The organism is Devosia sp. GW821-FHT12F11, from assembly GCF_058806655.1.
The window spans coordinates 56,722-108,451 of the sequence record NZ_JBXAPX010000004.1 but is presented as its reverse complement, the minus strand read 5'-3'; the positions used below and the strand labels follow the sequence as shown (position 1 = coordinate 108,451).

Here is a 51,730-nt window from a genome sequence, read left to right as displayed (position 1 = left end):
TCGTCGAACAACTCGCCGAACTTCAGCTGCTGCCACAGCCACTGGGCGCGCATGTGTTCCTGGTTGGTGGCGACAAACAGCGGTGTACCTTTGGCCTTCAGTTGCGCCACGACATCGAGCAGCGGCTGGTTGACGTGGCTGTCATGGCTCAGCCAGTAGCCGGCAAACGCCATGCTGGGGCCGCGATAGCCGAGGCGGGGCAGGGTACGATCCAGCGCCTCGAGCAGCGACATCTGCCCGACGATGACCTTCTTGACGAAGATGTCGTAGATGAACTCGGTCTTGAAGCGCTCCGGATCGACACCGAGGTCGGCAAGCAGGTTCTCATCCCAGCGGATCTGCTTTTCGGGACGAGCATGATAGCCGTGCACAAGCACGCCATCGACGTCGAACAGGACGGTGCGTTCCGTCATATCAGGGACCCGGCCGGCGGTTGACGGGCTGTTTCAGGTGATGTCGCAGCCCCTGACCGGCCAGCGGCTCGTCGGCAAAGCGGGCGATGATGTGCAAATGGGCATGATCCACCGTCTGGCCACCCACTCGACCGACGTTCCAGCCCAGCGTGTAACCGTCTGGCATATGGGCATCGAGATGGGTCTTGGCTTGAGCAAGCAGAGCGAATGTGTCGCTCCACTCCGCTTCCGTCAGTTCAAACGGCGTCGTCACATGACGATGCGGGATGATCATGCCGCCACGCTGCAGGACAGGATCCGCGCTCGTCAGAAAATAGCAGGTGCCATTGCCGAACAGGGGCTCGTCATCGAGCAAGCCGTTGTCGAGGCAGAATCGGCAGTCGGGTTCGACGTCGGACGCCATCGCATGTCCCAATGGCTGAACCAGCGTCAATCTGGCGCCTTGGTCTGCAACGCCAGCGAATGCAGCACCGTCCCCATGTCTTCGCCGAACGCGGCGTTGACCATCTGGTGCTGCTGAACGCGGGTCTTGCCGCGGAAGGCTTCGGAGGTGACGGTCGCGGCGTAGTGATCGCCGTCGCCGGCGAGGTCGCGAATCTCGACGATGGCGTCCGGAAGGGCCTTGAGGATGCGGCGTTCGATTTCGTTAGCGGCCATGCCCATGACATGTCTCCCGGTAGTTGAGCCCACCTGAGATATGGCATGCGGCAGAGGGGCGTTCAACGAGACGGGCGCCGGTTTCCCGGCGCCCGTTTGGTTTTCTGAGATCGTTCCGGTCAGGCCGCCTGGCGCTTGGGCAGCTTCCAGTTGGGGCGCACCCAGTGGCAGGTGTAACCGTTGGGGATGCGCTGCAGATAGTCCTGATGCTCGGGCTCGGCCTCCCAGAACGGGCCGACCGGCTGCAGCTCGGTTACGACCTTGCCAGGCCAGAGGCCCGAGGCGTCGACATCCTTGATGGTGTCCTCGGCCACCGCCTTCTGTTCGGCGTTCTCATAGAAGATCGCAGAACGATAGGCGCGACCGACATCGTTGCCCTGCCGGTTCCTGGTCGAGGGATCGTGGATCTGGAAGAAGAACTCCAGGATGTCGCGGTAGCTGATGCGGCTGGGATCGAAGATGATCTCGACCGCCTCGGCATGGTCACCGTGGCTGCGATAAGTTGCGTTGGCGAAGCCGTCATCGCCCGAGTAGCCGACACGGGTGGAGATAATCCCGTCCTTGTGACGCAGCAGCTCCTGCGCGCCCCAGAAACACCCGCCAGCCAGAACCGCCCGCTCAGTGGTCGTCATGATGGTCTCCATTATTTGGGATGCGCTCTATATACGCACCAGCGAGGCGGAATGTTACACCCGGTCACGAATTTGGCATTGGGCAGCCAGGAACTCGATGTCATCCCCGCGAAAGCGGGGACCTCCGTTTGCGATGCGGCCAAGAAAACGGAGGTTCCCGCTTTAGCGGGAATGACCCGGTGGGCGCGGTACCCGTGAGCCGTCAGACTTCGCTGATCTCGCCCGCCATGAACTCCGGGAACCAGCCTTCATGCGCCGCCTTGAGGTCGGCGATCGAGACCGGGCGGGCTTCGCCGAGGGTCAGCGAAGTGCCGCCGGTATTGCCGATCCAGGGGGCGAAGACGCCGGCATAGGGGTAGACCTCGGCGTAGAACTTATCGAGGTTGGCCCGGCTCATGGTGACGAGGTAGCGACCCTGGTCCTCGCCGAAGAACAGCGGCAGCGGGTCGCCGCCGTCGAGCTGGTTCACGGTGGCGCCGATGCCCGAGGCCATCGCCATCTCGGCGAGGCCGACCGCGAGGCCGCCATCGGAGAGATCGTGCACCGATGTCGCGATGCCGTCGCGGATCAGGATGCGGACGAGGTCGCCGACCCTCTTCTCGTGTTCCAGGTCTACCGGCGGGGGCGTGCCGTCCTTGCGGTTGAACAGCTCACGCAGGTAGATCGACTGACCCAGATGCGTACCCCACCAATCCGGGGCGCCGAACAACAGGATCGCTTCGCCCTCGGCGACAAACGCGGCGCGAGCCATCTTCGACCAGTCGGGGATCAGGCCGACGCCGCCAATGGTCGGGGTCGGCAGGATGCCGCGGCCGTTGGTCTCGTTGTAGAGCGACACGTTGCCAGAGACGATCGGGAAGCCGAGTGCACGGCAGGCATCGCCGATGCCCTTCACCGCATGGACCAGCTGGCCCATGATCTCCGGGCGTTCGGGGTTGCCGAAGTTGAGGTTGTCGGTGGCCGCCAGCGGCTCGGCACCGGTAGCCGTCAGGTTACGCCAGCACTCGGCGACGGCCTGCTTGCCGCCCTCGTAGGCGTCGGCTTCGCAGTAGCGCGGCGTGACGTCGGAGGTGAAAGCGAGCGCCTTGGTGGGGTGGCCGTCGACGCGGATGACGCCGGCATCGCCGCCGGGGCGCTGCAGCGAGTTGCCCTGGATCAGCGTGTCGTATTGCTCATAGACCCAGCGGCGCGAGGAGAGGGCGGGCGAACCGAGCAGCTTCAGCAGCGCATCGGCGATATCCATCTGCGGGATGTCGTCGGCCGCCAGCGGCTTGGGCGGTACCGGAGCGACCCACGGACGGTCGTATTCCGGCGCTTCGTCGCCCAGCTCCTTGATCGGCAGGTTGGCGACCTCTTCGCCCTTCCACATGACGCGGAAGCGCAGGTCATCCGTGGTGTGGCCGACGGTGGCGAAATCGAGCTCCCACTTTTCGAACACGGCGCGGGCCTCGGCCTCCTTCTCGGGATGCAGCACCATGAGCATGCGCTCCTGGCTTTCCGACAACATCATCTCGTAGGGCGTCATGGCGTCTTCGCGCACGGGCACCATATCGAGATTGAGCTCGACGCCGAGGTCGCCCTTGGCGCCCATTTCGACGGCCGAGCAGGTGAGGCCGGCAGCGCCCATGTCCTGGATGGCGATCACCGCGCCGGTGGCCATCAGTTCGAGGCAGGCCTCGAGCAGGCGTTTTTCAGTGAAGGGGTCGCCGACCTGTACGGTCGGGCGCTTCTCTTCGATGTCGTCGCCGAACTCGGCTGAGGCCATGGTGGCGCCGCCGACGCCATCGCGGCCGGTCTTGGCGCCCAGATAGACGACGGGCAGGCCGACGCCTTCGGCCTTGGAGTAGAAGATCTTGTCGGTGTCGGCGAGGCCGGCGGCGAAGGCATTGACCAGGATATTGCCGTTGTAGCGCTCGTCGAACTCGACCTCGCCGCCCACGGTGGGAACGCCGAAGGAGTTGCCGTAGCCGCCGACGCCGGCGACGACGCCGGAGACCAGGTGCTTGGTCTTTTCGTGCCTGGGATCACCGAAGCGCAGCGCGTTCATCGCCGCGACGGGGCGTGCGCCCATGGTGAAGACGTCGCGCAGGATGCCGCCCACGCCGGTCGCCGCGCCCTGGTAGGGCTCGATGTAGCTGGGGTGGTTGTGCGATTCCATCTTGAAGACGATCGCCTGGCCATCGCCGATATCGACGACACCGGCATTCTCGCCCGGGCCCTGGATGACGCGCTCACCCGTAGTGGGGAGGGTGCGCAGCCACTTCTTAGAGCTCTTGTACGAGCAGTGTTCGTTCCACATCGCCGAGAAGATGCCGAGCTCGGTATAGGTCGGCGCGCGGCCGATCAGCTGCAGGATCTTCTGGTACTCGTCGAGCTTAAGTCCATGGTCGGCAACAAGCTCTGGCGTGATGGTGATGTGGTTGTTGAAGGTCATCCGATTCCGGCCCTGATCCGCTGGGGTTCGCTATAGCGGATACGACTCGCGGGGGACACAGGAAATGCCTCAGATTTCCCCGCCGACCAGCATGGCGAGGCTGGAATTGTAGTATTGCGGATCGCCGGTCACTTCGTCGCCCAGCCAGTCGGGCAGGTCCAGCTTGCCAGTCGGGGATTCGAGCTCGACTTCGGCGATCAACAGGCCGGCGTGCCGGCCCTGGAACTCGTCGACCACCCAGTCGCCGCCGGGCAGGTCAAGGCTATGACGCAGCTTTTCGATCTGTGCACCGCGGATGTAGCCCAGCATCTGCCGGGCGTCGGCGATCGGCACCTCGTACTCGAACTCGGCGCGGGCGAGGGCCGAGCCGCCGCTCTTGATGGTGATGTAGCCAATGCGGTCATCGACGGTGCGGACACGCACGGTGACGCCGCTGCCGGCCGTGAGATAGCCCTGGCGCAGCAACCGGGTGGAGGTCACGATGTCGCGCCAGCCATCAGCGGCGATGAGGTATTTCCGCTCGATCTCGATGCCCATTACTCAGCGGCCTCGCGTGCCATCGAGCCCTCGAGATATGCCGAGAAGCGCGCCTTCAGCGCTTTCGGCGTCTCGGCGAAGACCTGCAGGCCGAGCGCCGCGATCTTCGCCTCGTACTCCTGCTGACGGCGGGCTGCTGCCTCACGCGCAAACCCGACGTCGATCTCTACGCCGAGTGTGTCCGGGGCAGTGGCCAGCAACTCATCGAGCATGGCGAGATCGTGGTGCAGGCCGAGGAGCTCAGCCAGCTCGCCCGCGCTCTTGTGGGCCGATGGCAGCACATCCTCGGCGCAGTACTCGAGCAGGCCCAACTGATTCCAATGGTACTTGGCGTATTTGCGCCACTCGTGGAACGCCTCGTCGGTGCGGTGCTTTTCGGCCAGCCGCTTGGTCCAGCGTCCTCGCTGGTAGGTCTGCTTCAGTCCCTTTGCCAGCGTGTCGATGTCGATCCGTCCGACATGCCAGTCGGCGCTCCGCGCCTCGAGCGCCCGCATCTGTTCGGCAAAGCGGGTGAGACCTTCGACCTCGACATCTGCCCCACCACCCAGCTCCAGATCGATGGGCCGGCCCGCCCATTGCATCAGCCCGACCAGCGTGCCGCGCGCCACCCGCATGTCGCGCGCCTGCGCCAGCCCGCGCGCCGCGTCGCGGACGAAGGCGTTCTCGCTGTCGTATGCCGCGAAGTCGGGCCGCACCAACCGGAACAGGGCGCGCAACTTCTTGCAGCGGCGCCGGGCCTCATGCACGCGCCGTTCCGGCGACTCGGTGTTGTTCTCGGCGCCGGCAATGGCTTTGCCGATCTGCTCGAGCGCTATCCGGAGGAAGCCGTCACCGATGGTGACATCACCCCGCGACCAGTGAAAACTCATAGGTACTCCGCCCTGTCATCGGAGAGCTTAGGGCCGGGCAGGTGTCACAAACAAGGGCGTCAGGCGCTTGCCGGCTGCCGGCGGCCGAGCCTGCGATCGATGGTAACGGTCAGGGCGTAGATCGCGATGAATCCGACCAGCATGCCCAGGCAACCAATGGCGACCTGGCCGTAGCCAAGCTTGTCCACGTTGAGGATGGGGTAGGGGTACTCGTGCACCAGCGCGCCGCGGATCATCACCACGATCAGGTAGAGGAGGGGATAGAGCAGCATTTTCGGCACGTCGGCGAAACGCAGGGTGCCGTGGTTCGGCGTCAACAGCCACCACAGCACGAACAGCCATGGCGCCAGGTAGTGCATGTAGATGTTGAGGAGATTGTCGATGCCGGTGAACGCCTCCAGGCCCGACAGAAAGAAGATGTAGTAGACCGACACCATGACGATCGAACCGACGGTCAGCCCGCGAGCGAAGGGACGATTCCACCAGCCGAGCCAGGCCCAGCCGGTCAGCGCCGCGACGTAGCAGAGCGCCATCATCAGGTTGGTGAGCACGGTGAAGAAGGTGAAGAGGAAGGCCAGTGCCCCAACCAGGCTGTCGCCATTTTCGAGCCGGCTGGTCAGTGTCAGCCAGGTTCGCGCCAGCAGGGTAATCGGGCCGGCAATCGCACCGAACCACAGCAATACCGTTCGCAACGTCATGCCGGCTTCCTCTTGCGCGCCAGGAGGCGATCGCCCCAGACAATGATCACGGAAAAGATGCTGACGGCAACCAGCAGCACGGCGACGCCGATCGCCACTCCGCCATAGCCGAACTTGCCGGCATCGAGGATGTCATAGGGGTATTCGTGAACGATGGCGCCACGCAGCAGCACCCACGCCACGTAGCCGATGCCGGGAAGCAGCATCAGGCCGATATGCTGGAAGCGCAGCACGCCATGCGGCGCGAACAGGGCCCACCAGACGAGATAGAGGATAGGGGCGACGTAGTGGAGCAGCCAGGTGGCGATGCCGAGCGCCCCTTCGAGCGTGAGGGTGGGGGCCAGCATGAAGTGGTAGTAGAGCATCACCAGCGTGATGAAGGCGGCCGCGGACGCCATGATCAACGGTCGGCGGAACCAGCCGAGCCAGCCCCAGCCCGAGAGCACCGAGGCATAGGTCAGCAGCAGCCACAGGTTGGTCAGGTGGGTGAAGTAGGTCCAGAAGTAGATGAAGGCGTCGGGGAACGACCGCGCCACTGCATTGGTGGCCGATACGGTCATCACTGATGGAAAGATGGCCGACCAGTCGAGCGCGAGACCAGTCGCGCCGACGAGGATCGCCACCCAGGCGAGCAATATCCGCAATTTGGCAATCTCAGCACAGTTGCAATATTGCCGAGACTAGAGCGCGTCGCCGCGCTCCGCCACCGCTAGTTGGGATCAGGCCGCGTCCAGCAACGCCGCGAAAAGCTGCCGCCCGTCGGTGCCGCCATGCGCGTTCTCGATCAGGTTCTCGGGGTGCGGCATCAGGCCGAGGACGTTCTTCTTGTCGTTGAAGACGCCGGCGATGTCGTTGATCGAGCCATTCGGGTTGCTGCCCTCGGCATAGCGGAACGCCACCTGGCCGTTGCCTTCGACGGCCGCGAGCGTCTGGGCGTCGGCAAAGTAGTTGCCGTCGTGGTGGGCGACCGGGCAGCGGATCACCTGGCCCTGCGCGTAGCCGCTGGTGAAGGCGGTGGAGGCGTTCTCGACCGAGAGCTTCACCTCGCGGCAGACGAACTTCAGCGAGGCGTTGCGCATCAGCACGCCGGGGACGAGACCCGCCTCGCTGAGAATCTGGAAGCCGTTGCAGACGCCCATCACCTTGACGCCATGCGCCGCCCGCTCGCGGATGGTGTCCATGGCCGGGGAGCGCGCCGCAATGGCGCCGACGCGCAGGTAGTCCCCATAGGAGAAGCCACCCGGGATGACGATCAGGTCGACCTTGGGGATCTCGGCGTCCTTGTGCCAGACGATCGCCGGCGCCTCGCCACCGATCTTGGTGAGGGCCGCGATCATGTCGCGATCACGGTTGAGACCGGGGAACACGACGACAGCGGCTTTCATCGGCAGCGGCTCCAGATGCGGGATGCCGATCCTTTGGTCAGGTCTTGGTGGCAAAAGCAAGGGCGGAACCGCAATTGGCACAGTCTGTGCCCCTGGTCATCCCCCGCGAAAGCGGGGATCTCCGTTTGCGATCGAGCCGCGGGCATGAAGAACAGAGGTTTCCGCCTTCGCGGGAATGACGCAGTGCGTAACCCGCTACTCGGCCGGCTGCACCGCGGTCGGCTTGACATAACTGCGGCTGCCGGGCGTGCCGGGGATGTGGGCCCAGGCCGGGCGCTCGAACAAGAACCGGCCCCAGCCGGTCTTCTCGATCAGCCAGTAGAGCACCAGCGGCGACAGCAGCGCGATGGTCATGACGATGACGCTGACGGTGCTGACATCAGTGATCAGACCGGTCTTCAGCAACAGCGTGCGGCTCGCGGCCATCGGGATCGAGAAGCTGAGATAGACGACGATGGAGTGCTCGCCGAGCCAGCGCAGCCACCCCATCCATGGCAGCCTGATCAGGAGCGCGGCGGTGAGGCAGATGGCGAGCGAGCCGATGAAGCCGAGCGCCAGGTGCAGCACGGGCAGGGCGGCATAGCCCATGGTAATGCCGCGCGGATGCAGTTCGGAGCCGCCGGCGAAGACCAGGTAGCCCTCGATGATGGCGTAGGCGACCAGCGCCAGCGTCGCGAGGAGCGCGTTGCCCTGCGCCGAAGCGACGATCCGGAACACCACGGGCGCGAAGGCATAGCCGGCGTAGAAGTAGACGAAGTAGGCAGCGAAGTGGTCGACGAGAGCGATGCCTGTCTGCACCGGGAATATCTGCAGTGCGGCCGCTGCAGCGAGCGCCAGCCAATGCGGCACCTTGAAGGTGAAGAGCAGCTTCGTCGCCAGCGAATAGATCGCCAGCATGTAGATGAACCACAAGACGCCATAGGGCTCGACGATGGCCCAGAGGATCTGGCTGCCGACCGAGACGAAGTCGCCGGTGCCGAGACCGACCTTGAAGACGATCTGTAGTACGGCCCAGAGCGCGTAGAAATAGAGGTAGTGGACGACGCGGCGGTCCGCATAGGCGGACCAGGGGCGCGCGATCACCTGGCCGAGGAACAGCCCGGAGATCAGGAAGAACTCCGGCATGCGGAACGGGGTGGCCCAGCCGATGATGTAATGCAGGACGCCGGTGCCGCCCAGGTCTTCGCCGACGCCGTAAGCCGAGTGCATCATCACCACGAGGATGATGGAGAGGCCCTTGGCGGCATCTACCCAATCGAGACGGTTGGCTGCAGTCGGCATTTCTTCAGGGCTCCCGGGGCGCGTCCCGCGCGTTGTAACGCCTGGGACCGCACCTGGGACGAAATGCCTGCACTTAGGCTTAAGCCAAGTGCTTAATAACTAAAGATTTATCGAGCTAGGGGGGCGACGCGCCGCCGCGTCGAACCGCCGCCGATCAGAACGGCAGCGACAGGTGGGTGGCGAGCAGGACGCCGATGGTCATGAAGAACAGGGCGGAGAACGAGAAGGTCTTGATCATTTTCGATATCGGTCGGCAGCGCAACGCTGCGCTTGGGTGGGGCGGTATTAGGTCGGTTCGCGGGACCGGAATAGTCACGGCCCGTGCATGGCTCCAATGCGCCGCTATGGCTGAATGGAGTCTGAACCAGCACGGTTAATTGGAAGGTGTGATGCGACCCTGCGCCAATTCGATGAGCGCGCGGCGGCGGAAAAGTGGCGATGGCCGCGCTGTGGCATCCGCGTCACGCGACCAAAGTCCAAGCCGGGGTATTAAGGTCGACAGAAGGGATGGGTCCCATTCCGCCCACCGGTTGTCATCCCTGCGGACCCAGGGACCCAACTCGCCGCTGGCGCGTGCTGTGCCATGGGGCCCTGCTTTCGCAGGATGACATCGAGTGCGGAGGCTGAGCTAGGCGTCACCGCCAACGCCCCGCCGGTGCAAGGTGGACAGTGACCCGCAGCGCTAAGGCCGATGCCTCAGACGGGAACCGACGCGTAGGCGGCAAAAAGCAGGCCGAGCGCGAGGAAGAAGGCAATCGACAGGGAGAATGTCTTGAGCATCGGGGCGGTCTTTTACTGGTACAGGGCTCAGGGTTACGCGAGCGGCCCGTACCATAAGCGGTGAATCTTAAGGTGTGATTTCTATCGTGTAGTTTTCGATGACGGTGTTCGCCAGGAGCTTCTCGCACATCGCCCGGACATTAGCCTCGGCCTGTGACAAATCGGATTCACCCAGTTCGACGTCGAACACTTTTCCTTGCCGGACGGCACCGACACCGGAAAAGCCGAGGCTCTTCAGCGAACCCTGGATGGCCTGCCCCTGCGGGTCGAGGACGCCGGATTTGAGCGTGACGGTAACGCGGGCTTTCATCGAAAATTCCCGAAAGAGGCGAGGCTCACGGCCTCGTCATGTAGGTGGTCGCGCACTCAGGAAAAGCGTCACCGCTCTTGCCGAGCGCGCACCGGGGTCATTGCACGAGTCGTGGGCCGGTGGTCAACGCGTTGTCGGTTTCCACAAGAATCCCGAGGCGCTGGGCCACTTCGCGGTAGGCATCGACCAGCCCGCCGAGGTTCTCGCGGAAGCGATCCTTGTCGAGCTTGTTGCGGGTCTTGATGTCCCACAGGCGGCAGTTATCCGGGCTGATCTCGTCGGCCAGCACGACACGCATCAGGTCGCCGTCATAGAGCCGGCCGCACTCGATCTTGAAATCGACGAGCTGGATGCCGACGCCCATGAACAGGCCGGTGAGGAAGTCGTTGACGCGGATGGCCAGCGCCATGATGTCGTCGAGTTCCTGCGGCGTCGCCCAGCCGAAGGCGGTGATGTGCTCTTCCGACACCATCGGGTCGCCGAGCGCGTCGTCCTTGTAGCAGAACTCGATGATCGAGCGCGGCAACTGGGTGCCCGGCTCTAGCCCGAGGCGCTTCACCAGCGAACCGGCGGCGACGTTGCGCACGATGATCTCGAGCGGAATGATCTCCACTTCCTTGATCAGCTGCTCGCGCATGTTGAGCCGGCGGATGAAGTGGGTCGGAATACCCAGGCCGTTGAGCTTGGTAAAGATGTACTCGGAGATCCGATTGTTCAGGACACCCTTGCCGTCGATGATCTCGTGGCGCGCACCGTTGCCGGCCGTAGCGTCGTCCTTGAAGTACTGGATCAGCGTCCCGGGCTCCGGGCCCTCGTAGAGCGTCTTGGCCTTGCCGTCATAGATCTTGCGGCGACGGTTCATATGAGCCCTGCCTCTCGGACAATGTGGGGAATTGCGGCGTTCATGCGCCAGAATGGCAGCCCAATGCAAGCTCTTTCACCGCCGACGGCGCGGCACGGCGCGTCGCGCCGATCTCGCCAAATCGGCCGATGCCGGCGGCTGGTGCGCATCCAAAGGCGCCCTCGATCGTTGATCGAATTGACCAAATGCCGCGACCGGCACCCGTTGATTTGGCTGGCGGTCCAGCTTATGTGCAAACCCATCGAGGGCGCCCGACTGCCGGGCAGATTTGCGGAGAGCGTAGATGTCGGGATTCAACGATCGCGAAAAGGGTCAGGAAGCGAAATTTGCTCACGACTCGGAGCTGCGCTTCAAGGCCGAGGCGCGTCGCAACAAGCTGCTCGGGTTGTGGGCTGCCGAGCACATGGGCCTGAGCGAAGAGCACGCCAAGCAGTACGCCGCCGAAGTTGTCGCTTCCGACTTCGAGGAAGCCGGCGACGAGGATGTGTTCCGCAAGATCTCGGGCGACCTGAAGGCCAAGGGCGCTTCGGTGTCCGACGACATGATTCGCCAGAAGATGGCCGAGCTCGTCGTCGTGGCGCGCGACCAGGTGCTCAACGAGGGTTGATACCCTCGCGGTAAGCCACCCGAAACCATCGTCCGGATTTGCCTTGCGCCCTTTGGGCGCGAGGCGTTTCGTCTTGGACCTTCTGAGGGAGGGTTCGAGATGGAAGGCACACTGCTCATGGGCCGGCGCCCCGCCATGGCGCTGATCGCCGGCGTGATGCTGGCCTCCGTCGCCGGCGTTGCACTGGCCGATGGCACAACGATCACCGGTACCGTGGTCTATCGCGAGCGCATGCTGTTGCCCGAGGGCGCAGTGGCGACTGTGCGGCTGGAGGATGTGTCACTTGCCGATGCACCGGCGAGAGTGATCGCCGAGACGAGCGTTGCGGCGAGTACCAGTCCAACCGCCTTCAGCATCGACTACGACCCTTCGCAGCTCGAGACCGGCCACACCTATGCCTGGCGCGCCAGCATCACCGCGGGCGACGAGTTGATGTTCACCACCACCGAGCGCCACACCTTTGATCCTGAGGCCGCGGGCGTCGAGCTGCTGGTGCAGCGCGTCGCCGGCAGCGAAGCTGCGACGCTGCCATTGGCAGGCGCGTGGCTGGCCGAGGACATCGCCGGCGGCGGGGTGATCGACAACCTGCAGACAACGCTGGAGATTGCCGCGGACGGCAAGGTCTCCGGCAATGGCGGCTGCAACCGCTTCAGCGGCAGCGCCAGCATCGACGGCGACAAGATCAGCTTCGGTGACCTGGCCTCGACCATGATGGCCTGCACCGAAGCTGCGATGGACCAGGAGATGAAGTTCCACGCGGCGCTCGCCGCCGCCCGCACGTTCCGGCTCGACGCCGAGCAGCGGAAGCTGTTTCTCAGCGATGCGGCGGGGAAGGTCGTGGCGCAGTTCTCGTCGATGTAACTCAGATCCGCTGCATCAGGCGGGTGAACATCAAGAGGCCCTCGGGCCAGGGACCATGGCCGGAGGCGAGGTTGATGTGGCCGGCTTCGCCGGCAAAGTGCAGCTCGGAACCCCAGGCGGTGGCCATATCGGCGGCACGGTTGGGGGAGACGTAGCTGTCGTTGGTCGAGACCACCAGCAGCGAGGGGAAGGGCAGCGGGTCGGTCGGCACGTTGTCGAAGCTGCGGCCTTCGCGGGGGAAGCCGGGGCCTTCGTGATCGGGCGGCGAGACGAGGAAGGCGCCCTTCACCTTGCCCACGGGTAAGCGCGGCGCCGCATGCACCAGCGCCGAGACCGCCAGCGAGTGGGCAATCAGCACCACGGGGCGCTCGGCGGCTTCCACGGCTTCGACGATCGCCGCGGTCCAATCGCGCAGATCCGGGTCATCCCATTCGTCCTGTTCGACGATGCGCCCGGTGGAGAAACGATCGGCCCAGCGGCGCTGCCAGTGGCCGGCGCCGGAATTGCCGAGCCCGGGCAGGATCAGGATGTCTGCGTCCGCAATTCTCATACGCCGCGCTTTCGGTTCATGAAGTAGGCGTGGCCATAGGGATGGAGATCCACCGACGGCCCGTGCTTGTCGTAAAAGCCGACCGCGCCGGGAACAGAGAGCAGCCCCATGCCGACGCCATCGCCGAGATGTTCGCGGCAGGCTTCGAGCAGGCCCTTGCCGATGCCGCGGCCCTGGAAATCGTCATGTACAGCGAGATCGCCGCAATAGGCGACCCAGGCGAAATCGGTGAGGCAACGAGCAAGGCCGACGCAGCGGCCATCGAGACGGGCGCTGACGATCAGGTCGGCGCCCTCGATCATCGCCGCGATACGGTCCCGATCGTTGATCGGGCGAGTCGGCCCGAGCGCGCTGTGGCCGACCACGTCGATATAGTCCTCGACGGGCAGGGCGGCTTCGCGCGCGTAGACGACGGCCATCAGACCTCCGGTCCGAAGACGCGCTCGAACAACGCGTCGACATGCTTCAGATGATAGAAATCGTCGAACATGGCGTCGATCTCCGAGGCGCTCAGCTTGGCCGAGACTTCGGGATCGGACTTCAGCAGTTGCGCGAACAGCCCGGCGCGGTCGCCGCGGGCCTGCCACACCTGCATGGCGTTGCGCTGCACTGCCGCATAGGAATCCTCGCGGCTGAGCCCGGCCTGGGTCAGCGCCAGCAGGACGCGCTGCGAATTGTGCAGCCCGCCGAGCAGGTCGAGATTGCGCTTCATGTTCTCGGGATAGACCAAGAGGTTGTCGATCAGCCCGACGAGGCGGTTGAGCGCGAAATCCAGCGTCACGGTGGCATCGGGGCCGATCATCCGCTCGACCGAGGAGTGCGAGATATCACGCTCGTGCCACAGCGCCACGTTCTCCAGCGCCGGGGTGACCATGCCGCGAACGAGGCGGGCGAGGCCGGTGAGGTTTTCGCTCAGCACCGGGTTGCGCTTGTGCGGCATGGCCGACGAGCCCTTCTGGCCGGGGGAGAAGAATTCCTCGGCCTCCAGCACCTCGGTACGCTGCAGGTGACGGATCTCGGTGGCGATGCGCTCGATCGACGAGGCGATGACGCCGAGGGTGGCAAAGAACATGGCGTGCCGATCCCTGGGGATCACCTGGGTGGAGATCGGCTCGGGCTTCAGCCCAAGTTTGTCGGCCACATAGGCTTCAACCTGCGGGTCGATATTGGCAAAGGTGCCGATGGCGCCGGAGATGGCGGCCGTGGCGATCTCCGCGCGCGCCGCGACAAGCCGGGCGCGGTTGCGGGCGAACTCGGCATAGGCTTCGGCCAGCTTGGTGCCGAAGGTGGTCGGCTCGGCATGGATGCCGTGGCTGCGGCCGATGGTGATCGAGTATTTGTGCTCCTTGGCGCGACGCTTGATCGCCGCCAGCAGCCGATCGATATCGCCGAGCAGGATGTCCGAGGCGCGGGCCAGCTGCACGGCGAGGCAGGTGTCGAGCACGTCGGACGAGGTCATGCCCTGGTGCAGGAAGCGGGCCTCGGGGCCGACGATTTCCGACACGTGGGTGAGGAACGCGATGACGTCGTGCTTGGTGGTGCGCTCGATCTCATCGATGCGCTCGACATCGAAAGTGGCGTTGCCGCCCTTGGCCCAGATGGTTTCGGCCGCTTCTTTCGGCACGACACCGAGCTCGGCCAGCTTCGTGGTCGCGTGCGCCTCGATCTCGAACCAGATCTTGAAGCGGGTCTCGGGCGACCAGATGGCGACCATTTCGGGGCGGGAATAGCGCGGAATCATTGGCTTATGGCTCTTTGTTCGCGTAACCGATGCGTTACGCGGTGACGGCGGTAGCGGCGTTGCGGATGGCCGCGATGCGGCCGGCATAGGTCTTGGGGTCGTTGCCGGCAAATACCGAGGTGCCGGCGACATAGAGGTCGGCGCCGGCATCGGCGAGTGCCTTGGCGTTATGCTCGGTTACGCCGCCATCGACCTCAAGGTCGATCGGGCGATTGCCGATCAGCGCCCGCACCTGCCGAATCTTGTTCAGGCTCTCGGGGATGAACTGCTGCCCGCCGAAGCCGGGGTTGACGCTCATTACCAGCACCAGGTCGACGTCGCCGATGACGTGCTCGATGGCGGAAACCGGGGTCGCCGGATTGATGGCGACGCCGGCGCGCTTGCCTTCGGCGCGGATCGCCTGCAGCGAGCGGTGCAGATGCGGGCCGGCCTCGGCATGCACGGTGATCGAGTCGGCGCCGGCCTTGGCGAAGGCGCTGAGATACGGGTCGGCCGGCGCAATCATCAGGTGGACGTCGATGATCCTTTTGGTGATCGGGCGGATGGCCGAGACGATCAGCGGGCCGATGGTGATGTTGGGGACGAAGTGACCGTCCATCACGTCGACATGAATGTAGTCGGCGCCGCCTGCATCGATGGCGCGAATCTCGTCGCCGAGCCGGGTGAAATCGGCGGACAGGATGGAAGGCGCGATGCGGATGGGGCGGGACATGGGGCCTCGTCGGGGCAAAAGCCGGTTGCTCAGGTGGCTGATACCCCGCCCCAACCGCGATGTCATCCCTGCGAAAGCAGGGACCCATTTATCCGTCGGCACAACTGGCGAGTTGGGTCCCTGCTTTCGCAGGGATGACATCGAGTCCTAGGATGCTCGGTGGTTCGATCCAATTACGGAACAGCTGTTGCCGGATCGCCATCCAGCGCGGCGGCCAGCTTGGGCGGCAGCAGGTCGAGCAGGTAGCCGAGCGACAATGGCGTCTGCCAGCTCATGGCGGCGCTGGCGAGGCCGTTGCCGTCGTCGAGCCAGATCGAGCGGCCCTCGGTGGCGAGCTTCAGCCCCTGGTAGAGGCTCATGGCCTCGACCTTGTTCTCGATTTCGGCATTATCGGCCGGCCAGATCGCCACATCCATGTCGAGCAACTCGATGAATTCGGGGCTGACGGTGATGCGGTTGTCGGGCTGGGCCAGCTTGTCGAGTTCTGTCGGGAAGCTCAGGCCGAGGTCGATCAGGAACTTGCTGGCGAGGTCGTTGCTGCTCCAGGCATCGAAGCTGCCGTCTTCTCTGAGGTAGAGGTTGGTGCCGGTCTTGCCGGCCAGTTGGGGGTACTTGCGGCGCACTGCCTCGAAACGGTCGGCGAACGACTTGATGATGGCTTCTGACCTGGTGGTGGTGCCCGAGGTCGCCTGGTCGATGATGGTGAGTTCCGCCTGCCACGGGGCGCCCCAATGCTGGTAGCCGGCGGGCGTCACCACCACCGGCGCGATCTTCGACAGGTTCCGGTACATCGCCTCGTCCATGGTGACGTAGATGGCGATGATCAGGTCGGGGCGCTGCGCGGCGACCCATTCGAGGTTGATGCCGTCGGCGGTCATCACCTCGGGGGTGGCGTTCACAGCTTCACGGGCTGCCTCGGCCCAGGGCCAGGTGGCGAAGGGATGCTCGCCCCACCATTCCTTCACGCCGACCGGCGCGATGCCCAGCGCATAGAGGAAATCCTGCTCGTGCATGCCCACCGACACGACGCGCTGCGGCTTTGTCGGGATGGTGGTGCTGCCGTAGACATGCTCGACGGTTACCGGGAAATCCTGCGCCAGGGCCGGCGCGATCAGGGCGGCGAGCAGCGCCAGCGTTGCAAGCAGCAGTTTCATCTTCAAATCCCTCAAAGCATTATCGGGCGGCAATAGATAAAAGATGATGTAGTCAGTCAAGTTTTTGTGGAGACTGCTTCACTTCACAGCGAGCGGCGGCCCGTCGCATTGCCTTCGGCCCCGAACCGGCTATGACTTCGCGCGATTTGTCGGAGGCATGATGGACGGGTTTTCGTTCTGGCTGGTGTTCGGGGCAGGGGTGCTGAGTTTCCTCAGCCCGTGCGTGCTGCCGCTGGTGCCGCCCTACCTCACCTATATGAGCGGCGCGAGCTTCGACCAGTTGCGCGACGACGGCGCTACGGCGGGGGTGATCTGGCGGAAGAGCGTCTTCACTTCGCTGTTCTTCATCGCCGGGTTCTCGATCGTCTTCATTCTGTTCGGCGCCACGGCAACGGCGTTCGGACAGGCGTTCCGCCAGGCGCTGCCGATCATCACGCCGATCGCCGGGCTGTTCATCATCGCGATGGGGCTGCATTTCCTCGGCGTCTACCGGATCGCGTTCCTCGACCGGCAGTTGCGCCACAATGGTCCGGGCGTGGCCAGTGGCCCGGTCGGCGGGTTTCTGCTCGGGCTGGCCTTCGCCGTCGGCTGGACGCCGTGCATCGGGCCGGTGCTGGCGGCGATCCTTGCGGTCGCCTCGACCAGGGAGACGGCGCTCGATGGCGCCGCGCTGCTTGGGCTCTATTCGCTCGGGCTGGGCGTGCCGTTCCTCCTCGCCGGCATTGCCATCGGGCCGTTCCTCACCTTCTTTTCCGGCTTCAAGAAGCATCTGGGGATGGTGGAAAAGGTGATGGGCGGGCTGCTGGTCATCACCGGTCTGTTGTTCCTCACCGGCCAGTTCACCCGCATTTCCTACTGGTTCCTCGAGACCTTCCCGGTTCTGCAGCAGTTCGGGTAAGCGCGGCTTAACCGTCGCTGCCGAAATCCAACGCCGAACCGATCGATCACGGTTCCGTCAACAGCCCATTCACTGCCGCTCGCGATAGTCGCCGCAACCTTGCACGAGGATTGGGCGATGGCTCTCGAAGCCTATGCAGAAGATACCCCGCCGCCGCGGCAGCAGCGCCAGCGCTTGACCGTGGTGCCGGTGGCGACAGTGCAACTGGCGCATCGGATCGACGAGGTCTCGGCGACCTGGGCAGCGTTGGAAGCCGCAGAGATCGAGTCGCCGGGCCAGAGCGCTGCCTTTACCCGCGCCTGGGTCAGCGCATTCGGCATTGCCGAGGCCGACCAGTTCTACCTGACCGCCGCTTTCGACGGCGAGCCGGTGGCGCTGCTGCCGCTGTGGCGGCGGCGCGTCAAAGGCGTGCGGCTGCTGTCGTGGTTTCCCGGCCCGCATGTCGGCTGCAACGCGCCGCTGGTCGATGCCGCGCGGCTCGCAACGCTTGGCTCGGTCGAGCGCGCGGCGCTGTGGTCGGCGATGCTGGAGCGGCTCGAGGGCGCCGACCTGATCTACCTGAAATCAGTGCCGCAGCTGTTCGTCGCTGGCGTCGACATTTTCGCCGAGCTCGGACAAACGATCGAAGCGGAGACGCTCTACCGGGCGCAGTTCGCGGGCTGGGACGATGCCAACACGACGCAGCGTTCGAAATCGCGCCGCAAGCACGATCGCCAGCAGGGCGAGCGGCTCGAGGCGCTGGGGCAGGTCGAGTTCGAGGAGGTGCGCGGCGGGCCTGAGGCGTTGCCGATCCTCGCCACCATGTTCCGCCAGCGCGCCGCGCGCTTCGTCGCCATGGGCGTGCCGGATCCATTCGCCGAGCCCGGCATGCGGGCGTTCTACGATGCGACGCTGTTGCCGGCGGCCGGGGTCGGCGTGCGCCTGCATGTGCTGCGGCTCAACGGCGAGATCGTCGCGGTACGTTACAATATCGCGCATGGCGAGAGGCTGTTCTGCCTGATCTCATCGATGAGCGACGACGCAACCATCCAGGCCGGCTCGCCCGGCAAGCAATGCCTGCTGCGGGTGATGCAGACGGTGTTTGACGCGGGCTACCGCGTGTTCGACATGGGCGCCGGCTTCACCGACGAGAAGCGTCACTGGTGCAACCTCAAGCTGCCGGTGCGCCAGCACTATGTGCCGCTGACGAAGCTGGGCACCGTGGCCGCCAACGGGCACCTCGGCTGGCAGGTACTGCGGCAGCGGCTAAAGGCGAACAAGGCGGTGATGGGTTTGGTGAAGGCGGTGCGGGGACGGATGCTGCGCAGCAGCACCCCAGCTGAAGCGAAGTCGGACGACTGATAGAGACGGCCCCCTCCCGGCCTCCCCCATGAAGGGGGAGGTGAAGAGTCGAGGCTCCGTCTTCGATCGTGCCCAGCACACCGGCAGGGCACCTCCCCCTTCATGGGGGAGGATGGGAGGGGGCCGTCTGCCTCAGTCAGCACCCACCACCTCAGATCAGCTTCAACCCCTTCATCGACGCGTGCCCGCTCTTTCCGATGACGATGTGATCATGCACCGTGATGCCGAGCGGCCGGGCGACGTCGTTGATCTGCCTCGTCATCTGCACATCGGCGGATGATGGTGTCGGATCGCCCGAGGGGTGGTTGTGCACCAGGATCAGCGCGGTGGCGCTCAGCTCCAGCGAGCGCTTGATCACTTCGCGCGGGTAGACGGGGGCGTGGTCGACGGTGCCGGTCTGTTGCACCTCATCGGCGATCAGGCGGTTCTTCTTGTCGAGAAACAGGATGCGGAACTGCTCGACATTGTTGAACGCCATCTGGGCGTGGCAGTAGTCGATCAGTGCCGTCCACGAGCCGAGGACCGGCATGTCCGGCACTATGCGATCCCTTGCGAAGCGCTGGGCGGCGGCCTGGATGATCTTGAGGTTGGTGCCGGAAATCTCGCCCAGGCCCTTTACCTCGGCGAGGCGGGCAGGGGGTGCGCCGAAGACGCCGGAGAATGAGCCGAACTTCTGGATCAAGTCCTTGGCGATGGGCTTGGTGTCCTTGCGCGGCAGGACGATCTGCAGCACCAGTTCGAGCAGTTCGTAGTCGGCCAGCGCATCGGCGCCGACCGACAGGAATTTCTGCCGGGCCCGCTCGCGATGGCCGAGATAGTGGGGCGGGGCCGCCTCGCCGAGTCCGTCCGGCGATGGCTTCTCCGCCTTGCTCATCGGTCAGCGACGGGCGTCGAGCGGGTTGAACAGCCCCCGGGGCGAAAGAGTGAAGATCTCGACGCCGGTCTCGGTGATGCCGATCGAGTGCTCGGCCTGGGCCGAGAGCGTGCGGTCGCGGGTTACTGCGGTCCAGCCGTCCGCCAGGATTTTGACGTGCGGGCGGCCCAAGTTGATCATCGGTTCGATGGTGAAGATCATGCCCGGCTTCAGCGGTACGCCGGTACCGGGCACGCCGAAATGCATGATGTTGGGCTCATCGTGGAACAGCTGGCCGACGCCGTGACCGACGAAATCGCGCACCACGCTCATCCGCTCGGCTTCCGCCAGCGCCTGGATGGCGGCGCCGATATCGCCGGTGGTGGCGCCGGCCTTGGCCGCGGCGATTCCGGCGGCGAGGCCGGCATAAGTCACGTCGATCAGCCGTTCGGCCTTCCGGCTGATCTCGCCCACCGGGTACATGCGCGAGCTGTCGCCGTACCAGCCATCGACGATCAGCGTCAGGTCGATGTTTACGATGTCGCCCTCGCGCAGCGGCCGCTCCTCGGGGATGCCGTGGCAGACGACGTGGTTGATCGAGGTGCAGATCGAGTGGCGGTAGCCCTTGTAGAACAGCGTTGCCGGGATGGCGTCGTGGTCGCGGGCGAATTCGTAGGCGAGCCGATCGAGCGCCGCGGTGGTGACGCCGGGCTTCACCGCATCGACCAGCAGGTCGAGCGCTTCGGCCGTCAGGCGGCCCGCCTTGCGCATACCGTTGAAGCCTGCTGCGCCATGCAGCGGGATCACGCCCGAGGTGCGGCGGTTTTTGGTTTCGGCTTCGACGTACGTGATCATGGCAGCTCCGTTCGAAACGAAAGTAGGCGTTCGGGACCAGGATTGGAAGTGTGTTGGCGCTGCCAGCCCTTGGGCAATACTGTGGGCACCGGGTCTGATGATCCGCCGGATTGCTTGACCTTTCGGGCTTTGGTGAGGCAATGCATTGTGCCTCGCAAATCCGGGGCCGCCATGCCATCGCCCGAAACCGTTACCGCCGCCCTCGTCGTCATCGGCGATGAAATCCTGTCCGGCCGGACCAAGGATGTGAATATCGGCGCCACGGCGGATTTCTGCACCGAGCTCGGCATCGAGCTGAGGGAAGTGCGCGTCGTTTCCGACGTCGAGGACGATATCATCGCCGCGGTGAACGCGGTACGGGCGCGCTACACCTACGTGTTCACCACCGGCGGCATCGGACCGACACATGACGACATCACCGCCGATGCAGTGGCCAAGGCGTTCGGCGTCAAGCTGCCGATCAACGACGAGGCCCGCGCCATGCTGGAAGCGCGCTGGAAGCAGACCGGCACCGAAGTCAACGAGGCCCGCCTGCGCATGGCCAGGATCCCCGAAGGCGGCACGCTGATCGTCAACTCGGTCAGTGCGGCGCCGGGCTTCCGTATCGGCAATGTCCACGTCATGGCGGGCGTGCCCAAGATCATGCTGGCGATGCTCGAGGCGATCGCGCCGACCTTGCAGGGCGGCAAGAAGGTGAAATCGGTGACCATCCGGTGCGGCGTGGGCGAGGGCACTATTGGTGGTCCGCTCGGCCGCCTCCAGGACGAGTTCCCCGATGTGAAAATGGGCAGCTACCCGCAGATGGGGCAGACATTCGTGATGACCGAGCTGGTGCTGCGCTCGTCCGACGAGGCGCGGCTTGCCGAGGCCGCCGGCCGGGTGCGCGAGATGGTCGCCGAGGCGCATCGCGCCGCCGGGCTTTCGCCGGAAGTCGAGGCCTACTGAGTTTCCGGCCCGTGAGGGCCCTGTTTGAGATCGAGACGGCCGGGCCGTCCAGGAGAAGCAAGTGAACCAGACCCAGCAGAAATCCTTCCCAGTCACCTGGGACCAGTTCCACCGCGACAGCCGGGCGCTTGCCTGGCGGCTGCAGGCGCTCGGGCCGTTCGACGCGCTGGTGGCGATTACCCGCGGCGGCCTGGTGCCGGCGGCGATCGTGGCGCGCGAGCTGAACATTCGGGTGGTCGAGAGCGTCGCCGTGAAGAGCTACGACCATCAGAACCAGAGCGGCATCAAGGTGCTGAAGCCGATTGCCCCGGAGCTGCTGGAAAAGGCGCGCAGTGGCGGCAAGATCCTGATCGTCGACGATCTGGTCGATACCGGGGCCACGGCGCGCGTGGTGCGCGACATGCTGCCCGGCGCGCATTTCGCCACCGTCTATGCCAAGCCGAAGGGCCGCGAGATGGTCGACACCTTCATCACCGAAGTGAGCCAGGACACCTGGATCTTCTTCCCGTGGGATCTCGATGTCGCCTATGTGCCGCCGATCTCCGGCGCTACGGATTGATCGGCTGCACACTCGAGGTAACCCCGGCGAAGGTCGGGGTGACGTCGTGCAGGTGGTGGCATCGGACCTTCGCTCGCTGCCACCTGGCCTAGAGCTGCTGCACCACGTTGATCCACAGGCCTGACGGGTCCTTCAGGCTGAAGCGGCGCTGGCCGAATGGTTCGTCGGTCAGCGGGTAGTCGGGCTCCTTGCCGCTGGCGCGGACTTCCTCGAGCGCCGCCGCGGCGTCCTTCACCTCGAGCTCCATGCTGGTGCCGGCGGTGTAGGCCTCAGGGCCCGGCGGCCAAGAGGGGTGGCCCGGCGACATGAAGGCGATGCTGGCGCCATCGGCCTGCATCAGCACGAACCACTCGTTCTCGAAGATCACCGAAAAGCTCAGGTGCCTGGCCCAGAAATCGCGGCAGGCGATGAACTGGTCGGTGACGGTGATGGGGTAGTGGTCGATGAACTGCATGTCGGCCTCCTGTGTCAGCTTGGAGCGACAGGCATAGTGCACTGTCCCTGACGGCCGATGTCAGGGTTTGCGGCACCCAATAAGCTTGGATGACTGACGGTTCAGACCAGAAGCCAGCCCGGCGGTGAGCGATCGGTCGGATCGACCGGATGCGGGTAGGCCGGCCCGAACCATTGCCGGGGGCCGATGACCAGCTTGTCCGACGCCGCGCCAAGCCACGCGGCCCACCAGCTGAAGGTCGAGTTCGCGATGATGAAATGCCGGCACGAGGACATGAGGAACATATCCTCGTAGCCCGAGAAGCCCGTCACCGGTCGCAACCCCGGCCAGCCCGCCAGTTCGGCCTTGGCGATCTCGACATCGTCGCTGAACAGGAAGTAGGTGGGCTCCTCGACTCTCGCCTCCAGCGCGGATTTCGCGGCGAAGTAGTGGTCGGCGTGGAGCAGGCCGAAAAAGGCGACTGTCTCGGGCGAGTCGGTGTAGTCGCCACGCCGGATATGAACGGCGACAGGGTTCTTGGCTGCCGCGATCTCTGCGGCGAGTTCGGCGGTGCGCGGCGTTGCGAGCCTTTTGACGTCGAAGGCTTGGCGAACCGAGGCCTCGTGCCCCTCGAAATAGTGCCAGGATTGGAAGAAGCCGGACAAGGCGGCGGGGGCGGTGAGTTCCAGGAACTCTGGATCGAATCCCTCGACGCTGACGAGACGCGTGCCGCCGCGAAATGGGTCGGGCAGCAGCCGCAGCGCAGTGGCGACACGTCGGCCGAGCTTGAATGGCGGCACCCGGGCCGATTGCAACTCGATGCCAAAGTCGCGCAGGCCGAGGCGGCGGTCGCCACGATCCTTGCGCTCGTAATGGCGGATATCGAAACACAGCCCGGCTCCGAGCCGCTCCGAAAGGGTCAACCCGGCGGCATACTGGAACATCTGGTTCCCGAGGCCGCCATAGATGCTGACCCCGACCAGGTTCGGTCGCGCGTTGAACACAGTGCACCCCTTTGCCTCGGAACGACTATGTACGGAAATTGTGTGGTTGTCAGTGTCCGAGCCGATGTGGCAGTGCTCAGCAGCCGCGGGCGTGATGGAATGGTAGACATACCGGACTTAAAATCCGGAGGGGGTATCCCCGTGTGGGTTCGAGTCCCACCGCCCGCACCACTCAGAGATCGGAACGCTCGTCGAACGCAACCAGCGTCACTCGAGCATTCCGGGGAGGATGTGCCTCGAAAAGAACGAAGGCTGCGGCTCTGCCGGGAGCGGGTTGCTCTGTACCGCACAACGCTGCAGCTCGGCGACCAGCAGCAGCGCATCCTCGGCCTTGCGGTTGACCCGGTGCTCGCGATAGGCGGCAAGGATTTCCCGGCGCTCCTCGGAGGGGAGCAGGGCTTCCAGCGAGCGGTCCTTGAAATAGAGCCGGCAGGCTCTGTCCCAGATGCGCAGCTGTTCCGGCTCCGAGATGAACTGCCGGTTGCGCAACCGATCAAGCGTCGGCTTCACGTTGACCAGGGGCTCAGTCAAGGGGGGATAGCCGAGTTCTTCCGGGCCGTGGGAAATCGCAACCGCAGCGTCATCGTCGAGAGCCCCGCTACAATATGCCTGGGCGATTTCGCCGATGGGAACCATGCCAAACGCTGCGCATTCGGCGGCGCGAAGCGCCCCCATCGAGGACGAACCAAGCATGGTTACGCCGCGTTCCAGGGCGAAGAGGATTTCCTTGTGCCATGGCGCTGCCACGGCATCGAAAAAACCATCGACCAGGCCGATGGCCTCGGCGCCGTCGAGGACGGCCTGGGCGATGTCACCTTGCTTGGCCGGAGGGCGGACGGTGATGCCGGTCAGATCCGGCGTTTCGCCGTAGAGCGACGGCCCGACGAACAGCACCCTCATAGCGCCAGCACCTCGAGTGCCCGTCGACCCGGTGACCAATTGACGTTGGTTTCCCTGTCCTCGAGTACCGCGGAAAGCGCCCGCACCACCGAGATGCCGTAGGGGGCGCCGCCCAGTTCGCTCCAGACGATCTCGGCGGTCGGCCCAATGCGCTCCGCCAACTGCTCGAGCAGTTGCGGCAACGGCGTATCAGGGGGCAGCCAAACGGGGGCCTGGGCCTGGCCTGGGCCGCGATGCTCCAGGAACGCAATCGACTCGTCCGCCTGCTCGAAATACTCGGCAGGCAGGAAGTCGTCCCGCCCGCCCGCGATGTTGGTAATCCTGGTCTGCGCCGCTTCGGTGATGGCGCGGCCAATGGCGCGGGTTCCTGTCGGGTGGCAGCCATAACCCGCGGCGATATCGAACAATCTGGCGTTGTCGGAGGCGCGCTCGCTGATCACTGCCATGACGCACGGAACGCCGAGGTTCGTGGTTTGGTCGAACAGCCGAAGTTCGAGGTCGGCGTCCTGGATCTGTTTGCCGAATGCCCTGATCACGGCATCATCGACGGTCTCGATCGGGAACTCCGTCGCGAGCCTCGCAGCATCGGGCAGCAGCGACCACAAAGAGGTGGCGTCTCGCTCCACCAACTCGCAGATGGCGTGAAACAGGGCTTCCTCGGTGGTATTGCCGGAGGCAAGGCCATTGGTGCTCCGGCCAACCTCCGGCAGGTCGGCGGCCTCCTGGCCGATCGTCAGGGCGTCGCGGGGGATCCAGATCGTCTCATTGCGCGGCCAAGTGCTTCCCCGCAGCCATCGGATCGGGGCGCCGGTAGACAGCGGCCGATCGGCTGGCAGCAGGCGGGCCGCATCGTAGTAGCTCTCGCCGGCCAGCCGAAGTGCATCGGCAGCGGCAAGCCGCGCAGGAACCTCCGATCGTTCCGCAATGGCGAACTCGGCAGCCTCCATCAGCGCCGATGCCATGGCGCCGGCATCGTCGCGCCCCTTTCCCTGGCTGACGCTAAGCGTCAGTCCAGCGGGCCGAATTGCTGAGAAGCAGGGTATGCCAATACGGTCGAGGCCGGTCTGGCGCGCCAGTCGGGTAATGCCGAGCGAGGCAAGATGCGGCCGCAACCGCTCAACGGTCAGTGCGGCCGGCGTATTGCGTTCGCCATATTCAAACCAGCTTGACGGCGTCGAAACGGCGCCGTCCACCGATTACTGCCGGAAAAACTTGCGGCTGGGAATTCGGGGCAGGGCCGGCAGTGCCTTGGCAATCGGGGCGACCTTCGGCGAAGCGGATGAAGTGTTCAATTGCAATCCTCCTGATGACACGGCAGGAGGCCTACAATCGAATTAAGATAGGGTTTAGGCGTGGCGAGAGAAGCCAGCCAAAAGCAATGCGTTGAGATAGTGCGCCGTGTCGTCCGGATTAGGGGCCGGATAGAGGCTTTGCCACTTCTCAACCGTGAACCCGGGATCCCGGGCCAACGCTTGCTCTCGGTATGCTGCCGCAGCCTGTTTGTCGTTCAGCATCGCCGCAGAGGCCGCCATCAGGCGTAGCGCCAGCCCCGGGGACTCCATCGCCGACAGTCTCGTCAGGGCCTGCTGGTATTCGCCCCGGAAGAAGCTGACGGCTCCAGCGATCCAGTAATAGTCGTCCGGGGCCAGCGGATTGAGGGAAAGAGCCCGGGAGATCTTGGCTTCGGCTTCATCGTGCCGGGACAGATGGGTGAGAACGTCTGCCTGGTCGACAAGCAGGTCAGCATGGTTCGGGGCGAACTCATGGGCCGCCTCGAAAAGCTCACGGGCGCCGGCGAGGTCATGCAGGTACAGGGTGGCGTGGCCGATCTCGCGCAGGCCGGCGCTGTCGTTCGGTTCATAGCTGTAGGCGCGCTGCGCCAGATGCCGAGCGTCGTGCAGCAGCGTGCGGTCTGCACTGCCGCGCTCCAGCCATTCCAGTGTCTTGGTCCGCGCCAGTTGGGCCAGCGCCGGTGCAAAGTCCGGCGACAACTGTATCGAGCGCTCCAGCGACTTCTGTGCCCGAAGCAAGGAGTTGAGATCGTTGCGATCCCGCCTTTGCATGGCGATCAGGTAGTGGACATATGCCGATGCGGCGCCCGTACGTCGGTATTGCTGCAACTCGTATGCGCCGATTTCGCCGCAGATCTTATCGGCGAGTACCGCGCAAAAACTGTCATGGATGCCCTGCAGCGCACCAGAGCGCAGCTCGACCTCACTGCGATAGATGCGCCGGCCAGGGCCGGTTGCGACCACGTCGATGCTCATCAACGCAAATGGCAGTTCTCGCTGGCACAGAACCACGTCAGTCAGAACGACGTAGTCGGCGGGGAGCATCTCTTCCCAGATTGGGCCGTTCGTCAGCTTCATTGCCGAGTGTGGCGCGATTACCTCGTAGAGGCGGCTCCTGCAGAGGCTGAGCGTAACATCAGTGACCAGCGACAGCGCGATCTTGTGATCTTGTACGTCAACCAGCGGCGAGCTGTGGCGCGGCGGAACAATCAGAAGTCGAGGAATAGTGCTGGTCGCTCGTTCCGCAACTGTTCCCGGGGACTGTGACAGGTCAGCTCTCACATCAGGAAATCCGATTGAATTGAATGGCCGTCTCCTGGTCCCGACCGTAGCCGCTATTTCTTGCCCGCGGAAGCACCGAGACGACGATATCTGGAACTATTGCAGATTTGCCGCTGCATCGCCGAGCCGGTTCACAGATGCGAGCCTCCGACAGCTGATCGGGCTGCGGCTTCCGGCCAGAGGCAGGCTGCGCGAAGCCCCGGTCCGAGAACACAGGCGGTCCTTGGGCCGTTCGCGCTGCGCGGCTGCGACCTTGACACCGGCCCGCCGGACATCGGAAGGCTTGAGCGGGCAGGGGGGTGTCGGAGCGTTCTGCAGAGCCCGCGGCGCCGGGTTCGGAAAGCTCCTGGGTCCTGAGCCCCATCGCCTGCACCAGCCTTGGAGGAATGACGTATGCTGCTGAAGCTCGAGGTGCTGGAGGCGATCAAACGTGGCGAGATCACGCTGCAGTTCCGGCGCTGGACCCGTCCGACGGTGAAGCCCGGCGGGACGCTGAAGACCAAGGTGGGGTTGCTGCAGATCGGCCGGATCGACGACATGTCGCCATCCGCCGTGACCGAAGCGGATGCGAAGAAGGCGGGTTTCAAGGATGTTGCCGAATTCAACAAGTGGCTCGGCACGATGAAGGAAGGTCCGCTGTTCCAGCGAATCGAGGTCAGCTATCTGGGCGAAGCGCCATGATGCGGCTCGCGCTGGTCGTCGCGACACTACTGCTCGGGGCGCTGCCGGCAGCGGCCGAGGAGGCCTGCGAGACCTGGACGGCGGGGGCGCAGGAGGATGAGGGCGGACTGGTGTTCACGGTTTCCGCCTGCGCCACCGATCGGCCGGATTCCTACCTGTTTCTCACCTGCTCGGCCGGCGAAGTGTACATTCGCTACGACCTCGCAGCAGGCGCCGAGCGCTCTCCCGAAGAAGACGAAGTCAACGATGTCGATTTCACCGTCGGCGTCTCCACGCAGCGGCTGTCGATGCGCTACGAGGCAATGGATGGGATGTTCGCCGGGAGCGTGCCGGCGAATGGACCGCTGATGGCGCTGCTGAAATCGGGCGAGGGTCTGAGCGTCGTCGATGCCGACGGCCGCTACCCGATCCATACCTTCGGCCTCACCGGCTCATCCACCGCGTTGTCGCGGCTGGTGCAGCAGTGCAACTAGGCCTGCAGCCGCTCGCGTAGCCAGGGCTGGTCGTCGAGGTTGGGGCCAGTGACGGTAAAGCGGCCGACCGATCCCTCTAGCGTCCGTTGCAGCACCACCAAGGCCCGGACCCATTCGGTGTAGAGTCGGCGCGACCGGCGGACACCGTCGAGCGAAACGCAGCGGGTATGGGCGGCGTGCCAATCGGGGCGGCGCGCCTCGCGGGCGAAGCGGCGGATCACCGTGGCATGCGGTACAGGCAGGGCGAGCACCGCCCAGTAAACCGTCAGCGCGTCCGGATCGGCGCCTGCCGCGGTCTCCACCGACTGGTGGCGAAAGGCCCAGACGAGCAAGTCCTGAATGTCGATCCGTTGGCCCATTTCACCTCGCAGACACTCAGGGTATTTCGCCGTTTCAAGAGCCGTCGAAATGCTCAAGGTCTTCCATCCTGGTCGCGCTTTCGATCCCCGGATCAAGTCCGAGGAGGAAAAGTCTGCAACTCTTCCTGAAAGCGCTCGTAATCTGAAGGGGAGGAACGGCCGACGAAATACCGAGTTTCCACATTTCTCGGCGATTGCCGGAGGGCTGGTTGACGCGGGGTGAAGCTTGGCGTCGCAGCTTCTGCGCAAATCGATATTGACCCTCACGTAGCGTCAGGGACTATCCCCTTATCCCGCGGAGAACGCGTGCGATGAAAACACTGACGGTCAAAGAGGTTGCGAGGCTTTCCGGAGTATCGGTCCGGGCGCTGCACCACTACGACCGGATCGGTCTTCTGCGGCCCGCGTTCACCGGGCAGAACCGCTATCGCTACTACGGACAGGAGGAACTGCTGCGGTTGCAGCAGATCCTCTTGCATCGAGAACTCGGCATTCCGCTTTCGGAGATCGGCGCCATCCTCGATGCGCCCGGCTTCGACCGGTTGCAGGCGTTGCGCCTGCAGCGCGAACGGTTGAGCGAGGAGGCCAAGCGCTATGCCCAACTCGTCAGGACGATCGACCGCACGATCGCCAGTCTGGAAGGAGATCGCGCGATGAGAAACGCGGATTTGTACGAGGGCATCTCGCCCGACAGGCAGGCCGAATACGAGGCTTGGCTGGTGGAGCAGTATGGCGGCGATATGCCGGAGCGCATTGCGCTCAGCAAGCGCAAGTACGAGAGCCTGTCGGAAGCGGAAAGGCTTGAGCTCAACCAGGAGCTGCACGACATGGAACAAGGCCTCGCCGAGGGCTTGCGCCGTGGCGTGCCGATGGGGTCGCCCAGCCTCGATCCGCTGCTCGGGCGGCATCGGGCGTGGGTGTCTCAGATGTGGGGCAAGCCATGCCCGCCTGAGGCCTATGCCGGCCTTGCCGACCTTTACCTCCAGCACCCCGATTTCATCGCCCGCTACGAGACGATCGAGCCGGGGTTCGCCGAGTACCTGTCGGGTTCGATGAAGGTCTACGCCAACCGGCAAGGGTAACAATCCGGCCGCCGGATTAATTCGTCCGGCGGCCGGAACGTTTGGCGTCCGGCCCGCATTATCCGCCCCGAACGCTAACCCCCAGGGAGACCGGGAAATGCACAAGGACGAGATCAAGGGCGCGGCCAAGCAGGCGCGCGGCAACGTCAAGGACGCCATCGGCAAGGCCACCGGCGACCGCAAGCTGCAGGCCGATGGCGCCGCCGACAAGGTCGAAGGGACGGTCCAGAAGGCCGCCGGTAAGGTGAAGGAAGCAGCGCGCGACGCGCTCAAGCACTGAGCTGCGGCTCCGCTCGCCCAGAAGGCCGCCCACCGGGCGGCCTTTTGCATTAGGCTCCGAGCATTCAGCACGGAGTCGCGGGCATGATCGGCAGCATTCTGACGGGCGTCATCGCCCTCATTCACATCTACATCCTGATCCTCGAAATTTTCCTCTGGGACAAGCCGCAGGGGATCAAGGCGTTCGGCACGACGCCGGCCTTTGCGGCCGAGTCGAAGACGCTCGCGGCCAACCAGGGACTCTATAACGGATTCCTCGCGGCGGGGCTGATCTGGGGCATCTGGCTGGGCGAGGCCGGCGATCCGATCAAGATCTTCTTCCTGCTGTGCGTTGCGGTGGCAGGTGTGTTCGGGGCTGTCACCGTCGGCCGCAAGATCTTGTTCATACAGACAATTCCCGCTGTTGTGGCGCTAGTTGCCGTGTGGCTCGCCTGAGCTTTTGCACAAGCAGGTGGATACTCGGTTGGGCAAAAATTGCTCACGTGAGGCGAACTGGCTAACCTTGCTCCTGCGGACGGATCTGAGGGGCCATAGACAGTGAGCTATCTGGAGTTGAAGCGGAGGCCACGCCTCCGACCGAGGGCAGTGCCGCCCTATTTCCGGCACATGGTGGAGGTCCTATGACCTCGAGCAAGACAGTGTCAGTCGCGTGGGCGGACGAGGCGCCGGAAGCGGCCCGGGAGCCTCCGCAAACTGGGGCGCGATCCACGGTGAAGCAGGTGGTGTTCCTGGTCGATTTCGGCATGGTCAGCCACGGGCTGGCCCCGCTGTTCGTCGACGGCCACGCCACCGAGATCGGCTTCTGGGGGTTCTCCAACGACATCATCCGCCGACTGACGCGGCTCAACGAACTCTACGACCGGCAGGTCAACTGGGACAACCCGAACGACCCGACCTGGCGGATATCCGAGCGCGACCGCAACGAGTTCAATGCGCTGCTGCCGTTCCTCGTCTCGGAAATCCAGATCGCGCTCGGCGACAAGTGGGAAATCGTGCTGGAGAGCGAGCCGATCTAGCGTGATGGGCCTGTGTGAGATCGACCCATCCTGCGTCCGTACCGCATGACGTAGAGTGTGGGGCTGGGATTTTGCGCTCACTCAAAGCTGTAATGCAGTCGCACGCAGCCGGTGCCCAACATGTTGGATGACAGAAGCTTCAGGCGCTTTTCGAAGCCGGTGGCCGGAAAGAGCGGGAAGCCGCCGCCGAGCAGTTGCGAGATGACGTAGATCTCGATCTCGTCGAGTGCGCCGCGTTCCATGAACGCCATCTGCAACTGGCCGCCGCCGAGCATCCAGACGTCGCCGTCGTCGAGCGCGCGCAGTTCGGCGACCAGGGTGTCGATGTCGGTGCGGGTTTCGAGTGCGCCGATCGGCGAGGGCAGGGGGCGCGAGGTGACGACAATGACGCGCTGCTCGCCATAGGGCCACGGGATGTTCTCACGCACCAGCCAGTCATAGGTACCGCGGCCCATCACTACGGTACGAATGCGCTTGATAAACAGGTTGTAGTCGAACTCGCCCAGCTGCATATCGGTGCGCTGGGTGAGCCAGGTGAGGGACTCGCCGGGGTCGGCGATGAAGCCGTCGAGGCTCGAAGCGATGTATCCGACGATGCGGGCCATGACGAATCTCCTTGTTGGCGCTGGTGTAAGCCATTTATAAACGAACATTCGTTTATATTGGAAGCCATGTCCAGACCCCGCAAGATTTCAGACGAGGACGTTGTTGAGGCGGTGGCGGGGCTGGTGTCGCGCGAGGGCCCGGCTGGCCTGACCTTCGCCTCGGCTTCGGCTGCCACGGGCCTGTCGCCGGCGACACTGGTGCAGCGTTATGGCAACCGCGAGGCGCTGTTGCGAGCGGCTTTGCTGTGGATGTGGGATCAGCTCGATCTCAGCGTTGCCGGCGCCGATGCGAGCCATCCGGTCAGCGCGGAAGGGGCGATCGCGCTGCTGGTCCGGTTGTCGGCGGGGTATGGCGCCGGCGACGAGGCGGCGCAGGGCCTGCTGCTGCTGCGCGAGGATTTTCGCGATCCGGTGCTGCGGGCCCGCGGCGTGGCGTGGAACCAGGCGATGACCCGCGCGCTCGGCCGGCGGCTCAGCCAGGATCCGGTGCGGCAGGAACTGCTGGGCCGGCTGATGGCCAGCCAGTGGCAGGGTGCGGTGCTGTGGTGGGGGTTTTCGCGCGAGGGGACGCTGCGCGGCTTCCTCAGGCGCGAGATGCGCGAATGGCTGACGGTAACGGGCATTTCGTAGTTTTCGGGTTCATTCCGGCGCGAACCACCACTACATTCTCCGCATGCACTATCGCATGCTCGACACCGCTTTAGGCCCTATGGCGATCGGCTGGACCGATGCCGGGATTTCGCGCGTGCTGCTGCCCGGCGATACCCCTGAGGAAATGCGGGCGCGGCTCGAGAAGGCTGGAGGCGTCGAAGACGCCGGTGGCCAGGCGGAGGTCGCTGCGCGGATCCTCGCCTATGCCGAGGGGGCGAACGATAATTTCGCCGATGTCGCGCTCGACCTGTCGCGGGCGCCTGAGGTCAACCGTCGCATTTACGAGCACATCCGCGAACTCGCCTGGGGCGAGACCACCACCTATGGCGCCATCGCCCGCTGGCTCGGCAATGTGGCGCTGTCGCGGGCGGTGGGCGCCGCGATGGGCGCCAACCCGATCCCGCTGATCGTGCCGTGCCACCGGGTGCTGGCCGCCGACGGCCGCACCGGCGGCTTCTCCTCGCCGGGCGGCGTCAGGGCCAAGATGGAAATGCTGGCGCTGGAAAGAGCCGCTTCGCCGACCGGGCAGTTTTCGTTCGGGTTCTAGGCACCGCAGGCTTGGCGCTCCGGTACGACGCCATCGAAGAGCTCGGCGATCGTCGCGGGGATGCCACCGCCCATGAAGGTCGCGAAGTCAGTAGCGGAGACGAGGCCGTCGCGGCCCAGCCGTTGCAGCGCGGCGGCAATCCGCGCGTGGTAGACCTGCATGAACGCGAAGGTTCCGTCCTTCTCGATCTCGTAGACGCCGGAACCGGCTTCGATTTCCCCGCCGAACATCTCGCCAAGCACGGCCATTGGCGCGCCTTGCACGCCCATGCCAAGCCGGATCATGTCGACGCGCGCGAGGTAGTCGTTGATCATCGCGACCAGGGCCGCCTTCTGCCTGGGGTCGCAGAAGCGCATGCTCTTGGTGGCGATGCGGCACTCGATCATCGTGGCCATCGGCCCGAAGCCGTCGGTCACAGCACGGTTGGCGAGGACGGCGTCCGCCGGCATCTCGTCGTCGCTTACCGCACGCGCCTTGGCGCGGCAGCGCGCGGTATCCTCATCAGTCCAGGTCAGTGCTGTGTCGGCGGAGGCGACGAACTGGGCCGGTGGCGCCGCAGGTGGTTGTGGCGCGTGGGGGCTGAACCATGCCACGTAGCCGAAATAGGCCAGGCTGCCGACGGCGACGACGGCCAGCACGGTGACTGCGAGATCGACGATGCCGAGCCGCCTGCCCTGGACGGCTGACGGTTTCGCCGTGCTTCGCACATCGCGTACCAGATCGCGCCCCGACATGTCCGCCTCGCAGCATAGCTCGTCGGCACGATGCTAGCGTAGAGCCGTGAAGGCAGCCTTTCGTAATTGGCGAGGAATGCAAGGATGGCGGCAACCTGCCGGCTACTGTCCGCGCTTGAAGACCTTCAGGTGCCCCAGCTGCTTCACCACCTTGCCGGCGACGGTTTCGATCGGATCCTCAACCGAGACGGCCAGCACGTTCTCGTCGGGGTCCGGCCGCTCCAGCGTCGCGAACTGGCTGTCGAGCAGCTTTGGGCTCATGAACTCGTGGTTGCGGGCCTCGATGCGTTTGCGGATCGTATCGATGTCGCCGTCGAGGAAGACGAAGAGGATCGGCTCGCCCGCCTTCTCGGTGAGGAAATCGCGATAGGCGCGCTTCAGCGCAGAGCAGGCGCCGACCGCGACGCCCTTCTGCTCGGCCGCTTCATGCAGCGCGCCGGCCAGCGTCTCCAGCCAGGGCCAGCGGTCTTCGTCGGTGAGCGGGATGCCGTTACGCATCTTCTCCTTGTTGGCAGGCGGGTGGTAACCGTCGCCATCGAGGAACGGGGCGTGCAGCCGCCGCGCTATGGCCGCGCCGGTCGCCGACTTGCCCGACGACGACACCCCCATGGCGATGATGATGCGGGCGTTCTCAAACGGTGGCAGTGAAGGCGCCGTCGACATAAAGAATGTGTCCGTTGACGAAGGTGGAAGCCTCGGAGGCGAGGAAGATGGCGGCGCCGCCCAGTTCGGCCGGCTCGCCCCAGCGACCCATCGGCGTGCGCTTTTCGACCCAGGAGTTGAATTCCTGGTTCTTCAGCAGCGCCTCATTGAGCTCGGTGCGGATGTAGCCGGGAGCGATGCCGTTTACGTTGAGGCCGTGCTTGGACCAATCGACCGCCATGCCGCGGGTCAGGTTGGCGATCGCCGCCTTGCTCGCCGCGTAGGGGGCTATCGAGGGGCGGGCGAGGTTGCTCATCACCGAGCAGATGTTGATGATCTTGCCGCTCTTGCGCGCGATCATGCCGCGCGCCACGGCCCGGCCGACGATGAAGGCCGAAGTCAGGTTGGTGTCGATGACCTGCTTGAATTTTTCGAGCGGCCATTCCTCGAGCGGCGCACGGTGCTGCATGCCGGCATTGTTGACGAGGATGTCGATGGGGCCGATTTCGGTCTCGGCGTGAGCGATGGCGTCCTCGACGCTGTCCTCGCTGGTGACGTCGAAGGCCAGCGCCTTGACGTTCAGCGCGCCGTCGTCAGCGAGACGCGACGCGGCATCACCGAGGGCTGCCGGGTCGCGGCCGTTGAGGATCACCTCGGCGCCGGCGCCGGCGAGCGCGGCAGCGATGCCGAAGCCGATGCCGCGGCTCGAACCAGTGACCAGAGCGCGCTTGCCGCTCAGATTGAATAGAGAAATCGAGTCCAAAGTCAGTGCCCCTCCCAGGCTCAGGCGGCGCGAGACTAGTAGATGACGCGCGGCTTGGTAAGACCAAGAGACCTTCGTGGTGAGGAACGTGCACAGGGCAGGTGGGTCAGGGCTCCGATGGGGTGGCATTCGGGCGTCGCCCGTGCCAAAAAGCCGCGCAAAGAAATCCTAATGACTCCCAATGGAGATAATGATGGCGTCTGCCGATATCGGCCTGATCGGGCTCGCAGTAATGGGCTCCAATCTGGCGCTCAACATCGCCGAGAACGGCTACACCATCGCGGTCCACAACCGCACTGCCTCGAAGATCGATGATTTCGTCGCGATGGCGAAAGAGCAGGGGCTCGATCAGAAGGTCGTGCCGGAAGCCGACCTGGTGCAGTTCATCCAGTCGGTGAAGCGGCCGCGCTCCATCATCATCATGGTCAAGGCCGGCAAGCCGGTCGACGAGATGATCGAGCAGCTGCTGCCGCATCTCGAAGCGGGCGATGCTATTCTCGAGTGCGGCAACTCGCTCTACACCGACAGCCAGCGGCGCTACGAGTATCTGAAATCCAAGAATATCGGCTTTCTCGGCATCGGCGTCTCCGGTGGCGAGGAGGGCGCGCGCCATGGCCCGTCGATCATGGTCGGCGGTCCCGAGCAGCAGTGGAAGAACGCCCAGCCGATCCTCGAGGCGATCTCGGCCAAGTTCAACGGCGAGCCGTGCTGCGCCTATCTCGGCGAGGGCGGAGCGGGCCACTTCGTCAAGATGATCCACAACGGCATCGAGTATGGCGACATGCAGATGATCGCCGAAACCTATGGCGTAATGCGTGACGGGCTGGGGATGAACCCGGCTGCCGCGTCAAAGGTGTTCAAGGACTGGAACCAGGGGCCGCTGAACTCCTACCTGATCGAGATCACCGGTTACGTGCTCGAGGCGATCGAGCCCAAGACCGGCAAGCCCCTGGTCGAGCTGATCCTCGACAAGGCGGGCCAGAAGGGCACCGGCACCTGGACCGCCATCGCGGCGCAGCAGCTGGCCGTGCCGGCCACCGCCATCGAGGGCGCCGTGGCGGCGCGCTCGATCTCGTCGCGCAAGGATGAGCGCGTCGCGGCCGAGGCGGTGTACGGCAAGCCGTCTGCCGGCAAGGCCGATGTATCGCTGGCCGAGCTCGAAAAGGCGCTGCTGGCAGGCAAGATCGTCTCCTATGCGCAGGGCTTTGCCGTGCTGTCGAAGGCCTCGGAGGAGTTCGGCTGGAACCTGCCGCTCGCCACTATTGCCAAGATCTGGCGCGCCGGCTGCATCATCCGCTCTCGCTTCCTCGACCAGATGTCGGCGGCTTACGCCAAGGGCGGCGCCACCAACCTGCTGATGGTGCCCGACTTCGTCACCATCATGCAGGACGCGCATAAGTCGTTGCGCAAGATCGTCGCGGCAGGCGCCATCGGCGAATTCCCGCTGATCTGCCTCAGCGCCTCGCTGGCCTATTTCGACAGCTACCGCCAAGCCCAGGGCACGGCGAACCTGACACAGGGGCAGCGCGATTTCTTCGGCGCGCACGGCTTCATCCTCACTGATCGCGAAGGCGAGCAGCACGGCAAGTGGCCATCGACGCTGGGGAAGTAAGCACCACCCACCGCACCAAAGAGAAATCCCCGCGAAAGCGGGGATTCTCGTTTGTGCTACTGACCGGCGGGACGTTCGATCGGATCGCCGTTCTCGTCGTGCGGCGGGGTCTGTTGCTGGCCGGGCTGGGCCATCTCGTGGATGTGCTCTTTCTTGGCCACGCGCGGGCGGTGCATCAGGTCGAAGCGGCGCACGGTGTAGATGAACAGCAGTGCTGCAACGATCACCAGGATGCCGGCGCCAAGGAACGGTGCGCCCGGGAAATAGCCCGGCGTGCCGGGTTGGCCTTGCGTGAAGTGGCTGAACAGCTGCGTTGCCAGCAGGGGTCCGAGAATCGAGGCCAGCGAGTTGGTGGCGTTGATGGCGCCCTGCAACTCGCCCTGCGCATCGTCAGGCACCTGGCGCGACATCAGCGAGTTGATCGCCGGCCCCGCGACACCGGCGAGCGAGCCGAAGATCAGGAAGAAGTAGAGCGGGATTTCGGAGTGGATAGAAGCCGTGCCGATGAAGGCGATCGCGGCCGCCAGCATGCCGAGCAGCACGGTGGACCACTCGCCGATGCGCTTGGTCAAGAGGCCGACCAGCAGGGCTTGGCTCGCGGCGAAGCCCAGGCCGAAACATCCCAATGCGACGCCGATCTGGGCGGAAGAGAAGTTCAGCACTTCGATGGTGAAGAAGTTCCACACCGACGGGAAAGACTGGCTGGCAAGCACGAACATGCCCAGCGAACCCATAAGCCAGAGCACCACGGGGTTCTTGCTCAAGCTCCACAGCACGCCGAACGGGTTGGCGCGGCGGATATCGAACTTGCGGCGCTTGTCCTTGGCGAGGCTCTCGGGGAGCACGAAGAAGCCGAACAGCAGGTTGGCTCCGGCGAGAACAGCCGCTGCGTAGAACGGCCAGCGCGGTCCCAGTTCGCCAAGCAGGCCGCCGATAACCGGGCCGAAAATGAAGCCGAGGCCAAAGGCGGCGCCGATCAGCCCGAAGCGGTGGGCGCGCTTCTCGCGCGGAGTGATGTCGGCGATGTAGGCGGTTGCCGTCGCCACCGAGGCGCCGGAGATGCCGGCGATGGTGTGGCCGATGAAGATCAGCACCATCGAGTTGGCAAAGCCCATGATGGTGTAGTCGATGGTCAGCCCCGCCAGTGCGATCAGGATGATCGGGCGGCGGCCGAAGCGGTCTGAGAGGTTGCCGAGCGCAGGACCGAACAGGAACTGCATCAGCGAATAGGCGAAAACCAGATAGCCGCCGATCACCGCGGCCTGTGCAACGCTGCCGCCCGAGAGCTGGCCGATCAGTTGCGGCAGCACCGGCAGGATGATGCCGTAGCCCAGCATATCCAGGAAGATGGTGATGAGCACGCAGGCGAGCGTGAGATTGGATTGCGGAGAAACAGGCATGCGGGGCGACTATTCCCAATTTGGAGCGGCAGTTGACACATCGCCTTCGACGAAGGCAAGCGCCAAGGGGTTAGTGGACATCCTGCCGCGGCGGGCGCGGCGCCGAGGGCAACCCCTCGGGATCGGGCGCGGCGTCGTAGCCGTAGAGCCAGCCGAGGCGCTTCAGATGCCCCCGTGGGCCCTGCAGTTTCACTACGGCGTTACGGGCGAGCGTGAACGGCCACTCCAGATGGAAGGCGAAGCCGTTGGAGGTTGAGAGTTTTCGCACCCGCTCGACGCGCGGCTGGCGCAGCGCAGCGTAGCGGCGGAGCGCCGACTCGGCGTCGGCTTCGGTCATCAGCAGCGGCGCGAGGATGGCGGCATCCTCGATGGCCATGGCGGCGCCCTGGGCCTGGAACGGCAGCATGGCGTGTGCGGCATCGCCGATGAGGCCGACACCGCCTTCCGACCAGGTCGGCGTGGTGACGGTGGAGACCGGCCAATAACCCCACTCATCGCCGGCGGCTTCGCGGATAGCGGCGAACTGCCGGCTCTTCAGCGCCGCCCAGGGCAGGTCCGGCGCGCGTGGCGGCTCGGCGCCAAAAGTGCGTGCGGCCTTGGATTTGGCGAACAGCGCGACGTTGACCTGGTGACGGTGCGGTAACGGGTAGGTTACGGCATGATAGCCCGGACCCCAGAGCAGGCTCGTGCGGTCCGGCGCCAGAACGCCGTCGAGCGCCGACTGACCGAGCGTGATGCGCCAGGCGACCATGCCGGAATACGTGGCCTCGGGGCCCATCAGCACGCCCATACGGGTACGCGAGTTGACACCGTCGGCGCCGATGAAGGCGAAAGCCCGGGCTGAGCGCGACTTGCCGTCGGCCTCATCAACCGTGACGGAGACGCCGCGCGAATGGCTCACCACATCGTAGGCCCGTACGCCAAACAGCAGGTCGATATTGGCGAAGCGCTTGCACGCCCGGTACAGCACTTCGGCGAGATCGGCGCGGTGCATCACGGCATACGGCACACCGAAGCGCTGCTCCATCACCTGGCCGAGTTCCAGCGTCAGCAGCGGATGGTTCGCGCCATAGGGACAGACGTCGATCCCCTCGGGCTCGAACGCCTTCGCGGCCAGCGCCTTGTCGAGGCCCAGCCGATTGAGGATCTTGCGCGCATTGGGGCTGACCTGCAGGCCGGCGCCGACTTCCTGCACCTTAGCGTTGCGCTCGAGCACCACGACGGTCGCGCCGAACTTGGCCAGCGCCAACGCCAGCGTCATGCCGGCAATGCCGGCGCCCGCGATGTAGACGGTACGTCCGTTGCCGGACATCGGGGAAATCAGGCGGCTTCGGAGTGATACACCGCGGAGAGCGGCTCGGAGGTGCCGGGCGCCAGCTGCGGGTTGAACACGTAGAGCGTCGAGCAGTACGAGCAGACCGTCTCGTTGTCCTTGCCCATGTCGATATAGATGTGCGGGTGATCGAACGGGGGCAGGGCGCCGACACACATGAACTCCTTGGAGCCGACCTCGATGCGCGGCAGACCCTGGGTATTGTGGAAGTGCGGGGTGCTCTCGTGCGCCATCGGGTGGTCCTCGGGTTCGAATTCGGCCGGAACATAGCGGGGGGAGGGCGGGAAGCCAAGCGTCGCGGTGTGCGTGTTGGACGCTCTGGTGCGGGAAGAGCACCCCCACCCCTGTCCCCTCCCCGCAAGAGGGAGGGAGACGCTCACATGGATGAGCTTGGACAAGCCGCTAGTGCTTGCTAAACCAGCGCCCCAATCGAAAGGCCGTTCCCTTGTCCCAGTTCAGCTCCGCCGGAATCTCCATCGCCTATGAAGTGCATGGTGAGGGCAAGCCGATCCTCCTGATCCACGGCTTTGGCTCGTCGGGGAAGGTCAACTGGATCGACACCGGCTGGGTGGAGACACTGGTGGGGGCCGGCTACCAGCCGATCACCTTCGATAATCGCGGCCACGGCGCCTCCCGAAAACTCTACGACGCGCAGCTCTACTTCGCCCATGAGATGGCAAGGGACGCCAAGCGCCTGCTGGACCACCTCGGCATCGTGAGGGCGCCGATCATGGGCTACTCGATGGGCGCCCGCATTGCCGCCTATCTGATGCTGCAAGAGCCTGATGCGGTCAGCTGCGCCGTATGGGGCGGCATGGGGCTCAACCTGATCTCCGGGCTCGAGGACAGCGAGGAGATCATCTCGGCGTTGACCGCCGAGTCGCTCGACCAGGTGACCGGGCGCACCGGCCGGCAGTTCCGCATCTTTGCCGATCACAACAAGGCCGACCGCGCGGCACTCGCGGCCTGTATGGTCAACTCGCGCGAACCGATGCGCGAGGCCGATGTCCGGCGTATCAGCCAGCCGGTGCTGGTCGCGGTCGGCAGCGACGACGACATGGCCGGGTCGGCTGCGGGGCTCGCGGCGCTGCTGCCGCAGGGCGAAGCCTTCACCATCGAGCGGCGCGATCACATGCGCGCGACGGGCGATAAGCAGTTCAAGGCGGCGGCACTGGAATTCCTCGCGCGGCACGCCCAGGAGTAACCATTCAGCGCGAGTTCAGCGGCCGCGAACCAATCTGTGCGCTATGGGTTGGTATCGGAGCACGTTTTGGCTTATATCGGCATCCGCCGATGGAGAGCGTTATGAGCACGAATTTAAGAACGGCCAATGTCACGGCCATGGACCCGGTGTGGGACGCAGTGGTTTCGGGCGCCCGCCAGGTGGTTGCTACTGAACCCTCGCTCACCAACCTGCTCTATTCCAACGTGCTCAACCACGACGGCTTCGAGGATGCGCTGGCCCACCGGCTGGCAGAGCGGCTCGACCATCCCGACGTTTCCGCCGACCTCATCCGCCAAGCGTTCCGCGAGGCGCTCGAGGCGCGCCCGGAGATCGGGCTCGAGGCGCGCGCCGATCTCGCGGCAACGCTGGAGCGCGATCCGGCACTGCACAAGGCGGTCGATTGCTTTCTCTATTTCAAGGGTTTTCACGCCATCCAGACGCACCGCTTCGCGCATGCGCTGTGGCTGATGGGCCGCAAGGATTTCGCGCTCTACCTGCAGAGCCGCTCGAGCGCGGTGTTCCAGGTCGACATCAATCCGGCGGCGCGCATCGGCAAGGGCATCATGCTCGACCACGCCACCGGCTTCGTGGTCGGCGAGACCGCCACGATCGGTGACAATGTCTCGATCCTGCAGGGCGTGACGCTGGGCGGTACGGGCAAGTCCGAGGAAGATCGCCACCCCAAGATCGGCAATGGCGTACTGATCGGCGCCCACGCTGTGGTGCTGGGCAATATCCGGGTGGGCGACTGCGCGCGCATCGGCGCGGGCTCCGTGGTGGTCAAGGAAGTCCCGCCGAGGGTGACCGTCGCCGGCGTTCCGGCGCGGATCATTGGCGAGGCGGGCACGCCGCATCCGGCGTCAGTGATGGACCAGTTGGCAGTGGTGCAGGACCTCACCGGCTGATTCTGCCGCGAACCGGCGGGCCCGCCGCCCGCATTTTGCGCCCTTCATCGCGGAAAAATGCATGGCGCGGGATTGCCCGCCGGGGCGCAATGCCTATTGTGGCGATCCCAAATCGACCCTCGCGAATGCCCTTGAAGGAGCCGCCGTGAACCATCCTGAAATCATCAAGCTCCAGAAGTTTCTGCAGCAGAAGTTCGGCAACCGGAACATCGATGTCCGCCCGCGCAACAAGCAGAACGACAGCGTGGAAGTGTATCTGGGCGAGGAATTCCTCGGCCTGATCTATGTCGACGACGAGGACGGTGACCGATCCTACAATTTCCAGATGGCTATTCTGGACGTCGACCTGGACGAGATCCACTAAGCACCGTCTGTCGGGAGCGCGGCCTGATCGGTCGCGCTTTCGAACGGGAAAAGTCCGCGACTTTTGCTGAAGGCGCTCTAGAGCGCGCCGATCTGCCCCAACCTGGCGGTGAGTTCCGCATCGAAATCACGCCAGTGCTGCAGCGCGGGTTCCGGGAAGGCGTAGACCGCCGCGACGCCCGGCCCGAGATAGACTGTCCTCAGGCACTGGCCTGTCGCCGCCGAGGCAATCGGCTTCGAACATTTGGCGACGAACGGCTCGGCCGACAGTGGGTCGTACCAGACCACTTCATCTGCATAACCACCGTCCGCCCGTAGCGGCTTGCCCACGAGGCCTGGTGGGCCGGCCAACTGCTCGGGCAGGAACTGGTGCAGGTACACGCCATCGAGCAGGGCTGCGCTCGGTCGTGCGCGACTGCGCGGCAACAGCGTCACGTCCACCGGCTCGCTATGTCCGTCGACACCGAATGGCAGCTCGAAGCGCAGGTCGATCTGCTTGGCAAAACCCTCGATGCGCTGCTCCTCGTAGCGAAACCAGGACAGCGGGATTTCGAGATCGCGGCCGCCGAGCGTCCGGGTGAGGGTGGTTTCGGTATCGAGCCGGTGCGCCTGAGTTCGAGCCCCGCGCCCGGCGGCGTCGATCAGGTAGGCAACGCCGATTCCGACGAGGCTCAGCAGCACGGCAATGGCGGCGAGATTGAAGCCGATCGGGTGGTGATGGGGTCTGTGGACCTGAGCCTCGCCGGCCATCGCTGCAAATTAACCAGTGTTGTGTGCGTCAGGTGACATCCCAATGGGCGCCGGATATGCTTAACAAAGAGTTAAGACGATCATTCAGAGGGCGCGTGAATGCTCAGGGAATTGCTGCTGGCCGGCCTGATCATGGCGGTCGGGCTCGCCATCGCCGGTGCCGGCACCTACCTCTATCAGTGGCTGGCGAAGACTCAGGCCGAGTTGCGCTATGACGGCAAGACCTTTGCCCACGGCCTCGGCCACCTGGCAATGAGTTTCGTCTGCGGTCCGTTCATCATGCTGCAGCTGGGCTGGCAGCACGATCGCAACGGTACGCTGTCGATCAGTTCAGCGCTGATCGCAGCATTCGTCGGCTTCGGCTGGGCCTTCATCACCGGGCTGATGTTCGTCGGCACCTATTTCGCCATCACCAGCTGACGGCGTAGGCCTTACTTCGACGCAACGAAGGTGGTGCGGGGATCGACCAGGTCGACCCACTGGCCGGCGTCGGCCTGCGACTGGCGCTTGAGGTAGGTGTAGGGCGTTTCGTTCCAGACGAGGATGCGGCCATCCTGGTTGTCGAGCACGAGGTCGCCGCGGTCGGTGCGGACCATCAGCACGGCATGGCCGGTACCCTTGGCCTCGCGAACCACCGTGACCAGCAGCGTCGACGGGTTCCAGCCCGCGGAGATCAGCGCCTTGCGCTTGGCCAGCGCAAAATCCTCGCAGTCGCCATAGCCGTCATCGGGATAGGCCCAGTACTCGGCGACCTGATAGTAGTCCTCGTCGGTGATGGCGGTGATCGCCGAGTTGACGACGTTGTTGACCTGGACGAGTTCGGCCCAGCGCGCTTCGGTCAGCACCATGGCGCCAACGGCGTTCGGGTTGGCCTTGCATTCACTGCGATGCGACTTGCAGAACTCGGAGGCGCCCACCGGGATGCTAGTGATGCCGCCGGCCGGAGCGTAGGCGGGGTTGGTGAAATCGACCTGGTCGGCGTGTGCCGGCATGGCGAGAACGAATGCCGCCATCCCGATTGCGACTGCCGCTGCGATGAACCCTTTGAACTTCGACATCGTGGTTGCCCCCTGACGGAAGCCACGATGCCGGGGCCGAATTGCCCCGAACGAAAAACTGCAAGCTAGTTTTTATGCGAATTCGAACGGTCCTGGTGAGGACTCGTTAGGCATGGCGGGGTGGATAGAAATCAGGGGCGGCCAGAGCGCTCGCAACGAAGCGACGAAAGGCTCTAGTTGACCCGGAGGTTCTGCTGCACGACGGTCAGCATTTCCTGGGCAGAGACGAACTCGACCGCGACGCCGTCGCCGAAATGACGAACCACGCGGGCGCGCATGCGGCCGAGGGTCACCGGGGTGCCCATGGCCGGGCGGACGGCGAGTTCGATCGCGGCGCCCGACAGCGAGATGTCGATGATCTTGCAGTTGTAGCGGCGGCCATCGTCGAGCACGACAGTGGAGTGCCGGTTGTCGGGCACGACGCGCTCGTGCCGGCGGTCTTCCGGCAGGTTGAGCAGATCCTTGTTGGCGAGCCACGTGAGTTGTGCCGCCATCTTGTCGCGCTTGCGCGAGGTCGCGACGATATCCATCTTGAAGCCGCCATCGATGACATCGGTGATGTCCCCCTCGATGCGGCCGAGATGATCGATGTAAGCGATGACGCGTTCGCCGGCGATCCCCGAGATCGGCGCGATCACCACGGCGTCACCCGGCGACATTTCGAGCACTTGGCAGGGGAACTCGCGGCGATCGGTAAGCATGTAGCGGCCGAGCAGCGAAACCCTGACGCGCTGAAAGCGCGGCAGTTGCGCATACGAGCGGGCAGGTCGCGCGGAGCGTGCGTTGTCGGTGAGCATCAGAGGAGACCTGCCGGGGCCAAGCGATTGATTGGCCTACACTAGTCCGCTCTTGGTTAATCGAAGGTAAGGCTTGCGGCGCACAATGCGCCAAATCGGCGATTTTTAGAGCCGCATTGCGTTTCCTTGAACCGCACTGCTGCTCCGAGCCCTTGTTTGTCGCGAGATCGAAGCGGAAAAGTCTGCAACTTTTCCTGATCTCGCTTCAGCGCCGACCGCCATCAATCACTGCAAGATGAGCGTAGCGGCGAGCGGTACGGCCGAACACGGTGGCGCTCATCGGGGCAGGGACGGGCGATCCGGCGCTGGCGAAGACCAGGTCCTCGGCCGGCACGGAAGCCGCCACATCGCTCGCCATATCGGCCAGCGACACGTCGTCCGGCCAGATCAGGCGCAGGCCGGTGATGCGCTGCTCCATGATCGGCTGCACGCCGAACCAATAGGGTTCGTCGATCGAGGTCATGGCGCCGAGCAGGCGCGTCTGGGTGCTGCCATTGTGACGCAGCGGCAGCAGGATGGTCTCGACCGACAGGCGGGTGTGCACCGCCGTCGTGCCCTGGAACGTGACGAGGGCAACCGCATGATCCTCGGTGACGGCGCGGACCAGGGTGTCGATGGCGTCGCGGTCGCGTTCGTGCCACAGACGCGTGAAGGAGCGGCCTTTCAGCTCGCGGGCATAGGCCGAGCAGAGATGCGAGCCGGCAAGGCGGAAATCGAACTCGTTGGAATCGTTGAGCTCGAGGATAAAGGTATTGGCGAGGGCGGAACGGATTCGGGTCGGGTCGATATCGCGCCGATCCGGAGCACTGCGAGAACCGCGGAGCGCATTCCAATAGTCGAACAGCGCCTTGGTGCTGGCCTTTTGCATAGTCTTTTTGCCTTGTTCCCAAACCCCGAGCATCGCATCCCGGAGAAGGGGCGACCGCCGCAGCACCAAGAGTGACAAATGCCTGAGCGGAAATCGCCCTTAAACAATTGTTAGGGTTAACGCGGCGGACCCCGTGTGGATAAGTCGGGGGATTGGGCTACAAAGCCCGGAAAACCGGGAGTTTTCATGTCTGACGAGCGAAATCACCAACAAAATCAGGCGTCTGACGGACGCCAGCCGGCCATTCTGCTGCCCGGGGTAGTGACCGCGCTGCTGGGCCTGATGTTGGCCGTGCACCTCGCCAGAGCCTTCGTTCTTAACGAACAAGGTGTCCTGCAACTGATCACCTGGTTCGCCTTCATTCCCGCTCGCGGCATGCCCGGAGCCGAGATCGACGGAGGGTGGATACCGCTGCTCTGGACACCGTTCACACATGCCTTTTTGCATGCGGGATGGGACCACCTTTTAATCAATTGCGCCTGGTTGGCCATTTTCGGCACCCCGGTGGCCCGCCGTTACAGCCCCCGAGCCACGGTGATTCTCTTCCTTGCGAGTGCCGCGGCTGGGGCTGCGGCGTTCGCGGCAACGACACTGCCGATGTTGCAGGTGCTGCTCGGCGCCTCCGGCGGCGTCGCGGGGCTCACCGGGGCCGCGTGCCGTTTCATCTTCCAGCCGGTGATCGTCGGGCGCGATCCCGAGACCGGTACCGAGCACGTGCTCGGGCGGCGGATGGCGAGCCTCGGTGAACTGATGCGCAACCAGCGTGCCGCCTTCTTCATTGTGGTGTGGCTGGTGCTCAACGCAGCGGTGCCGTTCCTGCCCATGCTGATCGGGCAATCGATCGGTATCGCCTGGCAGGCGCATCTGGGCGGCTTCCTCGCCGGCCTGTTCCTTACGCCGCTGTTCGAACGCCGCCCCGCCGCCCCTGAGGAGGAAAGCAAATGAGCGATATCATCGACCTCACCGCCCGCATCGTGACGCTGGAGACGACGATCGCCTTTCAGGACCAGGCGATCGAGGAGCTGAACTCGGCGCTCGCCGAGCACTTCAAGGAAATTGAGGCGCTGAAGCGAGAGCTGCACAATCTCGGCTCGCAGTTGCGCGACGTCGAGGCGCACCCGGCGCTGGCGCCAGCGGTCGAACCGCCGCCGCCGCACTACTGAGCTTTGTAGACCTCAGCCGGATCGAACAGCCGCGGCTCGCCGCTCTGGCGCAGCGTCGCGGCGTCCTCGACGATGCGGTAGAAGCAGCTTTTCCTGCCGGTGTGGCAGGCCGCGCCGCGCCCGGTCTGCTCGACCAGCAGCAGCACCACGTCCTGGTCGCAGTCGGTCCGCATCTCAACGAGCTTCTGGATTTCGCCCGAGCTTTCCCCCTTCTTCCAGAGCTTTTTCCGCGAGCGCGAATAGTAGTGCACCTCGCCGGTCTCGATGGTGAGCCGCAACGCCTCTGCGTTCATATGCGCCACCATCAGCACGCGATTGCTGCCGGCTTCCTGCGCCACGGCGGTGACGAGGCCGTGCGCGTCGAATTTCGGCGCGAACAGGGCGCCTTCCTCGAGGTCGGCGTGGCTGAGGGCAGTGGGGTCGGCAAAGGAGGTGTTCATGGCCGGGTTCTATCCCGCGCCCGTCTTGCGCTCAATCCTCGAGTGCGATCCAGATTTCGACCGTGCCGAGGCCGGTGTGCTCGTTGAAGTCGGGCCCATAATACTCGATGAAGCTCCACGGCCCGCGCTTCTTGCGGTAGCCGGAGGTCGGCAGCCACTGGGCAAAGATCGCTTCGATGGTCGAGCGGATGGTGGTGATGTGGCCGCGATGTGCGAGGCGGGCGTAGCGCTGGGCCGGCACGGTGACCAGCGTGAACTCGCGCGGTAGCTCGGCGGTCTCGCGCACCTCCATGGCAGCCATGTACTCGCACTCGCCGGTTTCGCTGAAATAGCGCCCGGAGAGGCCGTAATAGACGCCCGGGATTTCGCCGGGAACGTTGCCGACATAGGGGCCGAAGCGCTGCCACTGCCCCGGGATCCCGGCATCGGCGTTGGCGGCGTAGCGTGCCAGCAGCCCCGCGACGCGGATCGGGCCGCGGTCCTCGATGCGCGGGGCGCATAGGTCTACCGGCACGTCGGGATCGATGCGCAGCGGCTCGAGCAAAGGCAGATCGTCTAGCCGCCGGCGGCGTCGCACCTCTTCCGGCGTCAGGCCGGTCAACGTGCGGAAGGCACGGGTGAAGGCCTCGTGCGAGCCGTAACCGGCGTCGAGCGCGACGCCAAGGATATCGGGGGCGCCGCCGGCCAGCGCCTTTGCCGCCTCGGTGAGTCGGCGGCCGCGCAGATAGGCGGAGATCGAGTAGCCGGTGGCCTCGGGGAAGATGCGCGACAGGTGGTAGCGCGACACGCCCGCATGCACGGCCATTTCCTCGAGCGTCAGCGGCATGCCGAAGCGCGATTCGATGATCCAGAGGGTCTTGGCGACGGCGGACATGGGCTCACCCTATGCCCGCCCAGATATAGCAGACTTGATCGCGGTTGCGGTCAATCCCCGCGTTCGCGGGGACGGGCTTGCTGCCTGAAGATGCTAGCGCTTGCCGACCATGGCGAAGAAGCGATCCTGCTCGTTGCGGTCCTCGGCGAACACGCCGGTAAAACGCTGTGTGATGGTGAGTGCGCCGTGGGCCCGCACGCCGCGCATCGACATGCACATGTGTTCGGCTTCGATCATCACCGCGGCGCCGCGGGGGTTGAGGTGCTCGTTGATGGCGTCGATGATCTGCGCCGTCATGTTCTCCTGCACCTGCAGGCGACGGGCATAGACCTCGACCAGGCGGGCAAGCTTGGACAGCCCGACGACGCCGTCATGCGGCAGGTAGGCGATGTGCACCTTGCCGAAGAACGGCACCATGTGGTGCTCGCAGTGCGACGAGAACGGGATATCGCGCACCAGCACGACATCATCGTAGCCGCCGACTTCCTTGAAAGTGGTCTGCAGGACTTCCCCGGCATCCTGCTGGTAGCCGCCGAAAAACTCGCCATAGGCGCCGGTGACCCGGTGCGGCGTGTCGAGCAGGCCCTCGCGGGTGGGATCGTCGCCGGCCCAGGCGATCAGCGTGCGAACCGCCGCTTCCGCCTGTTCGCGGCTGGGACGGGTGACTTCAGGGACGAGCTTGACGTGCTGCGGCTTGGCGCTGGCGTCCATCTTTGTTTCCTCGGTCAATAGCAGGCGACAGACGCAATACGTCGCCCCACGGTTCCCGGTACGGTGTCAGTGACGATGGACGCCGCTGACTTGTTGCATCTCCATCACTATATAGGTTGGCAACGACAGCGGCCAAGAAACAGTTTCGCGAAAAAGATGGAACTCAGCGATCTTTATTCGGACCGGATCCTCGAACTCGCCGGCAATCAGCCAAGGCCAGGGCGGCTCGCCGATCCCGATGCCAGCGCCCGCAAGGTGAGCCGGGTCTGCGGCTCGACCATCGAAGTGGATATCAAGGTCGCCGACGGAGTGATCACCGGCTACGGCCATGACATCCAGGCCTGTGCGCTCGGACAGACCTCGGCCGCCGTGGTGGCGACCCATGTGGTGGGCACGCCGGTCGGCGAGTTCCGAAGGGTGCGCGATGAGATGACCGCCATGCTCAAGGCCGATGGCCCGCCGCCATCCGGCGAGAAATGGGCCGATCTCAGATATCTCGAGCCGGTACGCGAGTACCGCCCGCGCCACACCTCGACGCTCCTGGTGTTCGACGCGGTGTGCGAGGCGCTGGACAAGCTCGAGGCTCCGCAGGTCACGGCTGCGGGCTGATGCAGCGCATCGCGCAGGTGTTCTGGAGCGTCGTCGACTGGCCGTTCAAGCTCGTCTCGTACGTGCTGATCCAGGGCTATCGCTACTCGCTGTCGATGTTCATGGGCCGCACCTGCCGGCACGCTCCGAGTTGCTCGGAATTCACCCGCGACGCCATCTGGCGTCACGGCTTCTGGCCCGGCGGCTGGATGGGCCTGGCGCGGATCGTCCGGTGTCGGCCGGGCGGCACGCATGGCTACGATCCGGTGCCGGAGGCGGTACCATCCGACGCGCGTTGGTATGTGCCCTGGACGTACGGGCGCTGGAAATAGCGCAGCACGGATCGTTTTTCGTCGTCCGCCGTTGTTGCTGGTGAGCCGGAATGTTCTGGCTGGCTGGATACTTATCGGGAAGGAAGACGTGAGATGGCTTTCGACGGCGTGGGTTGGCTTGCCGCCATCATCATCGGCGGCATAGCGGGTTGGCTCGCTGGGCGGTTCATGAACAACAGCAGCGGCGTGGTGATGAACATCATCCTGGGCATCGTCGGCGCGATCGTCGCCAGCCTGGTGTTCGGGTTATTGGGCATCTCGTTCGGCGGCTGGTTCGGTTACCTGATTGCCGGCGTTATCGGCGCCTGCATCCTTATTGCCATCGGCAGAGCGGTATCGAGCCGGCGAACCTAGCGCTTCGCCGCCTCGGCCCTGTCGGACGGATTGCATCGCCCGGAGCCCGCGCGCTCCGGGCGAACTCGTGCGTCGGCTTGGCGTAGCCCCGCGACACATGCTAGACACCCCGCCTTGCCGGCACTTCCGCCGGCAATTTCCATTGGAGATGAAAATGATCAAGGTGACGTTCCCCGACGGTGCAGTACGCGACTATGCGCGTGGCACCACCGGGACCACCGTGGTCGAGGGCATCTCCCCCAGCCTCGCCAAGAAGACGGTCGCCATGAAGTGGAACGGGGTTCTCAGCGACCTGTCCGATCCGCTCGAAGAAGATGGCAAGATCGAGTTCGTGATGCGCGATAGCTCCGACGGGCTCGGGCTGATCCGCCATGACGCGGCGCACGTGCTTGCCGAGGCAGTGCAGGAGCTGTGGCCCGAGACGCAGGTCACCATCGGTCCGGTGATCGAGAACGGCTTCTACTACGACTTCAAGCGTGACACGCCGTTCAGCGAGGATGACTTCGCCACCATCGAAAAGAAGATGGCCGAGATCATCGCGCGCGGCGCCGCCTTCACCAAGGAGGTCTGGTCCCGCGACGAGGCCAAGCGCGTGTTCGCCGCCAAGGGCGAGAACTTCAAGGTCGAGCTGGTCGACGCCATTCCGGCCGACCAGATGATCAAGATCTACAAGCAGGGCCAGTGGTTCGACCTCTGCCGCGGCCCTCATATGCGCTCGACCAAGGACATCGGCACGGCGTTCAAGCTGACCAAGGTGGCCGGCGCCTACTGGCGTGGCGACAGCAACAATCCGGTGTTGAGCCGCATCTATGGGACGGCCTTCGCCAGCCAGAAGGAACTCGACGAGTACCTGCACATGATCGAGGAAGCCGAGAAGCGGGACCACCGCCGCATCGGCAAGGATCTCGACCTGTTCCATCTGCAGGAGGAAGCCCAGGGGTCGGTGTTCTGGCACCCCAAGGGCTATGTCCTCTACAACCAGATGGAGGCTTATATCCGCCGCCGGGTGAACGCCAACGGCTACAACGAGGTGAAAACCCCGCAGCTGATGTCGTCCAAGTTCTGGGAAGCCTCCGGCCACTGGGGCAAGTACCGCGAGAACATGTTCGTCGTGCCCGACGAGGTGCCCGGCACCGAGGAGACGGGTCCGGTGCTCTCGGGCAAGGCAGAACTGATGGCGCTCAAGCCGATGAACTGCCCGGCCCATATCCAGATCTTCAACCAGGGGATCAAGAGCTACCGCGACCTGCCGATCCGCATGGCCGAGTTCGGCTGCTGCCACCGTAACGAAGCGCACGGCGCGCTGCACGGGCTGCTGCGCGTGCGGCAGATGACGCAGGACGACGCCCACATCTTCTGCACCGAGGAGCAGATCCAGGCCGAGACCGAGCGTTTCGTGCACCTGTTGTACTCGGTGTACGAGCACATGGGTTTTGAGAACGTCGTCATCAAGCTCGCGACGCGGCCGGAAAAGTTCGGCGGCACCATCGAGCGCTGGGACGCGGCGGAGAAGGCGCTGGGCGATGCGCTCAAGGCCACCGGCTACGACTTCGTCATCGCCGAGGGCGAGGGCGCCTTCTATGCGCCCAAGCTCGAGTTCCACCTGAAGGACGCCATCGGGCGCTCCTGGCAGGTGGGGACGCTGCAGCTCGACTATGTGCTGCCGGAGCGACTCGGGGCGATGTATGTCGCCGAAGACGGAACCAAGAAGTACGCCGTGATGCTGCACCGCGCGATCCTCGGCTCGCTCGAGCGCTTCATCGGCATGATGATCGAGCACTATGCCGGCAAGATGCCGATGTGGCTGGCCCCCACCCAGGTGGTGGTCGCGACCATCGTCTCGGAAGCCGACGACTATGCCCAGAAACTGGTCGACCGGCTGAAGGCGGGCGGCATTCGGGCCGAGCTCGACGCACGCAACGAGAAGATCAACTACAAGGTGCGCGAGCACTCGGTGCAGAAAGTTCCGCTGATGTTCGTGGTCGGCAAGCGCGAGGCGGAGGAGGGAACCGTATCGGTTCGCCGCCTCGGCACCGAAGGCCAGAAGGTGATCGCTGCCACCGACGCGATCGTCGAGCTGATGGCGGAAGCCGTGCCACCGGACCTCAAGCAGCAGGCTGCATAGCATGACACGAAAGGGGCCGCAGCGATGCGGCCCCTTTCATCTGGGACGTCAGAGCTTGACCGGCACTTCATAGTCGCAGTTGTCGGCGACAAGGATCGTCTCGCCGGGCTTCAGCGTGGCCAGCATGCTCTCGATCACGTAGTTGCAGTCCTTTTC

67 protein-coding genes and 1 tRNA gene (2 of these 68 running past the window's edge) are annotated in these 51,730 nt (G+C 64.7%); 27 read left to right on the top strand and 41 right to left on the bottom strand.

Going from position 1 to position 51,730, the window contains the following annotated elements; translation table 11 throughout:
- The 13 genes from AC1ROK_RS13380 to purC all read right to left on the bottom strand — a co-directional run.
- Nucleotides 1-413, bottom strand: partial view of an HAD-IA family hydrolase gene (locus tag AC1ROK_RS13380; RefSeq protein WP_492847620.1) — the 5' portion only. 217 nt of this gene lie to the left of the window's left edge; 413 of the gene's 630 nt are visible here — the first part of the coding sequence; the start codon lies at nt 411-413; its stop codon lies off the left edge, out of view.
- Between the two features lies 1 nt (nt 414).
- Nucleotides 415-816 carry an HIT family protein gene (locus AC1ROK_RS13375; protein ID WP_492847618.1) on the bottom strand — a complete coding sequence of 134 codons (402 nt, stop codon included), beginning with the start codon at nt 814-816 and terminating at the stop codon, nt 415-417.
- A gap of 26 nt (nt 817-842) precedes the next feature.
- Nucleotides 843-1,076 (bottom strand): BolA/IbaG family iron-sulfur metabolism protein, encoded by a 234-nt coding sequence (locus AC1ROK_RS13370; RefSeq protein WP_055882167.1) that lies wholly within the window; start codon nt 1,074-1,076, stop codon nt 843-845.
- Between the two features lie 113 nt (nt 1,077-1,189).
- Complete coding sequence (msrA, locus tag AC1ROK_RS13365) at nt 1,190-1,702, bottom strand: peptide-methionine (S)-S-oxide reductase MsrA (protein WP_492847616.1); 513 nt, start codon at nt 1,700-1,702, stop codon at nt 1,190-1,192.
- 202 nt (nt 1,703-1,904) lie between these two features.
- On the bottom strand, nt 1,905-4,136 hold the full coding sequence (purL, locus tag AC1ROK_RS13360; RefSeq protein ID WP_492847614.1) for a phosphoribosylformylglycinamidine synthase subunit PurL: 2,232 nt from the start codon (nt 4,134-4,136) through the stop codon (nt 1,905-1,907).
- A 69-nt stretch (nt 4,137-4,205) separates the two neighbouring features.
- Complete coding sequence (locus AC1ROK_RS13355) at nt 4,206-4,673, bottom strand: CYTH domain-containing protein (protein WP_492847612.1); 468 nt, start codon at nt 4,671-4,673, stop codon at nt 4,206-4,208.
- A complete protein-coding gene (locus tag AC1ROK_RS13350; protein WP_492847610.1) occupies nt 4,673-5,542 on the bottom strand; it encodes a CHAD domain-containing protein in 870 nt (289 codons plus the stop codon). Before AC1ROK_RS13350 ends, AC1ROK_RS13355 begins: the two co-directional genes overlap by 1 nt.
- A gap of 59 nt (nt 5,543-5,601) precedes the next feature.
- Nucleotides 5,602-6,240: a Pr6Pr family membrane protein gene (locus tag AC1ROK_RS13345; RefSeq protein WP_492847608.1), complete on the bottom strand. Its 639-nt coding sequence runs from the start codon at nt 6,238-6,240 to the stop codon at nt 5,602-5,604.
- Nucleotides 6,237-6,884 carry a Pr6Pr family membrane protein gene (locus AC1ROK_RS13340; RefSeq protein WP_492847606.1) on the bottom strand — a complete coding sequence of 216 codons (648 nt, stop codon included), beginning with the start codon at nt 6,882-6,884 and terminating at the stop codon, nt 6,237-6,239. The genes AC1ROK_RS13345 and AC1ROK_RS13340 overlap by 4 nt, the downstream gene beginning before the upstream one ends.
- 75 nt (nt 6,885-6,959) lie before the next feature.
- Entirely contained in the window at nt 6,960-7,625 is a 666-nt protein-coding gene (gene purQ / locus AC1ROK_RS13335; protein ID WP_492847604.1) for a phosphoribosylformylglycinamidine synthase subunit PurQ, read from the bottom strand.
- 195 nt (nt 7,626-7,820) lie between these two features.
- Complete coding sequence (locus tag AC1ROK_RS13330) at nt 7,821-8,906, bottom strand: acyltransferase family protein (RefSeq protein ID WP_492847602.1); 1,086 nt, start codon at nt 8,904-8,906, stop codon at nt 7,821-7,823.
- A gap of 847 nt (nt 8,907-9,753) precedes the next feature.
- The gene (purS, locus tag AC1ROK_RS13325; RefSeq protein WP_055882140.1) at nt 9,754-9,996 is read right to left on the bottom strand and encodes a phosphoribosylformylglycinamidine synthase subunit PurS; all 243 of its coding nucleotides are present in this window, start codon (nt 9,994-9,996) and stop codon (nt 9,754-9,756) included.
- A 97-nt stretch (nt 9,997-10,093) separates the two neighbouring features.
- Nucleotides 10,094-10,858, bottom strand: a complete 765-nt coding sequence (purC, locus tag AC1ROK_RS13320) for a phosphoribosylaminoimidazolesuccinocarboxamide synthase (RefSeq protein WP_055882139.1) — start codon at nt 10,856-10,858, stop codon at nt 10,094-10,096.
- A gap of 283 nt (nt 10,859-11,141) precedes the next feature.
- Between purC and AC1ROK_RS13315 the strand changes: the two genes are divergently transcribed.
- Both AC1ROK_RS13315 and AC1ROK_RS13310 read left to right on the top strand, forming a co-directional pair.
- Entirely contained in the window at nt 11,142-11,465 is a 324-nt protein-coding gene (locus tag AC1ROK_RS13315) for a DUF1476 domain-containing protein (protein WP_492847599.1), read from the top strand.
- A 99-nt stretch (nt 11,466-11,564) separates the two neighbouring features.
- Entirely contained in the window at nt 11,565-12,326 is a 762-nt protein-coding gene (locus AC1ROK_RS13310; protein ID WP_492847597.1) for an META domain-containing protein, read from the top strand.
- A 1-nt stretch (nt 12,327) separates the two neighbouring features.
- Here AC1ROK_RS13310 and AC1ROK_RS13305 read toward each other — a convergent pair whose 3' ends face one another.
- The 5 genes from AC1ROK_RS13305 to AC1ROK_RS13285 all read right to left on the bottom strand — a co-directional run bounded on the left by AC1ROK_RS13305 (nt 12,328) and on the right by AC1ROK_RS13285 (nt 16,483).
- Nucleotides 12,328-12,876 carry an RBBP9/YdeN family alpha/beta hydrolase gene (locus tag AC1ROK_RS13305; protein WP_492847595.1) on the bottom strand — a complete coding sequence of 183 codons (549 nt, stop codon included), beginning with the start codon at nt 12,874-12,876 and terminating at the stop codon, nt 12,328-12,330.
- Nucleotides 12,873-13,295 carry a GNAT family N-acetyltransferase gene (locus tag AC1ROK_RS13300; RefSeq protein WP_492847593.1) on the bottom strand — a complete coding sequence of 141 codons (423 nt, stop codon included), beginning with the start codon at nt 13,293-13,295 and terminating at the stop codon, nt 12,873-12,875. The genes AC1ROK_RS13305 and AC1ROK_RS13300 overlap by 4 nt, the downstream gene beginning before the upstream one ends.
- Nucleotides 13,295-14,617: an adenylosuccinate lyase gene (purB, locus tag AC1ROK_RS13295; RefSeq protein WP_492847591.1), complete on the bottom strand. Its 1,323-nt coding sequence runs from the start codon at nt 14,615-14,617 to the stop codon at nt 13,295-13,297. The genes AC1ROK_RS13300 and purB overlap by 1 nt, the downstream gene beginning before the upstream one ends.
- A 34-nt stretch (nt 14,618-14,651) precedes the next feature.
- Nucleotides 14,652-15,329: a ribulose-phosphate 3-epimerase gene (gene rpe / locus AC1ROK_RS13290; RefSeq protein WP_492847589.1), complete on the bottom strand. Its 678-nt coding sequence runs from the start codon at nt 15,327-15,329 to the stop codon at nt 14,652-14,654.
- Between the two features lie 173 nt (nt 15,330-15,502).
- The gene (locus AC1ROK_RS13285) at nt 15,503-16,483 is read right to left on the bottom strand and encodes an ABC transporter substrate-binding protein (RefSeq protein ID WP_492847587.1); all 981 of its coding nucleotides are present in this window, start codon (nt 16,481-16,483) and stop codon (nt 15,503-15,505) included.
- A 160-nt stretch (nt 16,484-16,643) separates the two neighbouring features.
- Here AC1ROK_RS13285 and AC1ROK_RS13280 point away from each other — a divergent pair, with 160 nt between their 5' ends.
- Entirely contained in the window at nt 16,644-17,381 is a 738-nt protein-coding gene (locus AC1ROK_RS13280; RefSeq protein ID WP_492847585.1) for a cytochrome c biogenesis CcdA family protein, read from the top strand.
- Nucleotides 17,382-17,498: 117 nt separating this feature from the next.
- Nucleotides 17,499-18,722 (top strand): GNAT family N-acetyltransferase, encoded by a 1,224-nt coding sequence (locus tag AC1ROK_RS13275; RefSeq protein WP_492847583.1) that lies wholly within the window; start codon nt 17,499-17,501, stop codon nt 18,720-18,722.
- A 151-nt stretch (nt 18,723-18,873) separates the two neighbouring features.
- On the opposite strand, the gene radC is transcribed toward AC1ROK_RS13275, so the two are convergent.
- Nucleotides 18,874-19,596, bottom strand: coding sequence for a RadC family protein (radC, locus tag AC1ROK_RS13270; protein WP_492847581.1), 723 nt, complete (start codon nt 19,594-19,596; stop codon nt 18,874-18,876).
- Between the two features lie 3 nt (nt 19,597-19,599).
- Nucleotides 19,600-20,430, bottom strand: coding sequence for a type I methionyl aminopeptidase (gene map / locus AC1ROK_RS13265; RefSeq protein WP_492847579.1), 831 nt, complete (start codon nt 20,428-20,430; stop codon nt 19,600-19,602).
- A 171-nt stretch (nt 20,431-20,601) separates the two neighbouring features.
- Here map and AC1ROK_RS13260 point away from each other — a divergent pair, with 171 nt between their 5' ends.
- Nucleotides 20,602-21,375, top strand: coding sequence for a competence/damage-inducible protein A (locus AC1ROK_RS13260; RefSeq protein WP_492847577.1), 774 nt, complete (start codon nt 20,602-20,604; stop codon nt 21,373-21,375).
- A gap of 61 nt (nt 21,376-21,436) precedes the next feature.
- Nucleotides 21,437-21,934, top strand: a complete 498-nt coding sequence (gene gpt / locus AC1ROK_RS13255; protein ID WP_492847576.1) for a xanthine phosphoribosyltransferase — start codon at nt 21,437-21,439, stop codon at nt 21,932-21,934.
- 88 nt (nt 21,935-22,022) lie between these two features.
- On the opposite strand, the gene AC1ROK_RS13250 is transcribed toward gpt, so the two are convergent.
- Both AC1ROK_RS13250 and AC1ROK_RS13245 read right to left on the bottom strand, forming a co-directional pair.
- On the bottom strand, nt 22,023-22,388 hold the full coding sequence (locus tag AC1ROK_RS13250) for a VOC family protein (protein ID WP_492847574.1): 366 nt from the start codon (nt 22,386-22,388) through the stop codon (nt 22,023-22,025).
- Nucleotides 22,389-22,489: 101 nt separating this feature from the next.
- Entirely contained in the window at nt 22,490-23,371 is an 882-nt protein-coding gene (locus AC1ROK_RS13245) for an alpha-1,2-fucosyltransferase (RefSeq protein WP_492847572.1), read from the bottom strand.
- 85 nt (nt 23,372-23,456) lie between these two features.
- On the opposite strand from AC1ROK_RS13245, the gene AC1ROK_RS13240 reads away from it, so the two are divergent.
- Nucleotides 23,457-23,542: transfer RNA gene (locus AC1ROK_RS13240), tRNA-Leu, on the top strand.
- Between the two features lie 36 nt (nt 23,543-23,578).
- On the opposite strand, the gene AC1ROK_RS13235 is transcribed toward AC1ROK_RS13240, so the two are convergent.
- The 3 genes from AC1ROK_RS13235 to AC1ROK_RS13225 form a co-directional block, all read right to left on the bottom strand.
- Nucleotides 23,579-24,271 carry a TfuA-like protein gene (locus tag AC1ROK_RS13235; protein ID WP_492847570.1) on the bottom strand — a complete coding sequence of 231 codons (693 nt, stop codon included), beginning with the start codon at nt 24,269-24,271 and terminating at the stop codon, nt 23,579-23,581.
- Nucleotides 24,268-25,464, bottom strand: coding sequence for a YcaO-like family protein (locus AC1ROK_RS13230; protein WP_492847568.1), 1,197 nt, complete (start codon nt 25,462-25,464; stop codon nt 24,268-24,270). The genes AC1ROK_RS13235 and AC1ROK_RS13230 overlap by 4 nt, the downstream gene beginning before the upstream one ends.
- Nucleotides 25,465-25,617: 153 nt before the next feature.
- Nucleotides 25,618-26,640 (bottom strand): tetratricopeptide repeat protein, encoded by a 1,023-nt coding sequence (locus AC1ROK_RS13225; protein WP_492847566.1) that lies wholly within the window; start codon nt 26,638-26,640, stop codon nt 25,618-25,620.
- A gap of 597 nt (nt 26,641-27,237) precedes the next feature.
- On the opposite strand from AC1ROK_RS13225, the gene AC1ROK_RS13220 reads away from it, so the two are divergent.
- Together AC1ROK_RS13220 and AC1ROK_RS13215 are read left to right on the top strand one after the other, a co-directional pair.
- Complete coding sequence (locus tag AC1ROK_RS13220; protein WP_492847564.1) at nt 27,238-27,525, top strand: ASCH domain-containing protein; 288 nt, start codon at nt 27,238-27,240, stop codon at nt 27,523-27,525.
- A complete protein-coding gene (locus tag AC1ROK_RS13215) occupies nt 27,522-27,998 on the top strand; it encodes a hypothetical protein (protein WP_492847562.1) in 477 nt (158 codons plus the stop codon). The genes AC1ROK_RS13220 and AC1ROK_RS13215 overlap by 4 nt, the downstream gene beginning before the upstream one ends.
- Here the strand turns inward: AC1ROK_RS13215 and AC1ROK_RS13210 are convergent.
- Nucleotides 27,995-28,357 carry a hypothetical protein gene (locus AC1ROK_RS13210; protein WP_492847560.1) on the bottom strand — a complete coding sequence of 121 codons (363 nt, stop codon included), beginning with the start codon at nt 28,355-28,357 and terminating at the stop codon, nt 27,995-27,997. The two genes, AC1ROK_RS13215 and AC1ROK_RS13210, sit on opposite strands and share 4 nt — an antisense overlap.
- 49 nt (nt 28,358-28,406) lie before the next feature.
- Here AC1ROK_RS13210 and AC1ROK_RS13205 point away from each other — a divergent pair, with 49 nt between their 5' ends.
- From AC1ROK_RS13205 to AC1ROK_RS13185, 5 genes are all read left to right on the top strand, one after another.
- Nucleotides 28,407-28,580, top strand: a complete 174-nt coding sequence (locus AC1ROK_RS13205) for a hypothetical protein (protein ID WP_492847558.1) — start codon at nt 28,407-28,409, stop codon at nt 28,578-28,580.
- 88 nt (nt 28,581-28,668) lie between these two features.
- Nucleotides 28,669-29,439: a MerR family transcriptional regulator gene (locus AC1ROK_RS13200; protein WP_492847556.1), complete on the top strand. Its 771-nt coding sequence runs from the start codon at nt 28,669-28,671 to the stop codon at nt 29,437-29,439.
- A gap of 97 nt (nt 29,440-29,536) precedes the next feature.
- On the top strand, nt 29,537-29,719 hold the full coding sequence (locus tag AC1ROK_RS13195; RefSeq protein ID WP_492847554.1) for a CsbD family protein: 183 nt from the start codon (nt 29,537-29,539) through the stop codon (nt 29,717-29,719).
- Nucleotides 29,720-29,802: 83 nt separating this feature from the next.
- Complete coding sequence (locus AC1ROK_RS13190) at nt 29,803-30,153, top strand: DUF1304 domain-containing protein (RefSeq protein WP_492847552.1); 351 nt, start codon at nt 29,803-29,805, stop codon at nt 30,151-30,153.
- 203 nt (nt 30,154-30,356) lie between these two features.
- Nucleotides 30,357-30,734 (top strand): immunity protein CdiI family protein, encoded by a 378-nt coding sequence (locus AC1ROK_RS13185; protein ID WP_492847550.1) that lies wholly within the window; start codon nt 30,357-30,359, stop codon nt 30,732-30,734.
- A 77-nt stretch (nt 30,735-30,811) separates the two neighbouring features.
- On the opposite strand, the gene AC1ROK_RS13180 is transcribed toward AC1ROK_RS13185, so the two are convergent.
- Nucleotides 30,812-31,339 (bottom strand): dihydrofolate reductase family protein, encoded by a 528-nt coding sequence (locus tag AC1ROK_RS13180; protein ID WP_492847548.1) that lies wholly within the window; start codon nt 31,337-31,339, stop codon nt 30,812-30,814.
- A 66-nt stretch (nt 31,340-31,405) separates the two neighbouring features.
- On the opposite strand from AC1ROK_RS13180, the gene AC1ROK_RS13175 reads away from it, so the two are divergent.
- Together AC1ROK_RS13175 and AC1ROK_RS13170 are read left to right on the top strand one after the other, a co-directional pair.
- Nucleotides 31,406-31,969, top strand: coding sequence for a TetR/AcrR family transcriptional regulator (locus tag AC1ROK_RS13175; protein ID WP_492847546.1), 564 nt, complete (start codon nt 31,406-31,408; stop codon nt 31,967-31,969).
- Between the two features lie 55 nt (nt 31,970-32,024).
- Nucleotides 32,025-32,537, top strand: coding sequence for a methylated-DNA--[protein]-cysteine S-methyltransferase (locus AC1ROK_RS13170; protein WP_492847544.1), 513 nt, complete (start codon nt 32,025-32,027; stop codon nt 32,535-32,537).
- Here AC1ROK_RS13170 and AC1ROK_RS13165 read toward each other — a convergent pair.
- The 3 genes from AC1ROK_RS13165 to AC1ROK_RS13155 all read right to left on the bottom strand — a co-directional run bounded on the left by AC1ROK_RS13165 (nt 32,534) and on the right by AC1ROK_RS13155 (nt 34,682).
- Nucleotides 32,534-33,271 (bottom strand): hypothetical protein, encoded by a 738-nt coding sequence (locus AC1ROK_RS13165; protein ID WP_492847542.1) that lies wholly within the window; start codon nt 33,269-33,271, stop codon nt 32,534-32,536. The genes AC1ROK_RS13170 and AC1ROK_RS13165 overlap by 4 nt on opposite strands.
- Before the next feature lie 102 nt (nt 33,272-33,373).
- Nucleotides 33,374-33,934, bottom strand: coding sequence for a gluconokinase (locus AC1ROK_RS13160; protein ID WP_492847540.1), 561 nt, complete (start codon nt 33,932-33,934; stop codon nt 33,374-33,376).
- Complete coding sequence (locus AC1ROK_RS13155; protein ID WP_492848367.1) at nt 33,903-34,682, bottom strand: glucose 1-dehydrogenase; 780 nt, start codon at nt 34,680-34,682, stop codon at nt 33,903-33,905. The genes AC1ROK_RS13160 and AC1ROK_RS13155 overlap by 32 nt, the downstream gene beginning before the upstream one ends.
- 187 nt (nt 34,683-34,869) lie before the next feature.
- On the opposite strand from AC1ROK_RS13155, the gene gnd reads away from it, so the two are divergent.
- Nucleotides 34,870-36,288 (top strand): NADP-dependent phosphogluconate dehydrogenase, encoded by a 1,419-nt coding sequence (gene gnd, locus AC1ROK_RS13150; RefSeq protein WP_492847538.1) that lies wholly within the window; start codon nt 34,870-34,872, stop codon nt 36,286-36,288.
- 56 nt (nt 36,289-36,344) lie between these two features.
- On the opposite strand, the gene AC1ROK_RS13145 is transcribed toward gnd, so the two are convergent.
- The 3 genes from AC1ROK_RS13145 to AC1ROK_RS13135 form a co-directional block, all read right to left on the bottom strand.
- Nucleotides 36,345-37,688 carry a TCR/Tet family MFS transporter gene (locus AC1ROK_RS13145; protein ID WP_492847536.1) on the bottom strand — a complete coding sequence of 448 codons (1,344 nt, stop codon included), beginning with the start codon at nt 37,686-37,688 and terminating at the stop codon, nt 36,345-36,347.
- A gap of 70 nt (nt 37,689-37,758) precedes the next feature.
- Nucleotides 37,759-39,000, bottom strand: coding sequence for an FAD-dependent monooxygenase (locus tag AC1ROK_RS13140; RefSeq protein ID WP_492847534.1), 1,242 nt, complete (start codon nt 38,998-39,000; stop codon nt 37,759-37,761).
- An 8-nt stretch (nt 39,001-39,008) separates the two neighbouring features.
- A complete protein-coding gene (locus AC1ROK_RS13135) occupies nt 39,009-39,254 on the bottom strand; it encodes a zinc-finger domain-containing protein (RefSeq protein WP_055882046.1) in 246 nt (81 codons plus the stop codon).
- Nucleotides 39,255-39,466: 212 nt separating this feature from the next.
- Here AC1ROK_RS13135 and AC1ROK_RS13130 point away from each other — a divergent pair, with 212 nt between their 5' ends.
- The 3 genes from AC1ROK_RS13130 to AC1ROK_RS13120 all read left to right on the top strand — a co-directional run bounded on the left by AC1ROK_RS13130 (nt 39,467) and on the right by AC1ROK_RS13120 (nt 41,515).
- Nucleotides 39,467-40,225: an alpha/beta fold hydrolase gene (locus AC1ROK_RS13130; RefSeq protein ID WP_492847531.1), complete on the top strand. Its 759-nt coding sequence runs from the start codon at nt 39,467-39,469 to the stop codon at nt 40,223-40,225.
- A gap of 101 nt (nt 40,226-40,326) precedes the next feature.
- Nucleotides 40,327-41,151, top strand: coding sequence for a serine O-acetyltransferase (cysE, locus tag AC1ROK_RS13125; protein ID WP_492847529.1), 825 nt, complete (start codon nt 40,327-40,329; stop codon nt 41,149-41,151).
- 145 nt (nt 41,152-41,296) lie between these two features.
- Nucleotides 41,297-41,515 (top strand): DUF3126 family protein, encoded by a 219-nt coding sequence (locus AC1ROK_RS13120; RefSeq protein ID WP_055049303.1) that lies wholly within the window; start codon nt 41,297-41,299, stop codon nt 41,513-41,515.
- A gap of 77 nt (nt 41,516-41,592) precedes the next feature.
- Here AC1ROK_RS13120 and AC1ROK_RS13115 read toward each other — a convergent pair whose 3' ends face one another.
- A complete protein-coding gene (locus AC1ROK_RS13115) occupies nt 41,593-42,264 on the bottom strand; it encodes a hypothetical protein (protein ID WP_492847526.1) in 672 nt (223 codons plus the stop codon).
- Nucleotides 42,265-42,363: 99 nt separating this feature from the next.
- Here AC1ROK_RS13115 and AC1ROK_RS13110 point away from each other — a divergent pair, with 99 nt between their 5' ends.
- On the top strand, nt 42,364-42,684 hold the full coding sequence (locus AC1ROK_RS13110) for a DUF6949 family protein (RefSeq protein ID WP_492847524.1): 321 nt from the start codon (nt 42,364-42,366) through the stop codon (nt 42,682-42,684).
- Between the two features lie 11 nt (nt 42,685-42,695).
- Here the strand turns inward: AC1ROK_RS13110 and AC1ROK_RS13105 are convergent, their stop codons facing one another.
- From AC1ROK_RS13105 to AC1ROK_RS13095, 3 genes are all read right to left on the bottom strand, one after another.
- Entirely contained in the window at nt 42,696-43,322 is a 627-nt protein-coding gene (locus tag AC1ROK_RS13105; protein ID WP_492847522.1) for a transglutaminase-like cysteine peptidase, read from the bottom strand.
- Nucleotides 43,323-43,495: 173 nt separating this feature from the next.
- The gene (locus AC1ROK_RS13100; RefSeq protein ID WP_492847520.1) at nt 43,496-44,119 is read right to left on the bottom strand and encodes a PilZ domain-containing protein; all 624 of its coding nucleotides are present in this window, start codon (nt 44,117-44,119) and stop codon (nt 43,496-43,498) included.
- A gap of 205 nt (nt 44,120-44,324) precedes the next feature.
- A complete protein-coding gene (locus AC1ROK_RS13095) occupies nt 44,325-44,987 on the bottom strand; it encodes a PAS domain-containing protein (RefSeq protein WP_492847518.1) in 663 nt (220 codons plus the stop codon).
- A gap of 186 nt (nt 44,988-45,173) precedes the next feature.
- On the opposite strand from AC1ROK_RS13095, the gene AC1ROK_RS13090 reads away from it, so the two are divergent.
- Together AC1ROK_RS13090 and AC1ROK_RS13085 are read left to right on the top strand one after the other, a co-directional pair.
- Nucleotides 45,174-45,932 (top strand): rhomboid family intramembrane serine protease, encoded by a 759-nt coding sequence (locus tag AC1ROK_RS13090; RefSeq protein ID WP_492847516.1) that lies wholly within the window; start codon nt 45,174-45,176, stop codon nt 45,930-45,932.
- Entirely contained in the window at nt 45,929-46,150 is a 222-nt protein-coding gene (locus tag AC1ROK_RS13085; RefSeq protein ID WP_492847514.1) for a SlyX family protein, read from the top strand. The genes AC1ROK_RS13090 and AC1ROK_RS13085 overlap by 4 nt, the downstream gene beginning before the upstream one ends.
- Here AC1ROK_RS13085 and hisI read toward each other — a convergent pair.
- From hisI to folE, 3 genes are all read right to left on the bottom strand, one after another.
- The gene (hisI, locus tag AC1ROK_RS13080; protein ID WP_492847512.1) at nt 46,144-46,590 is read right to left on the bottom strand and encodes a phosphoribosyl-AMP cyclohydrolase; all 447 of its coding nucleotides are present in this window, start codon (nt 46,588-46,590) and stop codon (nt 46,144-46,146) included. The genes AC1ROK_RS13085 and hisI overlap by 7 nt on opposite strands.
- Before the next feature lie 31 nt (nt 46,591-46,621).
- A complete protein-coding gene (locus tag AC1ROK_RS13075; RefSeq protein WP_492847510.1) occupies nt 46,622-47,464 on the bottom strand; it encodes an AraC family transcriptional regulator in 843 nt (280 codons plus the stop codon).
- Between the two features lie 93 nt (nt 47,465-47,557).
- Nucleotides 47,558-48,175: a GTP cyclohydrolase I FolE gene (gene folE, locus AC1ROK_RS13070; protein ID WP_492847508.1), complete on the bottom strand. Its 618-nt coding sequence runs from the start codon at nt 48,173-48,175 to the stop codon at nt 47,558-47,560.
- Between the two features lie 156 nt (nt 48,176-48,331).
- Between folE and AC1ROK_RS13065 the strand changes: the two genes are divergently transcribed.
- The 4 genes from AC1ROK_RS13065 to thrS all read left to right on the top strand — a co-directional run bounded on the left by AC1ROK_RS13065 (nt 48,332) and on the right by thrS (nt 51,574).
- Nucleotides 48,332-48,784, top strand: coding sequence for an iron-sulfur cluster assembly scaffold protein (locus AC1ROK_RS13065; protein ID WP_492847506.1), 453 nt, complete (start codon nt 48,332-48,334; stop codon nt 48,782-48,784).
- A complete protein-coding gene (gene yidD, locus AC1ROK_RS13060; protein ID WP_492847505.1) occupies nt 48,784-49,095 on the top strand; it encodes a membrane protein insertion efficiency factor YidD in 312 nt (103 codons plus the stop codon). Before AC1ROK_RS13065 ends, yidD begins: the two co-directional genes overlap by 1 nt.
- 93 nt (nt 49,096-49,188) lie before the next feature.
- Complete coding sequence (locus AC1ROK_RS13055) at nt 49,189-49,449, top strand: GlsB/YeaQ/YmgE family stress response membrane protein (RefSeq protein WP_055881997.1); 261 nt, start codon at nt 49,189-49,191, stop codon at nt 49,447-49,449.
- A gap of 154 nt (nt 49,450-49,603) precedes the next feature.
- A complete protein-coding gene (thrS, locus tag AC1ROK_RS13050; RefSeq protein WP_492847503.1) occupies nt 49,604-51,574 on the top strand; it encodes a threonine--tRNA ligase in 1,971 nt (656 codons plus the stop codon).
- Between the two features lie 48 nt (nt 51,575-51,622).
- Here the strand turns inward: thrS and AC1ROK_RS13045 are convergent, their stop codons facing one another.
- Nucleotides 51,623-51,730, bottom strand: the end of a protein-coding gene (locus AC1ROK_RS13045) for a hypothetical protein (RefSeq protein WP_492847501.1). 177 nt of this gene lie beyond the right edge of the window; only the last 108 of its 285 coding nucleotides appear in the window; the start codon falls outside the window, past its right edge; the stop codon is at nt 51,623-51,625.

Excerpts from the sequence above, each read along its gene's own strand:
- AC1ROK_RS13055 (WP_055881997.1), top strand. The coding sequence starts at position 49,189 with ATGGCTTTCGACGGCGTGGGTTGGCTTGCCGCCATCATCATCGGCGGC.
- AC1ROK_RS13250 (WP_492847574.1), bottom strand. The coding sequence starts at position 22,388 with ATGCAGTTCATCGACCACTACCCCATCACCGTCACCGACCAGTTCATC.
- purQ (WP_492847604.1), bottom strand. The coding sequence starts at position 7,625 with ATGAAAGCCGCTGTCGTCGTGTTCCCCGGTCTCAACCGTGATCGCGAC.
- AC1ROK_RS13220 (WP_492847564.1), top strand. The coding sequence starts at position 27,238 with ATGCTGCTGAAGCTCGAGGTGCTGGAGGCGATCAAACGTGGCGAGATC.
- AC1ROK_RS13170 (WP_492847544.1), top strand. The coding sequence starts at position 32,025 with ATGCTCGACACCGCTTTAGGCCCTATGGCGATCGGCTGGACCGATGCC.
- hisI (WP_492847512.1), bottom strand. The coding sequence starts at position 46,590 with ATGAACACCTCCTTTGCCGACCCCACTGCCCTCAGCCACGCCGACCTC.
- AC1ROK_RS13225 (WP_492847566.1), bottom strand. The coding sequence starts at position 26,640 with ATGAAGCTGACGAACGGCCCAATCTGGGAAGAGATGCTCCCCGCCGAC.
- AC1ROK_RS13115 (WP_492847526.1), bottom strand. The coding sequence starts at position 42,264 with ATGGCCGGCGAGGCTCAGGTCCACAGACCCCATCACCACCCGATCGGC.
- AC1ROK_RS13180 (WP_492847548.1), bottom strand. The coding sequence starts at position 31,339 with ATGGCCCGCATCGTCGGATACATCGCTTCGAGCCTCGACGGCTTCATC.
- AC1ROK_RS13090 (WP_492847516.1), top strand. The coding sequence starts at position 45,174 with ATGTCTGACGAGCGAAATCACCAACAAAATCAGGCGTCTGACGGACGC.
- AC1ROK_RS13165 (WP_492847542.1), bottom strand. The coding sequence starts at position 33,271 with ATGTCGGGGCGCGATCTGGTACGCGATGTGCGAAGCACGGCGAAACCG.
- AC1ROK_RS13370 (WP_055882167.1), bottom strand. The coding sequence starts at position 1,076 with ATGGGCATGGCCGCTAACGAAATCGAACGCCGCATCCTCAAGGCCCTT.
- AC1ROK_RS13300 (WP_492847593.1), bottom strand. The coding sequence starts at position 13,295 with ATGGCCGTCGTCTACGCGCGCGAAGCCGCCCTGCCCGTCGAGGACTAT.
- AC1ROK_RS13345 (WP_492847608.1), bottom strand. The coding sequence starts at position 6,240 with ATGACGTTGCGAACGGTATTGCTGTGGTTCGGTGCGATTGCCGGCCCG.
- AC1ROK_RS13095 (WP_492847518.1), bottom strand. The coding sequence starts at position 44,987 with ATGCAAAAGGCCAGCACCAAGGCGCTGTTCGACTATTGGAATGCGCTC.
- rpe (WP_492847589.1), bottom strand. The coding sequence starts at position 15,329 with ATGTCCCGCCCCATCCGCATCGCGCCTTCCATCCTGTCCGCCGATTTC.
- AC1ROK_RS13375 (WP_492847618.1), bottom strand. The coding sequence starts at position 816 with ATGGCGTCCGACGTCGAACCCGACTGCCGATTCTGCCTCGACAACGGC.
- AC1ROK_RS13260 (WP_492847577.1), top strand. The coding sequence starts at position 20,602 with ATGCCATCGCCCGAAACCGTTACCGCCGCCCTCGTCGTCATCGGCGAT.
- purC (WP_055882139.1), bottom strand. The coding sequence starts at position 10,858 with ATGAACCGTCGCCGCAAGATCTATGACGGCAAGGCCAAGACGCTCTAC.
- AC1ROK_RS13145 (WP_492847536.1), bottom strand. The coding sequence starts at position 37,688 with ATGCCTGTTTCTCCGCAATCCAATCTCACGCTCGCCTGCGTGCTCATC.
- AC1ROK_RS13140 (WP_492847534.1), bottom strand. The coding sequence starts at position 39,000 with ATGTCCGGCAACGGACGTACCGTCTACATCGCGGGCGCCGGCATTGCC.
- AC1ROK_RS13075 (WP_492847510.1), bottom strand. The coding sequence starts at position 47,464 with ATGTCCGCCGTCGCCAAGACCCTCTGGATCATCGAATCGCGCTTCGGC.
- AC1ROK_RS13285 (WP_492847587.1), bottom strand. The coding sequence starts at position 16,483 with ATGAAACTGCTGCTTGCAACGCTGGCGCTGCTCGCCGCCCTGATCGCG.
- AC1ROK_RS13085 (WP_492847514.1), top strand. The coding sequence starts at position 45,929 with ATGAGCGATATCATCGACCTCACCGCCCGCATCGTGACGCTGGAGACG.
- AC1ROK_RS13310 (WP_492847597.1), top strand. The coding sequence starts at position 11,565 with ATGGAAGGCACACTGCTCATGGGCCGGCGCCCCGCCATGGCGCTGATC.
- yidD (WP_492847505.1), top strand. The coding sequence starts at position 48,784 with ATGCAGCGCATCGCGCAGGTGTTCTGGAGCGTCGTCGACTGGCCGTTC.
- AC1ROK_RS13305 (WP_492847595.1), bottom strand. The coding sequence starts at position 12,876 with ATGAGAATTGCGGACGCAGACATCCTGATCCTGCCCGGGCTCGGCAAT.
- folE (WP_492847508.1), bottom strand. The coding sequence starts at position 48,175 with ATGGACGCCAGCGCCAAGCCGCAGCACGTCAAGCTCGTCCCTGAAGTC.
- AC1ROK_RS13210 (WP_492847560.1), bottom strand. The coding sequence starts at position 28,357 with ATGGGCCAACGGATCGACATTCAGGACTTGCTCGTCTGGGCCTTTCGC.
- AC1ROK_RS13065 (WP_492847506.1), top strand. The coding sequence starts at position 48,332 with ATGGAACTCAGCGATCTTTATTCGGACCGGATCCTCGAACTCGCCGGC.
- AC1ROK_RS13135 (WP_055882046.1), bottom strand. The coding sequence starts at position 39,254 with ATGGCGCACGAGAGCACCCCGCACTTCCACAATACCCAGGGTCTGCCG.
- AC1ROK_RS13205 (WP_492847558.1), top strand. The coding sequence starts at position 28,407 with ATGCTCAAGGTCTTCCATCCTGGTCGCGCTTTCGATCCCCGGATCAAG.
- AC1ROK_RS13330 (WP_492847602.1), bottom strand. The coding sequence starts at position 8,906 with ATGCCGACTGCAGCCAACCGTCTCGATTGGGTAGATGCCGCCAAGGGC.
- radC (WP_492847581.1), bottom strand. The coding sequence starts at position 19,596 with ATGAGCAAGGCGGAGAAGCCATCGCCGGACGGACTCGGCGAGGCGGCC.
- cysE (WP_492847529.1), top strand. The coding sequence starts at position 40,327 with ATGAGCACGAATTTAAGAACGGCCAATGTCACGGCCATGGACCCGGTG.
- thrS (WP_492847503.1), top strand. The coding sequence starts at position 49,604 with ATGATCAAGGTGACGTTCCCCGACGGTGCAGTACGCGACTATGCGCGT.
- AC1ROK_RS13110 (WP_492847524.1), top strand. The coding sequence starts at position 42,364 with ATGCTCAGGGAATTGCTGCTGGCCGGCCTGATCATGGCGGTCGGGCTC.
- AC1ROK_RS13190 (WP_492847552.1), top strand. The coding sequence starts at position 29,803 with ATGATCGGCAGCATTCTGACGGGCGTCATCGCCCTCATTCACATCTAC.
- AC1ROK_RS13195 (WP_492847554.1), top strand. The coding sequence starts at position 29,537 with ATGCACAAGGACGAGATCAAGGGCGCGGCCAAGCAGGCGCGCGGCAAC.
- AC1ROK_RS13200 (WP_492847556.1), top strand. The coding sequence starts at position 28,669 with ATGAAAACACTGACGGTCAAAGAGGTTGCGAGGCTTTCCGGAGTATCG.
- AC1ROK_RS13175 (WP_492847546.1), top strand. The coding sequence starts at position 31,406 with ATGTCCAGACCCCGCAAGATTTCAGACGAGGACGTTGTTGAGGCGGTG.
- AC1ROK_RS13280 (WP_492847585.1), top strand. The coding sequence starts at position 16,644 with ATGGACGGGTTTTCGTTCTGGCTGGTGTTCGGGGCAGGGGTGCTGAGT.
- msrA (WP_492847616.1), bottom strand. The coding sequence starts at position 1,702 with ATGACGACCACTGAGCGGGCGGTTCTGGCTGGCGGGTGTTTCTGGGGC.
- AC1ROK_RS13160 (WP_492847540.1), bottom strand. The coding sequence starts at position 33,934 with ATGTCGACGGCGCCTTCACTGCCACCGTTTGAGAACGCCCGCATCATC.
- AC1ROK_RS13350 (WP_492847610.1), bottom strand. The coding sequence starts at position 5,542 with ATGAGTTTTCACTGGTCGCGGGGTGATGTCACCATCGGTGACGGCTTC.
- AC1ROK_RS13215 (WP_492847562.1), top strand. The coding sequence starts at position 27,522 with ATGATGCGGCTCGCGCTGGTCGTCGCGACACTACTGCTCGGGGCGCTG.
- AC1ROK_RS13315 (WP_492847599.1), top strand. The coding sequence starts at position 11,142 with ATGTCGGGATTCAACGATCGCGAAAAGGGTCAGGAAGCGAAATTTGCT.
- purS (WP_055882140.1), bottom strand. The coding sequence starts at position 9,996 with ATGAAAGCCCGCGTTACCGTCACGCTCAAATCCGGCGTCCTCGACCCG.
- AC1ROK_RS13100 (WP_492847520.1), bottom strand. The coding sequence starts at position 44,119 with ATGCTCACCGACAACGCACGCTCCGCGCGACCTGCCCGCTCGTATGCG.
- AC1ROK_RS13235 (WP_492847570.1), bottom strand. The coding sequence starts at position 24,271 with ATGAGGGTGCTGTTCGTCGGGCCGTCGCTCTACGGCGAAACGCCGGAT.
- purB (WP_492847591.1), bottom strand. The coding sequence starts at position 14,617 with ATGATTCCGCGCTATTCCCGCCCCGAAATGGTCGCCATCTGGTCGCCC.
- map (WP_492847579.1), bottom strand. The coding sequence starts at position 20,430 with ATGATCACGTACGTCGAAGCCGAAACCAAAAACCGCCGCACCTCGGGC.
- purL (WP_492847614.1), bottom strand. The coding sequence starts at position 4,136 with ATGACCTTCAACAACCACATCACCATCACGCCAGAGCTTGTTGCCGAC.
- AC1ROK_RS13355 (WP_492847612.1), bottom strand. The coding sequence starts at position 4,673 with ATGGGCATCGAGATCGAGCGGAAATACCTCATCGCCGCTGATGGCTGG.
- gnd (WP_492847538.1), top strand. The coding sequence starts at position 34,870 with ATGGCGTCTGCCGATATCGGCCTGATCGGGCTCGCAGTAATGGGCTCC.
- AC1ROK_RS13275 (WP_492847583.1), top strand. The coding sequence starts at position 17,499 with ATGGCTCTCGAAGCCTATGCAGAAGATACCCCGCCGCCGCGGCAGCAG.
- AC1ROK_RS13105 (WP_492847522.1), bottom strand. The coding sequence starts at position 43,322 with ATGTCGAAGTTCAAAGGGTTCATCGCAGCGGCAGTCGCAATCGGGATG.